The following is a 57,671-nucleotide window of genomic DNA, read 5'->3' as shown; positions in this document are numbered from 1 at the left end:
TATCATCGGATTTGTGATCTGGGGATTAAGAACTTGGAAACCAGAACAACAGGAGAAGTAATCAATGGAACATTATATTAGCCTATTTGTTAAGGCAGTCTTCATTGAAAATATGGCACTTTCTTTCTTCTTAGGAATGTGTACTTTCTTAGCGGTATCTAAAAAGGTGTCCACTGCGTTTGGTCTTGGGATTGCGGTAACTTTCGTTCTTGGTATCGCAGTGCCAGTAAACCAATTAATTTATGCAAATGTACTAAAAGAAAATGCTTTAATTGAAGGTGTAGATTTATCATTCTTAAACTTCATCACTTTCATTGGGGTTATTGCTGGTTTAGTGCAAATTCTTGAAATGGTGTTAGATAAATTTATGCCATCTCTTTATAACGCATTAGGGATTTTCTTACCTTTAATCGCAGTAAACTGTGCGATCTTTGGTGGGGTATCTTTCATGGTTCAACGTGATTACAATTTCCCTGAATCTATCGTGTATGGTTTCGGCTCAGGTTTAGGTTGGATGTTAGCGATTGTAGCGCTTGCTGGCTTAACGGAAAAAATGAAATACGCTGATATTCCTGCTGGATTAAAAGGTTTAGGTATTACCTTTATCTCTGTTGGTTTAATGGCACTAGGCTTTATGTCTTTCTCTGGTATTCAATTATAAGGAGTGTAATCAATGAGCGATTCAGTAATTCTTGCACTCGGTATTGCCGCATTCACGGTTATTGTATTAGTGTTAGTGGCAATCATCTTATTTGCGAAATCAAAATTAGTCGATTCTGGTGATATTACTATCGACATCAATGACGATCCTGAAAAAGCGATCACATTACCTGCAGGTGGCAAATTATTAGGGGCTTTAGCAAGTAAAGGTATTTTCGTGTCTTCTGCTTGCGGTGGCGGTGGCTCTTGTGGTCAATGTATTGTTAAAGTGAAAAATGGCGGTGGAGAAATTCTTCCAACCGAACTTTCTCACATTAACAAACGTGAAGCAAAAGAAGGTTATCGTCTAGCTTGTCAAGTTAATGTAAAAGGTAATATGGAAGTTGAACTTCCAGAAGAAATCTTCGGCGTGAAAAAATGGGAATGTACTGTTATTTCTAACGATAACAAAGCAACTTTTATTAAAGAACTTAAATTAGCGATCCCTGAAGGCGAGGAAGTGCCTTTCCGCGCAGGTGGTTATATCCAAATCGAAGCTGAGCCACATGTGGTGAACTATAAAGATTTCGATATTCCTGAAGAATACCACGAAGACTGGGATAAATACGATTTATGGCGTTATGTCTCTAAAGTGGACGAGCATATTATCCGTGCTTACTCAATGGCTTCATACCCTGAAGAGAAAGGTATCATTATGCTTAACGTTCGTATTGCGACTCCACCACCACGCCAACCTGATGCGCCTCCAGGTCAAATGTCTTCTTACATTTGGTCATTAAAAGCAGGAGATAAAGTCACAATTTCTGGTCCATTTGGTGAATTCTTCGCGAAAGAAACTAATGCAGAAATGGTATTTATCGGTGGTGGTGCGGGTATGGCTCCAATGCGTTCACATATCTTCGACCAATTAAAACGTTTACATTCTAAACGTAAAATGTCGTTCTGGTATGGTGCACGTTCTAAACGTGAAATATTCTATCAAGAAGACTTTGACCAATTACAAGCTGAAAATCCAAACTTTGTATGGCACGTGGCACTTTCAGATGCATTGCCTGAAGATAATTGGACTGGCTATACAGGCTTTATTCACAATGTACTTTATGAAAACTACTTGAAAAATCATGAAGCACCAGAAGACTGTGAATACTATATGTGTGGGCCTCCAGTGATGAATGCAGCTGTAATTAAAATGTTGAAAGATCTTGGTGTTGAAGATGAAAACATTTTATTAGATGACTTTGGTGGCTGATTTTAGTTAATCAATTCATCATAAAAGCTGACCGCACTTTGTGATAAAGTGCGGTCAAAATTTAAGATGTTTTTAAAAATTTTCTATGATTACAGGTAAGTTTTGTTGAGTTTGCCAGTAATTCACAAATTTAGGAAATCCAGATGAAAAAATTAATAAGCGGTATCATAGCGGTAGCAATGGCATTAAGTCTTGCTGCTTGTCAAAAAGAAACAAAAGTTATCTCTTTAAGCGGTAAAACAATGGGGACAACTTATCATGTTAAATACCTTGATGATGGTTCAATAAAAGCAACATCTGAAAAGACGCATGAAGAAATTGAAGCAATCTTAAAAGATGTGAATGCGAAAATGTCCACTTACAAAAAAGATTCGGAATTGAGCCGCTTCAATCAAAATACCCAAGTGAACACACCGATTGAGATTTCAGCAGATTTTGCCAAAGTATTAGCTGAAGCGATTCGTTTAAATAAAGTGACCGAAGGCGCGTTGGATGTAACTGTTGGTCCAGTTGTAAATTTATGGGGATTTGGTCCTGAAAAACGCCCCGAAAAACAACCTACACCAGAACAATTAGCTGAACGCCAAGCCTGGGTTGGCATTGATAAAATTGCCCTTGATATGAGTGGTGCAAAACCGACATTAAGCAAAGCACTTCCTCAAGTTTACGTAGATTTATCGTCAATTGCTAAAGGTTTTGGCGTTGATCAGGTGGCTGAAAAGTTAGAACAACTAAATGCTCAGAATTACATGGTTGAAATCGGCGGTGAAATTCGTGCGAAAGGAAAAAATATTGAAGGTAAACCTTGGCAGATTGCCATTGAAAAACCAACTACAACAGGCGAAAGAGCGGCTGAAGCTGTCATTGGATTAAACAATATGGGAATGGCAAGTTCTGGCGATTACCGTATTTACTTTGAAGAAAATGGCAAACGCTTTGCTCATGAAATTGATCCGAAAACAGGTTATCCAATTCAGCATCATTTAGCCTCAATTACGGTACTTGCACCAACCTCAATGACTGCAGATGGCTTATCTACAGGGTTATTTGTGCTGGGGGAAGACAAGGCGTTAGAAGTGGCTGAGAAAAATAATCTTGCCGTTTATTTAATCATTAGAACAGATAATGGTTTTGTTACCAAATCATCCTCTGCTTTCAAAAAATTAACAGAAACAAAAGAATAGTTATGCAAACTTTATTTTTTACTTTAATCGCTTTCGTCGCAATTATATTGTTGATGTCTATCGGCTTTATTATCAAAAAACAAAGTTTAAAAGGCAGCTGCGGTGGTTTATCTAGCCTTGGTATTGACAAAGCTTGTGATTGTGATAAACCTTGCGACACGCTTCAATCAAAATTAGATGCAGGCGATGAACAAGCAAAAGCTGAATATGAGCAAAAATTTGCGAAAAAAGATGATAACTCGCAATTTTATGAAGTGAAATAACTTGCTCAAAACTGACCGCACTTTATGTGCAAAATAAAATTAACGGCAAAATTATTTTGCCGTTTTCTAATTCAATGACCAATGTGCTTCGCCTTAACCGAAGTTACGGGAGAACTATGTTAATTTCAAATACTTATAATCAACACTTTCCTCAACTGACGCAAGAACAGCTTGCGAGAAATGCGACAAAAAAAGTGATTTGTGGTATGTCTGGTGGCGTGGATTCTTCTGTGTCAGCTTTTATTCTTCAACAGCAAGGCTATCAAGTGGAAGGCCTGTTTATGAAAAACTGGGAAGAAGATGACGATACTGATTATTGTACTGCCGCAGCTGATCTTGCAGATGCTCAAGCAGTATGCGATAAATTAGGGATCAAACTACATAAAATTAATTTTGCGGCAGAATATTGGGATAATGTCTTTGAGCATTTTTTAACTGAATATAAAGCAGGACGCACGCCGAACCCAGATATTCTATGTAATAAAGAAATTAAATTTAAAGCATTTTTAGAATATGCAGCTGAAGATCTCGGTGCAGATTATATTGCAACAGGGCATTATGTACGTAGAGCGGGAGATAATGAAAATGCAAAACTATTACGTGGTTTAGATGCCAATAAAGATCAAAGTTATTTTCTTTATACTTTAAGCCATAAACAAGTGGGGCAAAGTTTATTCCCCGTTGGTGAAATCGAGAAGCCCATTGTTCGCGCTATTGCTGAAGATCTTGGCTTAATTACGGCGAAGAAAAAAGATTCTACCGGTATTTGTTTTATTGGTGAGCGTAAATTTAAGGATTTCTTAGCACGCTATTTACCAGCTCAACCAGGTAATATTCGCACTGTAGATGATGAAATTATTGGTCGTCATGATGGATTAATGTATCACACATTGGGACAACGCAAAGGATTGGGCATTGGTGGTCTAAAAAATGCGGGAGATGAAGCTTGGTATGTAGTAGATAAAGATGTAGAAAATAATGAACTTATTGTCGCGCAAGGTCACGATCATCCTCGTTTATTTTCAAAAGGATTGATTGCTAGCCAATTACATTGGGTTGATCGCGAACCAATTCGAGAGTCATTACGTTGCACGGTGAAAACACGTTATCGCCAACAAGATATTCCTTGTGTGATTGAACCAATTGATGATGAAACTATTCGAGTGATTTTTGATGAACCTCAATCAGCAGTAACCCCAGGGCAATCTGCCGTATTTTACCTTGGCGAAGTTTGTTTGGGTGGCGGTATTATCGCAGAAAGAATATAAAACAAAGATGACTAAAAGCGCGTAAAATGCGCTTTTAAACTATTTATTCAAACCAAATGACACTCGCCATTCGTCCCGTTTGATTGTCCCTGCGATAAGAAAAGAACTTTTCTTTTTCGTTGAATGTACAGTGATTTCCACCATAAATTTGCGTAATACCTAGATTGTTTAATCGCTGAGTTGCAATTTGATAAAGATTACTCAAGTATTTACCTTCTTCGATTGCATCAGGTTGAAAGGCGAGTTTGGCTTTTTCATCTACTGCAACAAACTTTTCTACAACATCAATCCCAACTTGAAAGGCCTTTGGACCTATTGCAGGGCCAAACCACGCAATAATATCTTCAGGTTTAGCTTGAAAATATTTCACTGTTTCTTCTAGTACGCCATCGCATAAACCACGCCAGCCAGCATGTGTTGCAGCCACTTCATTGCCAGATGTTGTAGTGAATAGAACTGGCAAACAGTCTGCAGTCATAACAACGCAAACTTGATTGGGAACATTTGTATAAACTGCATCCGCTTCAAGATTTTGTCCTGAATAAGGTAATTGAAGTACTCGAGTGCTGTGTGTTTGCGTTAAAAATATAGGTTTTTGTGGCAAGCCAAATTTTTCGACTAATAAAGTGCGGTTAGTTTTTACCGCACTTTTATCATCACCGACATGATCGCCTAAGTTGAAACTCAAATAAGGCGCTAAGCTCACGCCCCCTTCACGAGTAGTGGTAAAGGCATGAATATTCTTTGGAACATTCCAATTTGGGTTAATTGCTTGCATATTAATAATCTAACTCATCTTGATGTTTGAGATAGTCGGCTTTGAGTGCATTAAGCAATTCAACAAAGTCATCTGGTAATGGTGCATACCATTCCATAATTTCCCCTGTGATTGGATGAGCTAAGCGTAACATGACCGCATGTAAAGCTTGGCGTTTGAAATTACGCAATACTTCCATAAAGTCTTCACTCGCATTTTTGGGTGGACGAGGGCGTCCGCCATAGGTTTGATCGCCTAGCAATGGATGGGCAATATGTGCCATATGAACGCGGATTTGATGCGTGCGCCCCGTTTCTAAACGTAAACGTAAACGGGTGTAGTTACGGTAATTTTCCATAATACGATAATGAGTAACAGCTGGTTTTCCCATTGGATGAACAGCCATTAAAGTACGTTTGGTTGCATGACGAGCCATAGGTTGATCTACTGTGCCGCCTTTAGTCATAATGCCTGAAGCGACTGCTTCATATTCGCGCGTAATTTTGCGTTTTTGTAAGTCTCGCACTAACTTAGTTTGTGCTGGAATGGTTTTAGCAACAACCATTAGACCTGTTGTATCTTTATCTAATCGATGCACAATTCCTGCTCTCGGTACTTCTGATATCGGTGGATAATGATAGAGTAACGCATTGAGTACAGTTCCATTTGGATTGCCAGCACCGGGGTGTACCACAAGATCTTTTGGTTTGTTAATCACAATAATATCATCATCTTCATACACAATATTCAATGGAATATTTTCTGCTTCAAAACGTGTTTCATCTTCCACTTCAACAATAATCTCTATTCTCTCTCCTCCAAACACTTTCTCACGCGGAATATTAGTAATGCGGTCGTTAAGTTTTACGAGATCGGCTTCAATCCATGTTTTTAATCGGGAACGAGAATATTCAGGGAACAACTCTGCAAGTGTTTGGTCTAAACGTTGTCCCATTTGTTCTGGCTGCACTTCAGCCGAAAGGGTAATTTGTGGCATAAATAGCTCTCAAAAATTTTAAAAGTTGGCTTATTGATTAATGTTCTATACAATAGCGGACAATTGTATCTTATTTATTGGTTTTCGTAAAAATTAAGGAAAAAACAATGCGTAAAATAAAATCTTTGGCATTGCTTGCCGTGGCAGCATTGGTTATTGGATGTTCAAGTGGTTCAAAAGATGTTGAACAAGCATCGGTAAATGAATTATACACAAAAGGTACAACATCATTACAAGAAGGTAGTTACTCTGAAGCCATTCGCTATTTAAAAGCGACGACTGAGCGTTTTCCAGGTAGCGTTTATCAAGAACAAGCAATGTTAGATTTAATTTATGCAAATTATAAAACTCAAGATTATACGCAAGTATTATTGATGGTAGATAGCTTTTTACATCAATTTCCACAAAGCCCAAATCAAGCCTATGCGGTATATATGGCTGGCTTAACTAATGCAGCAACAGGCGATAATTTCATTCAAGATTTTTTTGGAATTGACCGTGCTACACGTGAAACAACCTCTATGCGTACCGCTTTTTCTAATTTCCAAAACTTAGTTCGTGTATTCCCTAATAGCCCTTATGCTCAAGATGCTTTAGCGCGTATGGCTTATATTAAAGATGCACTGGCTCGTCACGAATTAGAGATTGCAAAATTCTATGCAAAACGTAAAGCGTGGGTAGCAGTTGCAAATCGTGTGGTAGGAATGTTAAAACAATATCCTGATACTAAAGCAACTTATGAAGGATTATTTCTGATGCAGGAAGCTTATGAAAAAATGGGTTTAACCGCATTAGCAAATGATACTCAAAAAATTATTGATGCGAATAAAGATAAAACTTTTGCACCAATTGAAAAACCAAACGAGCCAGACTTAAAAGTGCCAGCAGTAAAATAGCAATAACTGCAGAAAAATCGAATACTCTCTGCACCTAAAAGTTGAATAAAATTTAAACTAATTAAGGTGCAGATTTTTTTATTTTTTATCAACTGAAAATGCTTCACCATAATTCGCACAAATAATCTGAGCAGCATTATAAAGCGTTGTATCAGGTGTTAAACTTAACGTATGTTTCTTTTGCTTTTTAGGTGCTGCCCGCAAACCCTGTCCCCAAAATTCATCATAGAAATCAGTTCGTACTTGAGTTAAATGATAATTTGCACAATTCAAGATCTTATACTGACGAACAGAACGTGCATAACGTTTAGGCTCAGGATAAACATACAATCCCTTATCTAAATTCACCACTGCATCAAAATGTACAATTTGTGGCTCTTGGTTATCCACCCAGATCGATTCACTATCGATGTAATAATTCACATTCTTTACCAAACGTATATATCCGCTTCGTACATCAGTCGGCGGTGCCAGCTTCACATCATTTTGTTTAGCCTTTTGGATTTGAGCAGAACAGGCAGTAAGTAACCCAAGTGATAATGTTAAAATAATTTTTTTCATTATTTACTCCTTATGTTAGCTGACATTTATTCTAGAATTTTACAGTGTGCCCATAACCTTCTAGGATTGTTTTAATATGCTCTAAGGATTCTTTAGTTGGCGGTAATACATCTTCAAGCTCATAATCTAACCCAAGGGTTTTCCATTTATGTGCACCTAATCGATGATAAGGAAGAAGCTCAACTTTTTCAATATTGGTCATACCTTCAATAAACTGACCTAATAAATGCACATCGTGATCGCTATCAGTATAACCAGGAACCACAACATAACGAATCCAGGTATGTTGATTACGTTTTTGCAAATATTTTGCAAATTCAAGGGTACGTTTATTGGGTACCCCAATAAGATTTTGATGAACTTGATCATTAAGCTCTTTTAAATCGAGTAAAACAAGATCTGTTACATCTAATAATTCATCAATAATATGATTATAATGACGTACAAAACCATTTGTATCCAAGCAAGTATTAATCCCTTCCGCTTTACAAGCTCGGAACCAATCGCGTACAAACTCTGCTTGTAACACAGCCTCGCCACCAGATGCCGTAACACCACCGCCAGTAGCATTCATAAAATGGCGATAAGTCACGACTTCTTTCATTAAATCTTCGACACTGATTTCTTTCCCCCCTTCAAGATCCCAAGTATCACGATTGTGGCAATATTTGCAGCGCATCAAGCAGCCTTGCATAAATAAAATAAAACGAATACCTGGCCCATCTACAGTGCCACAGGATTCAAAAGAGTGAATTCGTCCAAGAACTGACATACATAAATTTCCTAAAATTAGATATAGCTAAATTTTACCAAATATTTAGTCTATAAAAAATGAGCCTGATTTAAATCAGGCTCATTATGTTCCCACCAAAGTGCGGTCAAAAATAAAAATGTTTTTACATTGACTCTGTGAAAGTTCTAGTAATTACGTCTTGTTGTTGCTCTTTAGTTAAAGAGTTAAAACGTACTGCGTAACCAGATACACGGATAGTCAATTGTGGATATTTATCCGGATTTTCCATTGCATCTAACAACATTTCACGGTTTAACACGTTCACATTTAAGTGTTGGCCACCTTCAACCGTTGCTTCGTGGTGGAAGTAACCATCCATTAAGCCAGCAAGGTTGCGACGTTGTGCTTCGGCATCTTTACCTAACGCATTTGGTACGATTGAGAAGGTATAAGAAATACCATCTTTCGCGTAAGCAAATGGAAGTTTAGCTACAGAAGTTAATGATGCTACCGCACCTTTTTGGTCACGTCCGTGCATTGGGTTCGCACCTGGTCCGAATGGTGCACCAGCACGACGGCCATCTGGGGTGTTGCCCGTTTTCTTACCATAAACTACGTTAGAAGTAATGGTTAATACAGATTGTGTAGGCACTGCATTGCGGTAAGTTTTAAGTTTTTGAATTTTCTTCATGAAACGTTCAACTAAGTCACAAGCGATGTCATCAACACGGTTATCGTTATTACCATATTGTGGATATTCACCTTCAATTTCAAAGTCGATTGCTACGTTAGTTGCAACAACATTGCCATCTTTATCTTTGATGTCGCCACGAACTGGTTTAACTTTTGCATATTTGATTGCTGAAAGTGAGTCAGCCGCAACAGAAAGACCTGCGATACCACAAGCCATGGTACGGTATACATCACGATCATGTAATGCCATTAATGCGGCTTCGTATGAATATTTATCGTGCATATAGTGGATTACGTTTAAGGCAGTCACATATTGTTTAGCCAACCAATCCATAAAGCTATCCATACGAGTCATTACTGTATCGAAATCTAATACTTCATCAGTAATTGGTGCAGTTTTCGGGCCTACTTGCATACCTAATTTTTCATCAATACCGCCGTTGATTGCGTATAACAATGTTTTCGCTAAGTTTGCACGTGCACCGAAGAATTGCATTTGTTTACCCACAATCATTGGTGATACACAACATGCGATTGCGTAGTCATCATTGTTGAAGTCTGGACGCATTAAATCATCGTTTTCGTATTGAACTGATGAGGTATCAATCGATACTTTTGCACAGAAACGTTTGAAGTTTTCAGGTAATTGTTCAGACCAAAGAATGGTTAAGTTTGGCTCTGGGGAAGTACCCATGTTGTAAAGGGTGTGTAAAATACGGAATGTATTTTTGGTTACTAATGTACGACCATCTAAACCCATACCTGCGATGGTTTCAGTTGCCCACATTGGGTCGCCTGAGAATAATTGATCGTATTCAGGTGTACGTAAGAAACGAACCATACGAAGTTTCATAACTAAGTGGTCAACTAATTCTTGCGCTTCAGTTTCAGTAATTTTTCCTGCTTTTAAATCACGCTCAATGTACACGTCAATAAAGGTTGCGGTACGACCGAATGACATTGCAGCACCATTTTGTGATTTTATTGCAGCAAGATAAGCAAAGTACATCCATTGAATGGCTTCTTGAGCATTAGTTGCTGGGTTAGAAATATCATAACCATAGCTTGCTGCCATTTGTTTTAATTGACCTAATGCACGGTGTTGTTCTGCGATTTCTTCACGTAAACGAATTGTTGCTTCAAGATTTACGCCATCTTCTAAATCTTTTTGTAAAGAAGAGAATTGTGCATATTTATCTTTCATTAAGAAATCTACACCATAAAGTGCTACACGACGGTAGTCACCGATGATACGACCACGACCATAAGCATCTGGAAGACCAGTTAATACCCCAGATTTACGGCAACGTAAAATATCTGGCGTGTAAACATCGAATACACCTTGGTTATGTGTTTTACGGTATTCAGTGAAGATTTTTTTCACTTTTGGATCAAGTTCACGACCATAAACTTTACAAGAACCTTCCACCATTTTGATACCACCGAATGGCATAATGGCACGTTTTAAAGGTTCATCAGTTTGAAGACCAACGATTTTTTCTAAATCTTTGTTAATGTAACCGGGTGCGTGAGAGATAATGGTAGATGGTGTATGTTCATCAAAATCTAATGGCGCGTGAGTACGGTTTTCAATTTTAATTCCTTCCATTACAGATTCCCAAAGCTTGGTTGTTGCTTCGGTTGGACCTGCTAAGAAAGAGTCATCGCCTTCATAAGGGGTATAGTTTTTTTGGATAAAGTCACGTACATTGACATTTTCTTGCCAATCGCCACCAGCAAAACCAGCCCACGCCAATTTTTGCATTTCATTAAGTTCTGACATAGTCATTTCCTTTGTTAATTAATAAATAAGTAAATCTTTAATGCGTTTTGGTTAAATAACGTTGGAATACACCAATACAAATTGCCCCGCCGACAATATTTCCCAACGTTACAGGGATTAAATTCTTCACGATGAAATGGTACAAATCTAAATCTGCGTATTTCATCGGATCAACGCCGATTTGTTGCCAAAATTCAGGTGTACTAAAATGTGCGGTAATAATTCCCATCGGAATCATAAACATATTAGCCACACAGTGTTCAAATCCTGATGCAACAAACAAACCAATCGGCATAATCATAATAAATGCTTTGTCTGTAACAGTCTTACCAGAATAAGACATCCAAACCGCCACACACACCATAATGTTACATAAAATACCTAGGTTAAAAGCTTCAAACCAAGTGTGATGAATTTTATGTTGGGCGGTTGCAAGAATTGTTAAACCCCATTGACCATTTGCTGCCATTGTTTGTCCACTAAATCAAATAACAGCCGCAATAAATAAACCACCAACGAAGTTGCCCAAATATACTACGATCCAATTTCGAATCATTTGTGTCGTGGTGATTCTACCGCCTACACGGGCGACTAAAGTTAAAGTAGAAGAAGTGAATAATTCAGATCCTAAAATCACCACCATAATTACGCCCAAGGAGAATACTAACCCACCTACTAACTTGGTTAATCCCCAAGGTGCGCCTGCACTAGCAGTTTGTGTTGTCGTGTAAAATACAAAGGCTAAGGCAATACAAGCACCAGCACTAATACCAGACATAAACGATAAAAATGGACGTTTATTTGCTTTATAAGTTGCTGTATTTTCTGCATAATCCGTTGCTTCAACAGGTGTGAGCGCAACAGAAGATAGTTTTTGATTTTCTGATGCCATAATCAAACTCCAACTATTGACATTGAAAAAGTTGATGAAAATTTAATACTTTTAACAAGTTTACGACTACAAATACTTCTATAATTGGTGCTATTTTACTCTCCTCCCCTTTCATTGCAAAGAAAAGCAAAAATTATTTCAACAAACTTTGATATTTTGCAAGGTTTGTTTAATTAAAGACAAAATTCCCATATTAATATTCGCTCAATTTCATACATTCAGAGTAAGTAAAGCACTTAATTTGAAACTTGTTTTATTCGCGTAATACCGTGAATTCCCCCAGATAATCATCCACTTTTCCAAAACCTTGATTATTCACAACAGGCAAATTCATAATTTTTTCAAACGAACCAGATTAAGTGTATAGACTTGCTATTTTGAGTAATTAATAGCATTATTTTGATCTTTTTGAAGAAAAAGGCGATCTTTGTCATAAAATAATGATTTAAGTGCGGTTAAAATTTTGCCTAATTTTAACCGCACTTCTTTATACAGGAGCAGATTATGTATTATGGTTTAGATATTGGTGGCACGAAAATAGAGCTTGCCGTATTCAATGAAAAATTAGAAAAATTATATTCTGAACGGGTACCAACACCTAAAACCGACTATGAAGAATGGCTTAACACGATTGTGGATTTAGTGAATCGTGCTGATGAAAAGTTTGGTGAGGTGGGCACCGTAGGTTTGGGCGTACCTGGTTTTGTTAATCAACAAACTGGATTAGCCGAAATTGCCAATATTCGTGTGGCAGATAATAAACCAATTTTATGCGATTTGTCCGCGCGTTTGGGCCGTGAAGTGCGGGCAGAAAATGACGCAAATTGTTTTGCGTTATCTGAAGCATGGGATACGGAAAATCAGCAATATTCGACTGTACTTGGTTTAATTCTTGGGACTGGTTTTGGTGGTGGCTTTGTCTTAAACGGTAAAGTTCATTCAGGTCAAGTGGGAATGGCGGGAGAGCTTGGTCATTTACAACTAAATTATCATGCCTTGAAATTATTGGGATGGGATAACGCCCCTATTTATCAATGTGGTTGTGGCAACAAGGCTTGTTTGGATAATTATTTGTCTGGTCGCGGTTTTGAAATGCTTTATCGAGATTTGAAAGGCGAAACATTATCTGCTCGTGAAATTATTGATTTGTTCTATCAAGGCAATGAAAGTGCGGTAGATTTTGTGAATCTTTTTGTTGAGTTGGCGGCGATTTCTATTGGCAATATCATTACGGCATTTGATCCGCATATGATTGTACTCGGCGGTGGATTATCTAATTTTGATTACCTTTATGAGGCTTTACCAAAAGCATTACCGCCTCACTTGATGCGGACAGCAAAAGTTCCACCAATTAAAAAAGCGAAACACGGCGATTCTGGTGGTGTGCGTGGCGCGGCAGCGTTGTTTTTAACCAAATAATTCAACAAACTAGTGGGGCGTATTCAAATAATATGCCCTTTGTTTTTGAAAAATATTTAGAATATTCTAAATTTATTAGATTTTTTCTTTTTTGTTTTTCTTTTCTTTAGAGAAATTATTAAAAAATCTCGCCTTTTCATTGAAAAACCATACAATCAAATTATTTATCGCTTGAGGGATGATTATGGACTTTGAATTTTCAAAAATGTTAGAAGAAGTGCTAACTTGGATAGTCGCACACCTTGACGGGCCTTTATGGGATGTCACAATTATTATTTTGCTTGGGACTGGTCTATTTTTTACCATTACAACAGGATTTGTGCAGTTCCGTTTATTCCCAGCAAGTCTTCGTGAAATGTGGTTTGGTCGTGCGGTGGAGGGTAGTTCGTTAACACCTTTCCAAGCATTTACGACAGGTCTTGCGAGCCGCGTTGGTGTGGGTAACATTGGTGGGGTTGCAACGGCAATCGCCTTGGGAGGCGAAGGCGCAGTGTTTTGGATGTGGGTAACGGCATTTATTGGTATGTCGAGTGCTTTCGCTGAATCTACCCTTGCTCAATTATTTAAAATTCAAGATAAAGATGGATCATTCCGCGGTGGCCCTGCTTATTATATTGTTCAAGGTTTAAAATCACGTTGTATGGCAGTGGCTTTTGCACTTGCATTAATTTTTACATTTGGTTTTGCCTTTAATTCTGTGCAGGCAAACTCTATTGTTGAAGCAACGAGTAATGCGTGGAATTGGAAAGGGGAATATGTCGGTATTTCATTAGTAATTTTTACCGCACTTATTATTTTCGGTGGCGTTAAGCGTATTGCGATTATTTCGAGCAACCTTGTACCAATGATGGCACTTTTCTATTTGATTATAGCAGTAATTATTCTTGGCATGCATATTGATATGATCCCTTCCGTGATTCATCGTATTGTTCAAAGTGCATTTAGTTTTGATGCTGCCGCTGGCGGAATGTTTGGTGCATTGGTATCGAAAGCAATGATGATGGGGATTAAACGTGGTTTATTCTCAAACGAAGCGGGGATGGGATCTGCGCCTAATTCGGCTGCAGCAGCTCACGTTAAGCATCCAGTTAGCCAAGGTTTAGTGCAAATGCTCGGTGTGTTTGTTGATACAATGATCGTTTGTACTTGTACTGCCGTTATTATTTTGCTTTCGAATAATTATGGTAGCGAAACGCTCAAAAGTATCTCACTTACGCAAAATGCTTTGCAATACCACATAGGTGAATTTGGGGTGCATTTCCTGGCGTTTATCTTATTGTTATTCGCTTATTCTTCTATTATTGGTAACTATGCTTATGCGGAAAGCAATATCCGTTTTATAAAAAATAAACCTTGGTTTGTATTTTTGTTCCGTTTAATGGTGCTATTTTTCGTGTATTTCGGTGCGGTTCGCTCTGGCAATGTGGTGTGGAATTTCGCAGATACGGTGATGGCTGTCATGGCAATCATTAACTTGATCGCAATTTTGATGTTGTCGCCAATCGTATGGAAATTAATGAAGGATTATCAACGCCAGCTTAAAGAAGGAAAAACGCCAGAGTTTAAAATTGATGAATACCCTGAATTACGTAAGAAAATATTTGATTCCCGCATTTGGAAATAAAGATAAAATGGCTAGAAAGAGATTATCTACCTTTCCAAAGAGTTAGATTATTATTTAAAGAAATTTTTTGATATTGTTTCAGGCTTGGTTCTTCTAGTTCAGACTGAATAAACTATTGCCGGCACTTTTTACCGCCCTCGTGCCGGCTATCCCAAACTGCTTTGAAAACTGACCGCTCTTTAGCTTACTTCAAAAATTCCGCATGATAGGCAATATGCTCGCCAATAAAACTGGCGATGAAGTAATAGCTGTGATCATAGCCTTTATGGAAGCGCACATCGACAGGCTGACTTGCCACTCGACAGGTTTCGATAAAATCTTCGGTACGCAATTGTGTAGGCAAAAACTCATCTTCCAAGCCCTGCTCAATGCGCATACCTTGCACTTTATAGCCTTGTTGAATGAGCGAGCTGGCATCATATTGCTGCCATTTTTCACGATCTTCCCCTAAATAGGTAGAAAAGGCTTTTTCTCCCCAAGGCACCTGGCTTGGCGATAAAATAGGCGAAAAGGCAGAAACACTTTGATAACGTTCCCGATTTCGCAGTGCCAATACCAATGCACCGTGTCCGCCCATTGAATGTCCCATAATGGAACGTTTGCCGTTAGTAGGGAAATTTGCTTCAATCAAATCAGGCAATTCATTCAAGATATAATCATACATTTGATAATTCGTCGCCCAAGGCTGCTCGGTCGCATTAAGATAAAAGCCCGCTCCCTGCCCTAAATCGTAAGCCGCATCATTCGGCACTTGCTCTCCGCGAGGGCTAGTATCGGGGGCAACCACAATCACTTGATGTTCTGCGGCATAACGTTGAAAGCCTGATTTGGTAATGAAATTTTGTTCTGTACAAGTTAAGCCAGAAAGCCAATAAATCACGCCAAGAGGTCGATTCTCCGGATTATTTGGCAAATAGACGGCAAATTTCATTTCACATTGAAGTGTTTGGGCATTATGTGCCCAAACTTGCTGTGAACCGCCAAAAATTTGATGTTGTTCAATTAGTTTCATAGCGTACCTTAGTAGTGAATAACAGTACGGATTGATTTACCTTCGTGCATTAATTCAAAGGCTTCATTAATTTGATCAAGTGGCATTGTGTGAGTCACAAACGGTTCTAACTGGATGTCGCCTTTCATTGAATCTTCCACCATTTGCGGAAGTTCAGAGCGACCTTTCACGCCACCAAATGCCGAGCCTTTCCAAACACGGCCTGTTACCAATTGGAACGGACGCGTTGAAATTTCTTGTCCTGCACCCGCTACGCCGATGATAATGGATTGTCCCCAGCCACGGTGAGCACTTTCTAATGCTTGACGCATTACGTTTACATTACCGATACATTCAAAGGTATGGTCAATGCCCCATTTATTAATATCTAACAACACATCTTTGATCGGCTTATCGTAATCATTAGGGTTTAAACAATCCGTTGCACCAAACTGTTTTGCCAACTCAAATTTTGCAGGATTGGTATCAATGGCGATAATACGGCCGGCTTTGGCTTGACGTGCACCTTGTACTACCGCTAAACCAATCGCACCCAAGCCAAACACGGCAACAGAGTCGCCTTCTTGCACTTTTGCCGTATTATGTACCGCACCAATACCTGTGGTAACGCCACAGCCAAGTAAACATACTTGTTCGTGGTTGGCTTCTGGGTTGATTTTCGCCAGTGAAACTTCTGCAACAACTGAGTATTCACTGAAAGTCGAACAGCCCATATAGTGATAGATCGGCTGACCTTGATAAGAAAAACGTGTCGTGCAATCAGGCATTAAGCCTTTACCTTGCGTGTCACGCACTGAGACGCATAGGTTGGTTTTACCCGAGCGACAAAACTCACATTCGCCACATTCAGCAGTATAAAGAGGAATGACGTGATCGCCCGGTTTTACGCTTAACACACCTTCGCCAACCGCAACAACCACACCCGCACCTTCGTGTCCTAGCACCACAGGGAATACCCCTTCAGGATCGCTTCCTGATAACGTAAACGCATCAGTATGGCAAACGCCCGTGTGCGTGTTACGAATTAACACTTCGCCTTTGCGAGGCATTTCTACGTCGATTTCCACAATTTGTAAGGGTTGATTTGGGGCGAATGCTACCGCCGCACGAGATTTGATGGTTGAGTTGATTTGTTTAATTTCCATTGTTTTTCCTCTTAATCCATTGACAAAGTTGCCTTACGTAAGCAAGATAGCAACAGTTTACACTTTAGAGTTCACTCTAAAGCAAGTGTTTTTTTACCATTTTTGTTTAAAGGGAATAAAAAGTGACTTACACCACCGCTAAAGCTGCTGAAAAAATAGGCATTTCCGCCTACACCTTACGCTTTTATGACAAAGAAGGCTTGTTACCTAATGTCGGACGTGATGAATACGGTAATCGCCGTTTTACCGACAAGGATTTGCAATGGTTGAGTTTATTACAATGCTTGAAAAATACAGGAATGAGCTTAAAAGACATCAAACGCTTTGCAGAATGTACCATCATTGGCGACGATACTATTGAAGAACGCCTTTCCTTATTTGAAAATCAAACAAAAAATGTAAAGTGTCAAATTGCCGAATTAAAACGTTATTTAGATTTGCTTGAATACAAATTAGCGTTTTACCAAAAAGCGAAAGCACTAGGCTCGGTAAAAGCTGTGAATTTACCGCAAATTCCTGAAACGAGCTAAAAGGATAAAAGTGCTCACATCACAGAATTAGAAGAAAAATACAATTTTTAGAGATAGATAAATTTTAACTTTTTTATTACATCAATAAGTTAAAAATCAGGTTTTGTGATCAAGATCAGGATAACATAAAAATAATCTCCTATAGCTATTGTTCTAAATGGCTAAAAAGAGTATATTCCGAGCCAAATTTTTTCTTTTTTACAGAACGGAGTTTATTATGTTTGGTTTATCCCCCGCTCAACTGATTATTTTATTAGTCGTTATTTTATTGATTTTTGGCACGAAAAAATTAAGAAATGCTGGCTCAGATCTTGGTGCAGCAGTGAAAGGTTTCAAAAAGGCGATGAAAGAAGATGAAAAAGTAAAAGATGCGGAATTTAAGTCTATAGATAATGAAACAGCGTCTGCAAAAAAAGAAAATATAAAAGAGAAAGAGCAGGCTTAATCCGTGTTTGATATTGGTTTTTCAGAACTTATTTTACTAATGGTTTTGGGATTGGTTGTATTAGGCCCGAAACGTTTGCCTATAGCAATTCGCACTGTAATGGATTGGGTAAAAACAATTCGTGGTTTAGCTGCTAACGTTCAAAATGAGTTGAAACAAGAGCTAAAATTGCAAGAATTACAAGATAGTATTAAAAAAGCGGAATCCCTTAACTTGCAAGCCCTTTCACCAGAATTGAGTAAAACGGTGGAAGAATTAAAAGCTCAAGCAGATAAGATGAAAGCGGAGCTAGAAGATAAAGCAGCTCAAGCTGGTACAACGGTGGAAGATCAAATCAAAGAAATCAAAAATGCGGCTGAAAATGCAGAAAAACCTCAAAATGCAATCTCAGTTGAGGAGGCTGCAGAAACTTTATCTGAAGCAGAAAAAACACCTACAGATTTGACCGCACTTGAAACTCACGAGAAAGTAGAACTGAACACACATTTATCTAGCTATTATCCTCCTGATGATATTGAAATCGCTCCAGCGTCAAAATCTCAATCTTCAAAAACTAAATCATAGCGAGTTTTTATGAGTAATGTGGATGAATCTCAACCTTTAATTACGCACCTTGTTGAACTAAGAAACCGTTTATTACGCTGTGTGATTTGTGTAGTGTTGGTTTTTGTTGCTTTGGTGTATTTTTCCAATGATATTTATCATTTTGTTGCTGCACCTTTAACGGCTGTTATGCCAAAAGGCGCAACAATGATTGCAACCAATATTCAAACTCCTTTCTTTACGCCAATTAAATTAACTGCGATTGTTGCAATTTTTATTTCTGTCCCTTATTTGCTTTATCAAATTTGGGCTTTTATTGCACCTGCTTTATATCAGCACGAAAAACGGATGATTTATCCGTTGTTATTTTCCAGTACGATTTTATTTTATTGCGGTGTTGCTTTTGCTTACTATGTCGTCTTTCCTCTTGTATTCAGCTTCTTTACACAAACAGCCCCAGAAGGCGTTACCATCGCAACAGATATTAGTAGTTATTTAGATTTTGCTTTAGCGTTATTTTTAGCTTTTGGCGTTTGTTTTGAAGTGCCAATTGCGATTATTCTACTTTGCTGGACTGGTATTACCACTGTAAAGGCTCTTTCCGAAAAACGCCCTTATATTATTGTTGCAGCATTTTTTATTGGAATGCTTTTAACGCCTCCTGATGTTTTTTCACAAACTTTGCTTGCCATACCGATGTGCTTGCTGTTTGAGCTCGGTCTATTGGTCGCTCGATTTTATCAACCAAAAGACGACGAAAGTGCGGTTAAAAATAATGATGAATCAGAAAAAACACAATGATGAACTTAATTGTTAATAGTATGGGAGCTTTGCCCCCGTTTTTATTATATTGATATAACCCTAATTTTGTTTTTTCATAAAACATATTTTCGTAGTGATTTACTAGAAATATGATTTGTAGTCTGCTCTATATTTTTATTGAAAATATCATTACCTGATGGTTTTCTGTCGTTTTTTATTTTTTATCTAATAAATACGATATTTTTTAGATAATTTCTTTACTTTTTCCTTTTCTTTAAATTTCCTTTATAAAAATGGTTGCAAGATTAAATTAGCCATTGCATATTGTCTATGCGCTTCACGAGGCGTATACAATAAAAAATACAATACACACAACATCAACAAAGAGGGAAATTCATTATGTCAAAAGTTGCTTCCTTAGACGCATTTTTAACAAAAGTTGCTCAACGCGATGGTTATCAACCTGAATTTTTACAAGCGGTTCGCGAGGTATTCACATCAATTTGGCCTTTTTTAGAAGCCAATCCTAAATATCGTTCAGAAGCATTATTAGAACGTTTAGTTGAGCCTGAACGTGCATTTCAATTCCGTGTGGCGTGGACTGACGATAAAGGGCAAGTGCAAGTAAACAGAGCATTTCGTGTACAATTTAATAGTGCCATAGGCCCATTTAAAGGGGGAATGCGTTTCCATCCATCAGTAAATTTATCTATCTTAAAATTCTTAGGTTTTGAGCAAATCTTTAAAAATGCTTTAACAACATTGCCTATGGGCGGAGCAAAAGGCGGTTCAGATTTTGATCCTAAAGGCAAATCTGATGCTGAAGTTATGCGTTTTTGCCAAGCATTAATGGCTGAACTTTATCGTCACGTAGGAGCTGATACAGATGTTCCCGCAGGCGATATAGGTGTTGGTGGGCGCGAAGTTGGCTATTTAGCTGGCTATATGAAAAAATTATCAAACCAATCAGCCTGTGTTTTCACTGGTCGCGGTCTTTCTTTCGGTGGTAGTTTAATTCGTCCGGAAGCAACGGGATATGGATTAATTTATTTTGCTCAAGCAATGCTTACTGAAAAAGGCGATAGTTTTGCAGGTAAAGTAGTTTCAGTTTCTGGTTCTGGTAATGTAGCACAATATGCTATTGAAAAAGCATTATCTCTTGGTGCAAAAGTAGTAACTTGTTCTGATTCATCAGGTTATGTTTATGATCCAAATGGATTTACTACTGAAAAATTAGCCGCACTTTTAGAAATTAAAAATGTAAAACGTGGTCGTGTGAAAGATTATGCAGAACTGTTTGGTTTGCAATATTTTGAAGGTAAACGCCCTTGGGAAGTGCAAGTTGATATTGCGCTTCCTTGTGCAACTCAAAATGAATTAGAACTTTCTGATGCACAACGTTTAATTAAAAATGGTGTGAAATTAGTGGCTGAAGGTGCGAATATGCCAACAACAATTGAAGCAACAGAAGCATTATTAGCTGCAGATGTATTATTTGGCCCGGGTAAAGCTGCCAACGCTGGTGGTGTTGCTACTTCTGGTTTAGAAATGGCACAAAGTTCACAACGTTTATATTGGACAGCAGAAGAAGTGGACGCTCAATTACATCGCATTATGTTAGATATTCACGCAAACTGTAAAAAATACGGCACAATTGAAGGTCAAGAAAACATTAACTATGTTGTTGGGGCAAATGTAGCAGGCTTTGTTAAGGTGGCTGATGCAATGTTAGCCCAAGGCGTTTATTAACAAATAAAAAAGTTAAACTAAATAACCGCACTGTAATAAAGTGCGGTTATTTTTTAGGATGAAATTTGAATATAAGAAAGGCGACATTTTGTCGCCTTAGATATTATTTATTTTGAATTGTTTTCGTCACAATGATTAATATCACTGCATTTGCCGTAAAGATACACGTTATGCGTTTTTAATTTTATGCCGTATTTTTCACTGATTTCACGCTGACGTTGTTCAATAATATTATCCGTAAATTCAAATACTTTACCGCAATCTTCACAAATAATATGATCGTGATGTTCTGTTGGAGCAAGCTCAAAAACGGATTTATTTCCCTCAAAATTATGACGGATTACAATATGTGCTTCATCAAATTGATTAAGCACACGATAAACTGTGGCTAATCCAATTTCACAACCTTGTTCCAGCAAAATTTTATAAACATCTTCTGCAGAAAAATGTTCATTTTTATGATTTTGCATTAAAGCGAGAATAGTTAAGCGAGGCTCTGTAATTTTTAATCCCACTTTTTTGAGTAATTTAATATTTTCTTCAGACATAATTTTTCTTCCTATTATGCACAACATACTAAGCCAATTCAGCTAAGCACATTTCATCATAAATTTGTTTACACCATTTTTCTACACGCTCTGCGGTAAGCTCTGGTTGGCGATCTTCATCAATACATAATCCGATGAAAGTGCCATCTTCCAATAAGGCTTTCGAAGCTTCAAAATTATAGCCTTCTGTTGGCCAATTTCCTACCACAATTGCACCGTGTGGCTCTATAATATCGCGCACAGTTCCGATAGCATCACAGAAATAATCTGCATAATCTTCTTGATCGCCACAACCGAAAATACCTACAAGTTTATCTGTAAAATCGATTTCTTCGAGTGTTGGGAAAAAGTCATCCCAGTCTGCTTGTGCTTCGCCGTAATACCAAGTTGGAATACCGAAAAGCAAGAAATCGTATGCTTCAATATCTTCTTTGCTACTTTTGGCAATATCACGAATATCAATTAAATCACTACCTAATTGTTTTTGGATTTGTTTTGCGATGTTTTCAGTGTTTCCAGTATCACTACCATAAAAAAGACCAACTATTGCCATTTTTATTTCCTTTTTTATATTAAATTTAATCTATCGATTATAAGGCTTATCCAAATTTGGCGAACTATATCATAAAAGCATTCTCACTTAAACTACTTAATTCTTATTTAGAAATCGTTTAATTGCACGAATAACAAAATCAGGTTTTTCGGCGTGAACCCAGTGTCCACTGCCATTAATCGTAAAGGCAGTTGCATTAGGAAATTGTTCTAGAATTTTTTCGCTATTTTCTATTTTTATATAAGAGGAATTTCCACCCTTAATAAAAAGAGTTGGCGTAAATACACGTACTTTTTCCCAATCCATAATATTGGCATAATTGTTAAAAAGTGCGGTAAGATTAAAACGAAAACAATCAGCTGAATTAACATCAAAAGATTTCAACATAAATTGTACAACGTCTTCATCATTAATTTCTTGTTTTAAAATCGGTTTGGCTTGCTGACGATTTTCAGGCTTTGCATTTTTTACCGCAAATAGGCCATTAAAAACATCTTTATGACCAAATCCCTCATAAAGCATAGGGGACATATCAATTACGATTAATTTTTCGACTAATTCTGGGCAAAGTGCGGTGATTTTCATGGCGGTTTTTCCCCCCATAGAATGACCAATTAATATCACTTTGGATAAATTTAAGTGGCGGATTACTGCGATAACATCTTCAGCCATCAGTTGATAATTCATTTTTTCCGAATGAAAACTATGGCCGTGATTGCGTAAATCAATACGTAAAATACTGTAATGTTCACTAAAAGCTCTCGCGATAACGCCGAGATTATCCATATCGCCGAATAAACCGTGAATAAAAATTAAAACAGGTGTATTAATCGTTTGTTTTACTTGATGAAATTGATAATTGAGTAATGATTTTGCCATAATTTTTACGTGAGAATTTGTAAAGAAGTCGTTATAATTGAAAAAAATTTTAGCAAACAGAGAGATAAAAATGAAGATCATTGAAGTAGATGAAGAATTATACCAATATATTGCGAGCCAAACCCGCTCTATTGGGGAAAGTGCTTCGGATATTTTACGCCGTTTGCTTAGTTTACCTGTGCATACTTCAAGTGTTGATGATTTAGTTCTTACTTCAGCAGAAACTAACAAATCCGCAGATCAAAAGCCAGAACAGGCTATTAATGTGAAAGAAGTAAATATCAAAACAACAAAAAAGCAATCAATAACCGCAATTAATCAGATAGTAGAAAAAGTCCAAACTTTATTAAATTCAACTGAATTTCAAGAAGAAAGTAAGGCGGTGGTGCGTTTCTTAGCGATTTTACGTGTGCTTTATCGTACAAATCCTGAAAGTTTTGCGCAAGCAACGGAATCTTTACAAGGACGTACTCGAGTTTACTTTGCACGTGACGAAGCGACATTATTAATGGCTGGCAATCATACAAAACCAAAACAAATTCCAGATACGCCTTATTGGGTTATTACCAATACAAATAGTGGACGAAAAATGTTGATGCTAGAAGGTGCAATGCAATCTATGGAATTACCTGAAACATTGATTGATGAAGTGCGATCATATTTCACGGTAAATTAATAATGTATCCTTGGCAAAATTTTGCTATTCAACCTGATTTCTCAGATAAAATCGCTTTACGTACTACGCAGAGCGATGCGCTTACTTGGATAGAATTAACTACAAAGATTAACCAAACGGTGGCTTTTTTACAAAAAAAAGGCGTAAATGCGGAAAGTGCGGTTGCTTTTGTGGGAAAAAATTCAGAGAAAATTTTATTTTTATATCTGGCGACAATTCAGCTTGGCGCAAAAGTTTTAGGCATCAATCCTGCTTTTCCACAAGAAAAAATTGCAGAATTATGTGAGTTTTATCAAATTGATTTTTGTTTTTATGATAAAGATTTGCTGAATTTGCAAGAAATTGATGCTTTTACACAAAAAGCTAATTTTTTTCGTCCTGCGACGATGACGCTAACCTCTGGTTCTACAGGCTTACCAAAAGCAGTTGTGCATAATGTCCAAGCGCATTTGGATAATGCAAAAGGGGTATGTAACTTAATGAAGTTTGATTGTAATCAATCTTGGTTACTTTCATTACCCTTATATCACGTTTCAGGACAAGGTATTGTTTGGCGTTGGTTATATTGTGGTGCACAATTACATTTCCCAAAAGATGATTTTTATGCTTCATTATTAGAAACGACCCACGTTTCTCTTGTGCCAACGCAATTACAACGTTTGTTAGATTATTTACAGGAAAATTCGATTATTTCATTTTCTACACGTCATATTTTACTTGGTGGTACGCATATTCCTGCTGAACTCACGAAAAAAATAGTGAAATATGGTATTGAAACTTATTCTGGCTACGGAATGACGGAAATGGCTTCGACAGTTTTTGCCAAAAAATCTGATGAAAAACAAGGTGTGGGGCAACCGCTCTTAGGCAGAGAATATCGCTTAGTAAATGATGAAGTTTGGCTGAAAGGTGCGGGTTTGGCGATGGGTTATTGGAAGGATCGACAAATTGTTTCATTAACGAATAACCAAGGTTGGCTTCCGACAAAAGATAAAGGTGTTTGGCAAGAGGGCGAACTTGTTATTATCGGACGACTTGATAATATGTTTATTTCTGGTGGCGAAAATATTCAGCCAGAAGAAATTGAACAAGTGATTATTCAACATTCTTCAGTTAATCAAGTGTTTGTTTTACCACAAAAAAACAAAGAATTTGGTCAGCGTCCTGTCGCTTTAGTGGATTTTAATGAATCCTTTAGCAAAAGTGCGGTTGAAAATTTAATGTTTTTTTTACAAGATAAACTCGCACGTTTTAAACAACCTATTGCATATTATCCTTTACCACTGATGCTTGGGAAAGGCATTAAGATCTCACGTAAACAGCTTGCCGATTGGCTGGCAAAGCAAGATAAGATAAATTAATTTTACCATTTAGATTAGGAAAAAATAATGATTAGGAAACTTATGAAAACACCTCCATTTTTTACCGTACTTTTTGCCTCGGCAATGTTTACCCTTAGTGTTTCACAAGGGGCATTAGGGGCAAATTCAACAAATGTATTACCAACGGAGCAATCGCTTAAAGCCGATTTGGCTAACGCTCAAAAAATGAGTGAGGGGGAAGCAAAAAATACGTTGTTAGCAGAATTACAAACATCAATTGATTTATTGCAGCAAATTCAAGCTCAACAAAAAATCAATGATGCATTGCAAACAACATTAAGCCATTCAGAGAGTGAAATTAGAAAGAATAATGCAGAAATTCAAGCATTAAAAAAACAACAAGAAACAGCAACAAGTACTGATTATAATGCACAGTCACAGGACGATTTACAAAATAGTCTCGCTAAGTTAAATGATCAATTACAAGATACGCAAAACGCATTAGGCGCGGCAAATGCACAATTGGCAGGGCAAAATTCTATTTCTGAACGAGCTCAAGCGGCATTAACGGAAAATGTTGTACGCACTCAGCAAATTAATCAACAATTGGCCAATAATGATATTGGTAGCGCATTACGAAAACAATATCAGATTGAATTACAACTGATTGATTTAAAGAATAGTTATAATCAAAATTTATTAAAAAATAATGATCAGCTTTCTTTACTTTATCAAAGTCGTTACGACCTATTGAATTTACGTTTGCAGGTGCAACAACAAAATATTATTGCGATTCAAGAAGTCATTAATCAAAAAAATCTTCAGCAATCACAAAATCAACTAGAACAAGCTCAGCAGCAACAGCAAAAAACTGTGCAAAATGATTACATTCAAAAAGAACTTGATCGCAATGCACAGCTTGGTCAGTATCTATTACAACAAACAGAAAAAGCGAATTCATTAACTCAAGATGAGTTAAGAATGCGGAATATTTTAGATAGCCTCACTCAAACTCAACATACTATTGATGAACAAATTAGTGCATTACAAGGCACGTTAGTTCTTTCACGTATTATCCAGCAACAAAAACAAAAATTACCGACTAACTTAAATATTCAAGGTTTATCAAAACAAATTGCCGATTTGCGTGTGCATATTTTTGACATTACTCAAAAACGCAATGAACTTTATGATCTAAATAACTATATTAATAAAGTTGAAAGTGAAGATGGAAAACAATTTACTGAGGCAGAAAGAACGCAGGTTAAAACGCTATTAACTGAGCGTCGAAAAATGACATCTGATCTGATTAAATCTTTAAATAATCAATTAAATCTCGCGATTTCTTTGGAATTAACGCAGCAGCAAATTACACAAATCAGTGATCAAATTCAATCTAAATTAGAGCAGCAAAGTTTTTGGGTGAAAAGTAATAATCCCATTAATTTAGATTGGATAAAAATGCTGCCAAGAGCTTTAATTGAACAGTTTAATGGTATGTTGAAAAAATTAGGTTTTCCAACTAATTATGACAATTTACCTTATTTACTTATGTATTTCTTAGGGTTATTTATTGTAGGTGGTGCAATTTTTAAATTTAAAAATCGTATTAAACAACAATTAAACAAAATTAATCGTGAAATACATCGCTTAGATACAGATAGTCAGTGGAGTACTCCACTTGCCCTGTTATTAACTGCGTTTTTAACGCTTTCTAGTACACTTTGGTTTTTAGCCGTTTGCCAAATGATCGGCTTCTTTTTCTTCAAAAATCCAGAAGAATTTTGGCATTGGTCATTTAGTATGGCAGGTTATTGGTGGTTCTTTACATTTTGGATTTCATTGTTCCGTCCAAATGGTATTTTTGTTAATCATTTTGAATCTTCAAAAGAGAATGCACAACGTTTTCGTGGTGTTATCCAACGCATTATTATTGTGATTGTATTGCTTTTAAATACTTCTGTGTTTAGCAATGTCACTGATGCAGGTTTAGCTAATGATGTGTTAGGTCAAATTAATACTATTACAGCTCTAATTTTCTGTGCGGCGATTATTGCTCCTCGCTTTAATCGAGTACTTCGCTCTTATGAACCTGAAACAAATAAACATCATTGGTTAATAAGAATTGTACAAATTGGTTTAAGATTAATTCCTGTGGGACTAATCGTACTTATTGTTTTAGGCTATTATTACACTGCTTTAAATTTAATTGAGCATTTTATTCATTCTTATATTGCTTGGTGTGTATGGTGGTTAGTACGTAATACGATTTACCGTGGTATTACGGTTTCTTCTCGTCGTTTAGCACATCGCCGTTTAGCAGAAAAACGTCGTCAAAAAGCACTTGAAAATAATTATGAAAATATTTCCTCTGATGATGTGGTTGCAGTGGGAGAGCCAGAGGAAGGTTTAGCGTTAAATGATGTGCGTAGCCAATTATTACGTTTTGTAGATCTCTTTATTTGGACAGCATTATTGGGGATTTTCTACTATGTATGGTCAGATTTAGTCACAGTAGTGAGCTATTTACGTGAAATTACACTTTGGCAACAAACCACGACAACCGATGCTGGCACTGTAATAGAAAGCATTACTTTATTTAATCTTCTTGTTGCTTTGGTTATCCTAGGAATTACTTATGTGTTGGTTCGTAATATTTCAGGTATTTTGGAAGTATTAATTTTCTCTCGCGTGAATCTTTCACAAGGTACGCCTTATACGATTACGACATTGCTCACTTATATTTTTATCGCCATTGGTGGTGCGTGGGCATTTGCAACCTTAGGAATGTCTTGGTCAAAATTACAATGGTTATTTGCCGCACTTTCCGTTGGTCTTGGTTTTGGTATGCAAGAAATTTTTGCAAACTTTGTGTCGGGCATTATTTTGCTATTTGAACGCCCAATCCGAGTTGGCGATGTCGTAACCATTAATGGAGTGAGCGGTACTGTAGCGAAAATTCGTATTCGTGCAATTACATTAATTGATTTTGATCGCAAAGAAATTATTGTGCCAAATAAATCTTTTGTGACAGGTCAAGTAACCAATTGGGCATTATCTAGCACGATGACACGTTTAGTGATTAGTGTTGGTGTTGCTTATGGTTCTGATTTAACACTCGTTCGTCAATTATTACTTCAAGCAGCTGATGAACAGCCGACTGTTTTACGCGATCCTAAACCATCTGCTTATTTTTTAACTTTTGGTGCAAGTACTTTGGATCACGAATTACGTGTTTATGTAGAACAAGTTGGAGATCGTACCAGTACTACAGATGCTATTAATCGCCGTATTAATGAATTATTTGCAGAACATAATATTGATATTGCCTTTAATCAATTAGATGTATTTATCAAAAATAATGACACTGGCGAAGAAATTCCCTTTGTTGATGTAAAAAAATAAGGGGAAATTATGGCAGGTAATACAATTGGACAACTTTTTCGTGTGACGACCTTTGGGGAGTCACATGGGATTGCATTAGGCTGTATCGTTGATGGGGTACCGCCAAATCTTGAATTATCTGAGCAAGATATTCAGCCAGATTTAGATCGTCGTAAACCTGGGACATCACGATATACCACGCCGCGTCGTGAAGACGATGAAGTTCAAATTTTATCTGGTGTGTTTGAAGGAAAAACTACAGGCACAAGTATTGGGATGATCATTAAAAATGCTGATCAGCGTTCGCAAGATTATGGCGAGATTAAAGATCGTTTTCGCCCTGGTCATGCAGACTTTACCTATCAGCAAAAATATGGCATCCGTGATTACCGTGGCGGTGGGCGTTCTTCAGCGCGTGAAACAGCGATGCGAGTTGCAGCGGGAGCGATTGCAAAAAAATATTTACGCGAACATTTTGGTATTGAAGTCCGTGGTTTTTTAAGTCAAATCGGTCATGTGAAAATTTCGCCACAGATCATCGGAGAAATTGATTGGGAAAAGGTAAACAGCAATCCATTCTTTTGCCCTGATGAAAGTGCGGTAGAAAAATTCGATGAATTGATCCGTGAACTTAAAAAAGAAGGAGATTCTATTGGTGCAAAACTTACTGTTATTGCAGAAAATGTACCTGTAGGATTGGGCGAGCCAGTATTTGACCGTTTAGATGCAGATCTTGCTCACGCATTAATGGGAATTAATGCAGTAAAAGGCGTCGAAATTGGTGATGGTTTTGCAGTGGTTGAACAACGTGGTTCGGAACATCGTGATGAAATGACACCTAATGGCTTTGAAAGTAATCACGCAGGCGGCATTTTAGGCGGAATTAGTTCAGGACAGCCAATTATCGCCACTATTGCACTAAAACCAACTTCAAGCATTACGATTCCTGGTCGTTCAATCAATCTTAATGGTAAACCCGTAGAAGTTGTAACAAAAGGTCGTCACGATCCTTGTGTGGGGATTCGTGCTGTGCCAATTGCGGAAGCTATGGTGGCGATTGTCTTATTAGATCATCTCTTACGTTTTAAGGCTCAGTGTAAATAATCTTAGTATAAGATGGGAGTCTGTGCCTAGGGTAGGTATACCCTAGGTTAGTTTGATGCTACCCCTTTGGGGTAAGTGTAAAGTTCCCCAAAGGGGAACTATTTTTCTAACCGTGGGTATACTTACCCACGGCAAAACCTAGGATATACTTACCCACGGTAAAACCTAGGATATACTTACCCACGGCAAGACCTAGGATATACTTACCTACAGCAAAACTTTAGAATGAATAAAATTTTATTAAAAACAACCATAATTTTTACCGCACTTTTCTCTCTGAACGTTGTTGCGTCTCCTCTAGATTGGAAAAAAGTGAAACGCCCTATTCCAAGTGAAGATGGTAAAGCAAGTCCTATTGGTAGTTATACCAACGGGTGTATTATTGGAGCGCAAGCATTACCGCCGAAAGGTGAAGGTTACCAAGTTATTCGTATGAATCGCAATCGTTATTATGGTCATCCAAATATGATTCAGTATATTGAACGTTTGGGGCAGCGAGCTAAAGCTGCTGGGTTACCAACTATGTTAGTGGGTGATATTGCCATGCCGGGTGGCGGGCGGTTTTTAACGGGTCATGCTAGCCATCAGATGGGATTAGATGCGGATATTTGGTTAAGAATGGGCGAAATGTCAGACGCCGATGCGCTGAATTCTGATGGTAAAGGTTTATTAGTTGTAGATAGAAAGGCGCAACGAGTGGATGAACGAGTATGGAATAGCAATCATGCGACGTTAATCAAGTTAGCCGCACAAGATCCAAATGTGACGCGTATTTTTGTTAATCCTGCGATTAAGGTAAAATTATGTCAAACCGCTGGCAATGATCGCGGTTGGCTACACAAAGTTCGTCCTTGGTATGGACACAACTCTCATTTTCATGTTCGTTTAACTTGCCCCGCAGATGCATCTTATTGTGAAAATCAAGCGCCTGTGCCTGCTGGTGATGGTTGTGGAGACGAATTATATTCTTGGTTTGAACCGCCAAAACCAGGTGCTTCAGTGAGCAAACCTAAAGTTACACCGCCTGAGCCGTTTTTGTGCCAACAAATTTTAAATTCCCCGAATCGGAGTGAATGGTTAGAATAGCATTAAGGTAAATCAATATGGATATCGGCATTGATCTTTTAGCAATATTGTTTTGTGTTGGTTTTGTCGCATCATTTATCGATGCAATTGCTGGCGGTGGTGGATTAATTACTATTCCAGCGTTGCTTATGACTGGCATGCCACCAGCAATGGCGTTAGGCACCAACAAATTGCAAGCTATGGGCGGTGCATTATCCGCAAGCCTTTATTTCTTGCGAAAAAGAGCGGTCAATTTACGCGATATTTGGTTTATTTTGATTTGGGTTTTCTTAGGTTCAGCCCTAGGTACATTATTAATTCAATCAATTGACGTGGCGATTTTCAAAAAAATGCTGCCTTTTTTGATTTTAGCTATTGGTCTATATTTTTTATTTACCCCTAAATTAGGTGATGAAGATCGAAAACAGCGTTTAAGTTACATGTTATTTGGTCTTTTAGTTAGCCCATTTTTAGGTTTTTATGATGGCTTCTTTGGACCAGGGACTGGCTCAATCATGAGTTTAGCCTGTGTTACTTTGCTAGGATTTAATCTCCCGAAAGCGACGGCACATGCAAAAGTGATGAACTTCACTTCGAACCTTGCTTCTTTTGCGCTTTTCTTATTGGGTGGACAAATTCTTTGGAAAGTGGGTTTCGTGATGATGGCTGGGAGCATTTTAGGTGCAAATTTAGGTGCCAAAATGGTGATGACGAAAGGTAAAACCTTGATTCGACCGATGGTTGTTATCATGTCTTTTATGATGACGGCTAAAATGATTTACGATCAGGGTTGGTTTCATTTTTAATTCGGAAAGCGCACAAAAGTGCGGTTAAAATTAATTACATTTTATTATGTCGGATAATCAACAAAATTTACGTTTGACGGCGAGAGTGGGCTATGAAGCGCACTTTTCATGGTCGTATTTAAAGCCTCAATATTGGGGGATTTGGCTTGGTATTTTCTTTTTATTGTTGTTAGCATTTGTGCCTTTTCGTCTGCGCGATAAATTTGCGGGAAAATTAGGTATTTGGATTGGGCATAAAGCAAAGAAACAGCGTACGCGTGCACAAACTAACTTGCAATATTGTTTCCCTCATTGGACTGAACAACAACGTGAGCAAGTGATTGATAAAATGTTTACGGTTGTTACACAAGTTATGTTTGGAATTGGTGAGATTGCAATCCGTTCAAAGAAACATTTGCAAAAACGAAGCGAATTTATCGGTCTTGAACATATCGAACAGGCAAAAGCTGAAGGAAAGAATATTATTCTTATGGTGCCACATGGCTGGGCGATTGATGCGTCTGGCATTATTTTGCACACTCAAGGCATGCCAATGACTTCTATGTATAATCCACACCGTAATCCATTGGTGGATTGGCTTTGGACGATTGCACGCCAACGTTTCGGCGGAAAAATGCACGCACGCCAAAATGGTATTAAACCTTTTTTAAATCATGTTCGTAAAGGCGAAATGGGTTATTACTTACCAGATGAAGATTTTGGGGTGGAACAAAGCGTATTTGTTGATTTCTTTGGGACTTATAAAGCGACATTGCCAGGGTTAAATAAAATGGCAAAACTTTCTAAAGCCGTTGTTATTCCAATGTTTCCTCGTTATAACGCTGAAACGGGCAAATATGAAATGGAAATTCATCCTGCAATGAATTTAAGTGATGATCCTGAACAATCAGCCCGAGCAATGAACGAAGAAATAGAATCTTTTGTTACACCATCTCCAGAGCAATATGTTTGGATTTTGCAATTATTGCGTACAAGGAAAGATGGTGAGGATCTTTACGATTAAAAATAGGGTTTGAAAGTCATATTCTCGAAAACGGATATTCAATAAGGTAAATAAGAAATGGAAGAAAAAATTCGGCTGACGCAATACAGCCATGGTGCAGGTTGAGGCTGTAAAATTTCGCCTAAGGTGTTAGGGACAATTTTACATTCAGAACTGGAAAAATTTTATGATCCAAATTTGCTCGTTGGCAATGAAACTGCAGACGATGCGGCGGTGTATGATCTTGGTAATGGAACTGCAATTATCAGTACCACAGACTTTTTTATGCCGATTGTAGATGATCCTTTTGATTTTGGACGAATTGCCGCGACCAATGCCATTAGTGACATTTTTGCTATGGGCGGTAAGCCGATTATGGGAATCGCTATTTTAGGTTTTCCAACCAATGTATTACCTGCAGAAGTTGCACAGAAAATTGTTGATGGTGGTCGTTTTGCTTGCCATCAAGCGGGTATTGCTTTGGCGGGTGGACATTCCATTGATTCGCCTGAACCTATTTTTGGTTTAGCCGTGACAGGTGTGATTGACACTGAAAAAGTAAAACGTAATGCTTCTGCAAAATCAGGTTGTAAGCTTTATATGACAAAACCGCTTGGTATTGGTATTTTGACGACGGCGGAGAAAAAAGGAAAACTTAAGCCAGAACATCAAGGTTTAGCCACTGCCGCTATGTGCCAAATGAATTCTATTGGCAGTCAATTTTCCCAAGTGGATGGCGTCACAGCAATGACGGATGTCACTGGATTTGGTTTACTTGGCCATTTAATTGAAATCTGTGAAGGTTCAAATCTAAGTGCGGTAGTTTTTTCGGACAAAATTAAAACCTTGGACGGAGTAAAAGATTATATTGCTCAAGGTTGCGTACCCGGTGGAACAGGGCGTAATTTTGAAAGTTATGGACATAAAGTTGGCGCATTAACGGAAGAACAAAAAGCGATTTTGTGCGATCCTCAAACATCAGGTGGTTTATTAGTGGCTGTTGAGCCTAATAGCGTTCAAACTATAATTGAAATAGCCAAAGATACTGGCATTGATTTATATGAAGTGGGTAAATTGAAACCTAAATCAGAATCCGATATCGTTGTTGAAGTAAAATAAGGAATTTTAATCGATCATCCTAATGATTAATTAAATTACCATGATCCACATAGCAAAAAACCTTGGAATATCCCAAGGTTTTTTAGATTATCATTAAATATAATGGAATTATGCGCCTAAACGCTCTTTAATACGAGCTGATTTACCTGAACGTTCACGTAAGTAGTAAAGTTTAGCTTTACGTACCGCACCTTTACGTTTAACTGCGATAGAATCTACAGCTGGAGAGTGAGTTTGGAATACACGCTCAACGCCTACGCCGTTAGATACTTTACGCAAAGTAAATGCTGAGTGCAAGCCACGGTTACGAATTGCAATAACCACGCCTTCGAATGCTTGCAAACGACGTTTGCTACCTTCAACTACCCATACTTTAACTTCTAAAGTATCACCTGGGCGGAAGCTAGGTACGTTTTGTTTTAATTGTTCTTGTTCAAGTTGTTTGATAATGTTAGACATTGTTTGATCCTTTATTGATCCTAGATGTAACTGAAACTAACTGTTATGCTCGGCTTGCGCCTCTTTTAACAGCTTACGTTGTTCGTCAGTCAGAGCTAGGCCTTCTAAGAGCTCAGGGCGTCGGAACCACGTTCTCTGTAGCGATTGTTTTAATCGCCATTTCCGAATTTCTTCGTGATGTCCCGACATCAGCACGGGTGGTACAGTTAATCCTTCTAACACTTCCGGTCTGGTGTAATGCGGGCAATCTAATAAACCATCTGCAAAAGAATCTTCTTCTGCGGAGGCTTGTTTGCCTAATACACCAGGAATAAAACGTGCAACAGCATCAATTAATGTCATTGCCGGCAATTCCCCACCAGTTAGAACGTAATCGCCGATTGACCATTCTTCATCAATTTCAGTTTGAATCAACCGTTCATCAATCCCTTCGTAACGTCCACATACTAAAATCAATTTCTGATTTTGAGCAAGCTCGGTTACGCCGTCTTGATCAAGTTTACGTCCTTGTGGCGAAAGGTAAATCACCTTTGCGCCTTCTCCTGCCGCTGCTTTTGCAGTATGAATCGCATCCCGTAAAGGTTGCACCATCATCAGCATTCCTGGGCCACCACCATAAGGGCGATCGTCCACAGTTTTATGCTTGTCGAATGTAAAATTTCTTGGATTCCAACATTCAACTTTCAGAAGATTATGTTTTACGGCTCTACCTGTAACCCCAAATTCCGTAATCGCTTTAAACATTTCGGGGAATAATGAAATTACCCCTATCCACATAAAAAGCCTACTACATTACGTTTGTGCATACTTGAGATTAGAAACCAGCGTCCCAATCCACTTCAATTGTTTTTGTGGTGAGATCGACTCTTTTAACTACTTGTTCATACAAAAACGGAATTAACCGCTCTTGTTTTCCAAAAGCATCTTTGGTATTGGCTTTAACCACTAATACATCATTAGAACCCGTTTCCATCATTTCTGTTACTGTTCCCATTGTATAACCTTCTAAGTTTACGACTGTACAACCGATTAAATCGTGCCAGTAATAATCGCCCTCTTCTAGTTCTGGGAAAACAGATAAATCTACACCAATTTCAACATTCGCTAAAATTTGTGCAGTTTCACGGTCATCAACGCCTTTTAATTTAACGATGATTTCGTGATTATGATAACGCCAGTTTTCTAATTCAATTGATTGCCATTCACCTTTGATTTTTAAAAACCAAGGTTGATAATCAAAAATGCTTTCAGCTTGTTCTGTTGATGAATAAATACGCAACCACCCACGAATACCGTAGGTTGAGCCTAATTTGCCCACAACTTCAATATGTTGTTGTTCCATATTTTTCACCTATCTTAGTTTGAGAACTAAATCAAAAAGCAAAATTATGCTGCTTTTTGTGCTTCTTTTACCAAGCTCGCAACACGATCAGAAAGTGAAGCACCTTGAGCAACCCAGTGATTTACACGCTCAAGATTAATGCGAAGACGTTCTGCATTACCTTGTGCAATTGGATTGAAGAAACCTACACGTTCAATGAAGCGACCGTCACGAGGTGAACGACTGTCAGCGACTACGATTTGATAAAATGGGCGTTTTTTAGCTCCGCCACGAGATAAACGAATGGTTACCATAACCTTCCTCTAAATGTTTAATTACTAAAAGAATATTCTCAAATTCGAAAGTGATTTGAGAATATAGCTTACTTTTTTCTCTGTATATATAGACAAAAAGCCTGCGAATTTTATACTTTTCAAGCAAAATTGCAAGTTTTGTATGCATAAAGTAGGTTGTATTCCTTTTAATTATCATTCACAATTTATTTTGTTTTGCGATATAATACGAGGCATCCAGCTGTTTTAGGTCAAATTTACGCGTATAGCGGTATTTTAGCTTGATAAAATATCAGTTAAATGAGGTTTATTATGAAAATTAGTTTTCATTCTGTGTTAATTGGATTAGCATCATTTATTGGTGTTCAACAAGGTGTAATAGCTAGTCCATCTTCTCATCAATCAATATCCACTGAATCAGCTGAGGCTTTGAAGCAACAATTTTCAATGGCTTTAGCTAAACAAGACAAACAACAAATTACAAATTTACAAAAAAAACTTACCGCACTTTTTTCTTTACCTCCCCAATTTCTTGATAATCAGATCCAAATAAGCGAAAAAATCCTCACTCGCATTTTTAAAACAGATAAAAATCTCACGCCTAAATTTCTTGATTACTTATACTTTGAGCCAATAAATACTGTTGATGCTAATTTAATTCAGGAAATGAAGAAAAACTTACTGGTGTCTTTTTTAGCAAATGATCAGGCAAAAATTTATATTCGTCAAACAGATAATTCAGAGCAATTTGTTCAGACTTTAATGGAGCGGGGAGCAAAAGCAGATCAAATTATATTACTGTCTTTGAATGCCAAAGGTATATTTCAAAAAATTATTGAACAAATACGTCAAGATTTTCCGAATCAGACTATTTTTTCGATTACTGAAAATCGTATTAGTTTGATTACTCCTTCTTCAGAAATTAAGTCTCGCCTTGCTTTAGCAAATATGATGTTCAATCGCCAATTTAAAGGTGTGGAAGTTGATGATTTCTCGTATTTAGATCAACCTCGAGAAAATTTACAGCACAATAATGATGCAATTCGTTACAAAACCTTTCAAGCAATGCTAGAAGGTTTAAATTAATCCCTTACCAATAGGAGTTTTTATGCTTTTATCCAAAAAATCAGCTACCTTTGCACTCAGTGCATTTGCGATGCTTTTCACTAGTGTAGCTCTTGCCAAAGAGGCACCACAAGCTCACAAAGCTGTGGAATTAAGTATTTTGCACATCAATGATCACCATTCTTATTTAGAACCGCACGAAACACGGATTAATTTAAATGGTCAGCAAACCAAAGTGGATATTGGTGGTTTTTCTGCTGTCAATGCAAAACTTAACAAATTGCGTAAAAAATACAAAAATCCATTGGTACTGCATGCAGGCGATGCCATTACTGGTACGCTTTACTTCACGCTGTTTGGTGGTTCTGCAGATGCAGCTGTGATGAACGCAGGTAATTTTCATTATTTTACTTTAGGTAATCATGAATTTGACGCAGGTAATGAAGGGTTATTAAAACTGCTTGAACCATTAAAAATCCCTGTGCTTTCAGCTAATGTGATTCCTGATAAAAGTTCAATTTTGTATAACAAATGGAAACCTTACGATATTTTCACTGTGGATGGAGAAAAAATTGCCATTATCGGTTTAGATACCGTGAATAAAACAGTGAATTCCTCTTCTCCGGGTAAGGATGTGAAGTTTTATGATGAAATTGCTACTGCACAAATTATGGCAAATGCGCTAAAACAGCAAGGAATTAATAAAATTATCCTACTTTCACACGCAGGTAGTGAAAAAAATATCGAAATTGCTCAAAAAGTAAATGATATTGATGTGATCGTTACTGGCGATTCACATTATTTATACGGAAATGATGAATTACGTAGTTTAAAACTTCCAGTAATCTATGAATATCCACTTGAATTTAAAAATCCAAATGGAGAGCCTGTATTTGTAATGGAAGGCTGGGCTTATTCTGCCGTGGTGGGGGATTTAGGTGTTAAATTCAGTCCTGAAGGTATAGCGTCTATTACTCGTAAAATTCCTCACGTGTTAATGAGTTCTCATAAACTTCAAGTGAAAAATTCGGAAGGTAAATGGGCTGAATTAACTGGCGATGAACGTAAAAAAGCACTTGATACTTTAAAATCAATGAAAAGTATTTCACTTGATGATCACGATGCAAAAACCGATAAGCTTATTGCTAAATATAAAAGTGAAAAAGATCGCTTAGCACAAGAAATTGTGGGCGTTATCACTGGTTCTGCAATGCCAGGTGGTTCAGCAAACCGTATCCCAAATAAAGCAGGATCTAATCCAGAAGGTTCTATTGCAACGCGTTTTATTGCAGAAACAATGTATAACGAACTCAAAACAGTGGATTTAACTATTCAAAATGCTGGCGGTGTACGCGCAGATATTTTACCGGGCAATGTAACCTTTAACGATGCTTATACTTTCTTACCTTTCGGGAATACGTTATATACCTATAAAATGGAAGGTTCGTTAGTGAAACAAGTGCTTGAAGATGCGATGCAATTTGCTTTGGTTGATGGCTCTACAGGCGCATTCCCTTATGGTGCAGGTATTCGTTATGAAGCGAATGAAACACCAAATGCGGAAGGTAAACGTTTAGTGAGTGTTGAAGTCTTGAATAAACAAACCCAACAATGGGAACCGATTGATGATAACAAACGTTATCTTGTCGGAACAAATGCTTATGTTGCAGGCGGTAAAGACGGTTATAAAACCTTTGGTAAATTATTTAACGATCCAAAATATGAAGGCGTTGATACCTACTTGCCTGATGCAGAAAGTTTCATAAAATTTATGAAAAAACATCCGCACTTTGAGGCTTACACTTCATCAAATGTGAAATTTAATGCTTCAACTGATGCATTACCTAAAAAATAAAATTGAAAAATAGGCTAAAAATAGCGCGTATTTAACGCGCTATTTTTGTTATTAGTCCTAGGTTTGAAGACTTCATAGATGATTAAGAATTTTAACTATTCCATATTTAGATGCTTTCTCGTGGAAAATAAATTCCCTATAAAGGTTGAAAAATAGGGTGATTTATTGCGATAATCTACCCCATTTTTTGGGAGATCTTTCTATCTTCTGCATTTTTACGCAGTTTATTTTCATTAGAAATGATCGAATTTTATTTCACTTTTAATTTAATTAGATAAAAAACAATGGCGGAAAAACGTAATATTTTTTTAGTAGGACCAATGGGTGCAGGTAAAAGTACTATCGGTCGTCAATTAGCACAACAGCTTAATATGGATTTTATTGATTCCGATGCAGTGATTGAAGAACGTACGGGCGCGGATATTAGCTGGATTTTTGATTTGGAAGGCGAAGACGGCTTCCGAAAACGTGAAGAACGCATTATTAACGAACTCACACAAATGCAAGGTATTGTACTTTCAACTGGTGGGGGAGCAGTGCTTTCTAAGGAAAACCGTAATTATTTATCAGCACGTGGTATTGTAATTTATTTAGAAACAACGGTGGAAAAACAATTCCAACGCACTCAACGTGATAAAAAACGTCCATTGCTCCAAGATGCAGAGAATCCTCGTCAAGTATTGGAAGATTTAGCAAAAATTCGCAATCCGCTTTATGAAGAAATTGCGGACATCACTTTGCCAACTGATGAACAAAATGCCAAAGTAATGGTAAATCAAATTGTTGATTTAATTGATAATATGAATGGATTAAATGGTGCGCTTTAAACACACCTAAGGATAAATTATGTTGTGCGTCAATGTGGAATTGCAAGAGCGTCGCTATCCTATTTTAATTGGTAGCGGATTGTTACAAGATGAACGTAGTTACCCGATTAAACGTGGGGATCGCGTGATGATTGTAACGAATCCCACGGTTGCACAGTTTTATCTTGATACAGTCATCTATGCGTTGGAAAAACGTGGTTGCGTAGTCGATCATGTTTTATTGCCAGATGGCGAAAAATACAAAACACTTGAATCTTTAAACTTAATTTTCACCGCACTTTTGCAAGATAATCATGGGCGAGATACCACGATTATTGCATTGGGCGGCGGCGTAATTGGCGATGTTGCTGGCTTTGTGGCGGCAAGTTATCAGCGCGGTGTGCGTTTAATTCAAATGCCAACCACATTGCTTTCACAAGTGGATTCTTCAGTGGGCGGTAAAACGGCGGTTAATCATGAATTAGGCAAAAATATGATTGGCGCGTTCTATCAGCCATCAATGGTTATTATTGATACGCTCACGCTTAATACGCTTCCTAAACGTGAAGTAAACGCGGGGCTTGCCGAAGTTATCAAATATGGTGCCATTTTAGATTACGAATTTTTTGAATGGCTAGAGCAACATATTGATGAACTTGTCGCTTTGCATCCTGAGGCGCTTCAACATTGTATTTCTCGTTGTTGCCAAATTAAAGCAGATGTTGTTGCGAGAGATGAAACAGAAAAAGGCGATCGTGCATTGCTTAATCTTGGACATACTTTTGGACATGCCATTGAAACTCACTTAGGTTATGGAAACTGGCTTCATGGTGAAGCTGTTTCGACGGGAATGATGATGGCAGCGGTGCTTTCGGAAGAACTTGGAGATATTTCTATTGCAGATGTGTCTCGCCTTGAAAAATTACTTGCTCGTGCCAATTTGCCCACCGTATCACCGGATACGATGCAGCCAGAAGACTATTTACCGCATATGATGCGTGATAAAAAAGTTCTATCGGGTAAATTGCGTCTGGTGTTACTCAAATCTCTAGGCCAAGCTTATGTGGCGAATGATACCGATCATACCCTCGTGTTAAACGCAATTCGTCGTTGTACTCAAACGGATTAAGATGTTACGTCCGAAAAAACAATCTTTAAAACCTAAGTTAAAACACCGTCCATTTTTAAAATGGGCGGGGGGAAAATTTCGTTTAACGGACGAGATAAATAAAGCCTTTCCAAACAAAAAAAACTGCTTAATTGAGCCATTTGTGGGTGCTGGAGCGATATTTCTGAATTCTAATTTTGAACGCTATATTTTGGCAGATATCAACCCTGATTTAATCAATCTATTCAATATTGTTAAAGAAAATGTAGAGGGTTATATTGAAGATTGTAAGCCGATTTTCTTCGCTGATGATGCCAATACACCCGATTATTACTATGCTAAACGTCGCCAATTCAATGCATCAACAGATCCTTTCGAACGTTCGATTATTTTTTTATATTTGAACCGTTTTGGGTTTAACGGATTATGCCGTTATAACAGCAAGAATGAATTTAATGTGCCTTTTGGAGCTTACAAAACTCATTATTTTCCAGAAGATGAATTACGTTATTTCGCTCATAAAGCGCAAAGTGCGGTATTTTTATGCTGTGATTTTCAAAAAACTTTTGAATTTGCCGATAAGGATTCGGTGATTTATTGTGATCCACCTTATGCTCCGCTACAACAAGAGACTAATTTTACTGGTTATGCAGGGAATGAGTTTGGACTAGTGCAGCAACGTGCTTTGGCAGATTTAGCGAAATCTATACAAAAAGAAAAACAAATTTCGATATTGATCTCGAATCACGATACTAAATTTACGCGTGAAATTTATAACGGTGCTAAATTTAAACGGGTAAAAGTCCAACGTTCTATTAGCCAAAACCCAGAAAAACGCGTAAAAGTGAAAGAATTGATTGCGATATTTGGTGCTCGTAAATAATAAAAATAGCCCTTACTTTATACTAAAAGTACCAAAATCGTAATTTTAAAACCACAATAAAATAATATATTGTGTATTACCATTTATCTCTTACAGTACCTATATACTTTTTTGATACTAACCCAAAATACTCACAAGTCTGTAATTTTACCTGTAATCCTTTTGTTTTATCAGAATGATTATCTAGAAAACTCATCCAATCATCAGAATAATTATTATCCTATAGTAGAATGTAAATTATTTTAATAACGCCTTATTTGTACTGTGGATAATTCATCAAAATTTAAGCCTGTTATGCTTTATTCTTTAGTGTATAACAAATAGGATAAAAATGGAAAAAGCAAAACCATCCAAGCAAAGAAATTTTAATCACTGTCAAGGAGTACATTATTGAATTTGGTAATAAACCGTTAGGTTTAAAAGATACTACACCCAAATGCCACTGCCCTATTTGTGCTCAAGTTTTATTTGAGAAAAATGTTAATACAGTGCCATCCTCTAATAGCAATTTTTCTAATTACCCAAAAAGCGAATTCTGCCCCATAAAATTAAACTAAAGCAATTTATACCAATCATATTTTCCATTATCACCAAATAAAACGCATGGACTGAATTAAAAAATTCATTCAGAAAAAATTGGCAAAAATATTATCGTCAAATTAGTTTTTCGGCAAAAAACTTATAACCTATTGAATTTATTATATTAGCTAATCAACAAAAAATTTGGGAATACAATAAACTTGAAGAGTATCAAATTCCTTATATTCTATTAACATTAGCAGACTGTCCTAACCAAAAAGGAACATATAAAAATAAACGTCACTGCTGGTTTAGATTTTGGTTTGATGCTTCAATTCAAAGATATGAAGATATTTGGAATAATAGTTCTTTACCAGTATTGTGGACAACCTATTATTACCTATCAGGGAAACAAAGAAAACCTTCAGAAATAAATCTAAAAAACATGAATTATTTCATCATGGATAAAACTTTCTTAGAACAAGAAATATTACTTCCCCAATTTATTATTCAAAATATAGAACGGTGGTTTAAAACACACAATTTTGTATAGACAAGTCAGCACCTAATACTATTTCATGACGAAGATCGCCTTTTTCTTTAAAAAGGCAAAAATAATGCCATTAATCAACCATGCCAGTAATGTCGCCACCAATAAATCTATTGGGTAATGCATGCCTAATCGCACACGGCTAATCAACATCAATAAGCCCCACACTGCAATACCCACCACCAGCAATTTTGCTTTAAAAGAACGGTTACCCAATAATTGGGTAAAGCCAACAGCAAGCATTAGCCAAGTTGCCGCAAAAATCGTATGTCCAGAAGGGAACGAATACCCCGTTTCATTCTCATAATGATGAACTAACCAAGCTGGTGTGATAGCATCCATCGAATAAAAATTCTTAGCTATTTCAGCACGCAAAGTGCGGTCATTTTTATAAAAGTTTTCAGGCGTTGAATGAGTTTGCTCAGCTAGATAAACGGTAAACGGACGAGGTTCTTCAAATAATGCTTTTGCCCCTGTTTTTGCCGCTTGAGTTGCAATAACTGAAATCCCCATCACAATTACGCCTAATAGCCATTGTTTTGGATTTTTAAATAAAAACGCAAACAAAAGCGTAAATAACACACAGGTAATCAACGCATAAGGTACGCTACCCGTTTCAGTGAGCAAATAAAGCCAATAATCAGCTTGAGTTAATTGGCTATTACCATGCCATTGATAGGAAATACCCCAAATAAAAAATGGTACAAGACAAAGTAATAACGTATATAATGACAGCCTTTTGAACATGCTCGCCCCTTGATAATAAAAAATAACGCGCGCATTCTAACAGAAATGACTACGAATAAGGATCACTTTATGGCAAAAATTCAGCTAGTTGCGCAAGCCAATTTACCCACTGAATACGGTATTTTCAAAATGGTGGGATTTGAATTCCCAGATACAAAAAAAGAACATGTAGCCTTAGTGATGGGCGATATTTCTAATGCTGATGAACCTGTATTAGCACGTATCCATTCTGAATGTTTAACTGGCGATGCGCTTCACAGCTTAAAATGCGATTGTGGGTTCCAACTGGCGACAGCATTAAAACAAATTCAAGAAGAAGGTCGCGGAGTCTTAATTTATCATCGTGAAGAAGGTCGCGGAATTGGTTTGATTAATAAAATCCGTGCTTATTCTTTACAAGATAAAGGAATGGATACCATTGAAGCTAATCTTGCTTTAGGTTTCAAAGCGGATGAACGCAACTTTGAAGTCTGTGCCGATATGTTTGAGCTACTTGGTGTAAAAAAAGTTCGCTTAATGACCAACAACCCAGAAAAAGTAGAAACCATGAAAAAAGCAGGTATCAACGTGGTTGAACGAGTACCGCTTAATGTAGGCGAAAACCGCTACAACACAAAATATCTTGATACAAAAGCGAAAAAAATGGGGCATTACATTGTGCATAACAATGACGAACAACATTTAATGACCTGTCCACATTGCCAGGAAGAGATTATTTAACAAATAAGATATGTTAAAAAAGCCATACTGTTATATTGAACAGTATGGCTTTTTTATTTAAACTTTATGTTATGGAATAATCAAAAGATTTTTTAGCATATTGCTAAAAACGAGAAACCCCGTCTCGTATTCCAAAGAGCGGGGCTTATCAGGAGTAAGTAAAATGAAAAAAATTGCCTTTTTCATTTTCTTGATTATCTGTTGTTTAGTTAGCTGTTCCGGAACAGTTATCTAAGATAATCGCAAGGGGACGATGTAGGAGTTGTCCCCAATGCCTCCAATCTTAAAGAATTCTTTCCTTGATTGCAAGGGCAATTATTGACTTTGAACCTTTCTCCACAAATCTTTACTATAAATGGCACCGACAGAATTTACTTGTGCACCCATTATACTTGGCGCGAGATAAACTGGCGTACTATATTGAAAAATAGATAACACTAAATGCTCTTGTTGAACTATCCCTTTTAATTTCGCGTAATTTTCTAACCGCACTTTTTCGGATGTCGTCGTCATTGCACTTTCAAATAAACGATCAAATTCCGCATTTTTATAGCCATTTTTGTTATCTGGGCTTTTTGAATAGAATAAATTTAGAAATGCTGCAGGATCATTAAAATCAGCACACCAGCCAGAACGAATTAATTGAAAATCGCCTTTTGTGCGGGCGGTTTGCAATTCTTGCCAGTTCATCCCTTGATTTTCAACTCGTAATAAATCAGATTGTGATAATTGATGATTTAATCGCATTGCAATGGTTTCATTCAGAGATGAATCATCATAACGAATACGTAATTTCAATGGACGAGTTTCACTAATTTGATTTTGGGAAAAGAGCTGTTCTGCAACAACTGGCTCCCAAACAGATTCTTGCTCACCTAGCATAGATTTTGGCAAAAAAATATTGCTAGGATGAAGATGAGCAATATCTGCAACCAAATTATTGGTAGAAATCATCGAAACAATCGCTTTTCTTACCGCACTTTTTTGTAACACAGGATCGGAAAGATTAAACTCATAGAAGTAAGTACAAAGTTGCGGATAATCTTGGATATTCTGATCGACTTTTTTCGGATTCATTACAACATCAAAATCAGACAAATCTGCATCAACGGAAATTTTTTGATACTTCACTTGCTGAAATATCACTTTTTCTTTCGCCCAATAATAAGGATTGGTAGTTAAAATATGCTGATTTTCAGCCTGACTTTGTAACTGATATGCGCCATTACTGATAAATATTTCAGTCGATTTAGCATAGTGAGGCAAAAGACTCACATGTGCCAGCATAGAAGGTAAATATGGCGATGCTTTATCTAATTCAATGCGTAAAGTGCGGTCATTTTCAGCAAACAATCCTAGGGATTCAACAGGTAACGCTTTTTCCAATACTGCCTTCGCATTTTTCAGATTCATAAAAGCCAAATAATTTTTAAGTGGGCTTTCAGATTGAGAAAGTGTTTGCCAAGATTGTACAAAATCTGATGCAGTGATAGGCTCGCCATTTGACCATTTAGCATTTTCACGCAAAGTGAAAATCCAAGTTTTATTGTCTTCGGTTTGCCAATTTTCTGCTACAGCTGGAACAAGATTACCTTGCACATCATAAGCTGTTAATCCTTCAAAAAGATCTCGTAATAATTGAATTTGTTCTTCGCTTTGTGCTTGCCAAGGTTGCAAAGTCAAATCGCTATAAACGCCACGTTTTAATTCAACTCGGTTAGATTCTAATTGAGTATTTTTTTGTGTCTCAATTTGTGGCGAAATAGGCTTAGGACTATCCAATTTATCACAAGCCTCCACCGTAAAAATAATAGAAAAAATAACCGCACTTCGTTGGCACAAAGCGAACAAATTATTCATTTTCGGTTTTAATCCAAAATAAGAAGAACCAAAACTTAATACAAATCAACGCAACAATAACACTACGCCCTATTACACTTGGCGTGAAATAAAAACCAATTAGTAGCATTGTGGTAACAAAAGTCAAAATAAAAATTTTGGTATTTTTCTTTAATGATCGATTTTCATGAAAGGACTTGAGATGTTTTTGATAAATACTTGTGCCTAAAAACCATTGTTCTAAGCGTTTTGAACCTTTTGTGAAGAAAAATAAAGTAAGTAATAAAAAAGGCGTGGTAGGCAAAAGAGGAAGAAAAATCCCAATGATGCCAATTGCAAGTGAAAGAAAACCTAAAATAATGTAAATAATTTTCATAATGTTCCTAATAAAAAAGAAAATGCAAACTATTATTACTGATTTTTTAGATTTTTCAACCTTGATATTATAGAATTTGCCGTCACATAAAAAACAGTTTTCAAAAAAGGAACATTTATGTCTATGTCAAATCCATTACTTAACATTCAAGGCCTACCGCCATTTTCACAAATCAAGCCAGAACACATTCGACCAGCTGTTGAAAAATTAATTCAAGATTGTCGCAATACGATAGAACAAGTGTTAAAACAACCGCACTTTACTTGGGAAAATTTCATTTTGCCTTTAACGGAAACTAATGATCGCTTAAATCGTGCTTGGTCGCCCGTTTCTCATCTCAATTCAGTAAAAAATAGCACTGAATTACGTGAAGCCTATCAAGAGTGTTTACCTTTACTTTCTGAATACAGCACTTGGGTTGGGCAGCATAAAGGGCTTTATAATGCTTATTTAGCGTTAAAAAATAGTGCTGAATTTGCCGATTATTCTATTGCACAAAAGAAAGCCATTGAAAATTCACTGCGTGATTTTGAACTTTCAGGCATTGGGCTTTCCGAAGAGAAACAACAACGTTATGGCGAAATTGTGGCACGCTTATCGGAATTAAATTCACAATTTAGCAATAATGTATTAGATGCCACAATGGATTGGGAAAAACTCATTGAAAATGAAGCAGAACTTGCTGGCTTACCTGAATCCGCACTACAGGCAGCACAACAATCTGCCGAAAGTAAAGGATTGAAAGGTTATCGTTTTACGTTAGAAATCCCAAGCTATCTCCCTGTGATGACTTACTGCGAAAATCGTGCGTTGCGTGAAGAAATGTACCGTGCTTATGCGACACGCGCCTCTGAACAAGGCCCTAATGCTGGCAAATGGGACAACAGTAAAGTTATGGAAGAAATTCTTACGTTACGCGTGGAACTGGCGAAATTACTCGGTTTTAATACTTATACCGAACTTTCACTTACCACAAAAATGGCAGAAAACCCACAACAAGTGCTTGATTTCTTAGATCATCTTGCCGAACGAGCCAAACCACAAGGCGAAAAAGAATTACAAGAATTGAGAGATTACTGTGAAAAAGAATTTGGTGTCACTGAACTTGCGCCTTGGGATATTGGTTTTTACAGCGAAAAACAAAAACAACATTTATACGCTATTAACGATGAAGAACTTCGCCCATATTTTCCCGAAAATCGCGTAATTTCAGGACTGTTTGAATTGATTAAACGTATTTTCAATATTCGTGCAGTTGAACGCAAAGGCGTGGATACTTGGCATAAAGATGTACGTTTCTTTGATTTAATCGATGAAAATGATCAACTCCGTGGCAGTTTCTATCTTGATTTATATGCACGCGAACATAAACGTGGTGGTGCGTGGATGGACGATTGTATCGGACGTAAAAGAAAACTCGATGGCAGTATTCAAACTCCTGTGGCTTATTTGACTTGCAACTTCAACGCCCCTATAGGGAATAAGCCAGCGTTATTTACTCACAATGAAGTCACCACGCTATTCCACGAATTTGGGCACGGAATCCATCATATGCTCACGCAAATTGATGTATCCGATGTGGCGGGTATAAATGGCGTGCCTTGGGATGCTGTGGAATTACCAAGTCAATTTATGGAAAACTGGTGCTGGGAAGAAGAGGCTTTGGCGTTTATTTCAGGGCATTACGAAACAGGCGAGCCGTTGCCAAAAGAAAAACTCACGCAATTGTTAAAAGCGAAAAATTTCCAAGCTGCGATGTTTATCTTACGTCAGCTTGAATTTGGGATTTTTGATTTCCGTTTACATCACACCTTTAATGCGGAAAAAACCAATCAAATTTTGGATACACTTAAATCAGTGAAATCACAAGTTGCCGTCATAAAAGGCGTAGATTGGGCAAGAGCGCCACACAGCTTCAGCCATATTTTTGCAGGGGGCTACGCCGCAGGTTATTACAGCTATTTATGGGCTGAAGTATTATCGGCTGATGCTTATTCACGCTTTGAAGAAGAAGGTATTTTCAACCCAATCACCGGCAAATCATTCTTAGATGAAATTCTCACGCGTGGTGGCTCAGAAGAGCCAATGGAACTCTTCAAACGCTTCCGTGGCCGTGAACCGCAATTAGATGCGTTGTTAAGACATAAAGGAATTATGAACTAATACGTCAAACTATAGGGCATGCACAACATGCCCTTTCTCAAATATTTTCCTCGACATAAAAACATAGTAAATTTTAACCGCACTTTATCTAGACAAAACCTGCAAACGAGACATTATTTTTACAAATAGCTGTAAGATAAACGCATAGAAATTCACGCAGAATAGACTAATTTCCTGTATAATTTTTCACATATCTATCCAACTCATTACACAAAATATTCTGAGGATTTTATGGTTGCTGCAATTCAACAACGTGCCGAACTTCAACGCCGTATTTGGCAAATCGCTAATGATGTGCGAGGCTCGGTCGATGGCTGGGACTTCAAACAATATGTGCTTGGCACACTTTTTTACCGTTTTATTAGCGAAAATTTTGCCAATTACATTGAAGCGGACGATGAAAGCGTAAATTATGCACAATTACCTGATGAAATCATTACACCTGACATTAAAACAGATGCCATTAAAACCAAAGGCTACTTTATTTACCCAAGCCAATTATTTAAGAATGTCGCAGCTAATGCTGGCAGCAATCCTAATTTGAATACCGATTTAAAGCAGATTTTTACTGATATTGAAAACTCAGCGACGGGCTTTCCGTCTGAACAAGATATTAAAGGGTTATTTGCCGATTTTGATACCACCAGCAACCGTTTGGGCAATACCGTAAAAGATAAAAACGACCGCTTAACGGCTGTTTTGAAAGGCGTGGCTGAACTTGATTTTGGCAAATTTGAAGATAACCACATTGATTTATTTGGCGATGCATACGAATATCTTATTTCTAACTATGCCGCCAATGCAGGCAAATCTGGTGGCGAATTTTTCACCCCACAAAGTGTTTCCAAACTCATTGCTAAAATTGCAATGCACGGGCAAACCTCGGTCAATAAAATTTATGACCCTGCAGCAGGTTCTGGCTCACTTTTGCTTCAAGCCAAAAAACAATTTGATGAACATATTATTGAAGAAGGCTTTTTCGGGCAGGAAATTAACCATACCACATACAACCTTGCCCGTATGAATATGTTTTTGCATAACATCAACTACGACAAGTTTGATATTGCTTTAGGTAACACCTTAATGGAACCACAATTTGGCGATGATAAACCTTTCGATGCCATCGTTTCTAACCCGCCTTACTCCGTGAAATGGGCTGGCTCCGACGATCCAACACTGATTAACGATGAACGATTTGCCCCCGCAGGTGTGCTTGCACCGAAATCTAAAGCGGACTTTGCCTTTATTTTACATGCGTTAAGTTATCTTTCAGCAAAAGGCCGCGCGGCGATTGTTTCCTTCCCTGGTATTTTTTATCGTGGCGGTGCCGAGCAAAAAATTCGTCAATATTTGGTGGATAATAACTATGTGGACGCGGTGATTGCGCTTGCGCCAAATCTCTTTTTTGGCACCAGTATTGCCGTAAATATTTTGGTGCTTTCCAAACACAAACCCAATACGCAAACTCAATTTATCGACGCCAGCGGTTTATTTAAATCTGCCACTAATAACAACATTTTAGAAGAGGAACATATCGAGCAAATCCTCAAACTGTTTGCCGATAAAGAGGATGTGCCGCATTTGGCAAAATCCATATCCTTTGAAGAAATCGCCCAAAATGACTACAACCTTGCAGTAAGTTCGTATGTGGAACAAAAAGACACTCGTGAAGTGATTAATATTGATGAACTCAATGCTCAAATTCGTGAAACTGTTACCAATATTGACCGCTTGCGTGCGGAGATTGACAAGATTGTGGCAGAAATTGAAGGGTAAAATGTAGGGTGGGCTTCAGCCCACCAATTTACGATAACAGGTGGTGGGCTAAAGCCCACCCTACGAGGAGCAACAAAAAATACGATGAAAAACAACCGCACTTTTTTAGAGAAATTATTGGATGGGGCTGAAGTTGAGTGGAAGCCTTTGATTAAAGTAGCCTCTTTGACAAGAGGGAGAGTTATATCAAAGGAGTATTTAGCTAATAATTTAGGAGATTATCCTGTATATAGTTCTCAAACTGTAAATAATGGTGAAATTGGAAAAATAAACTCATTCGACTTTGATGGAGAATTTGTTAGTTGGACTACTGATGGTGCTAATGCAGGAACAGTATTTTATCGTTCAGGAAAATTCTCAATCACAAATGTTTGTGGCTTGATAAAAATTCAAAATAACCTTGAACTGAACTATAAATTTTTATTTTATTGGCTTTCAATTGAAGCAAAGAATCATGTTTATTCAGGTATGGGAAATCCCAAACTAATGAGCCACCAGATGGAAAAAATCCTAATCCCCATCCCCCCACTCTCCGTCCAAACCGAAATCGTAAAAATTTTGGACGCATTGACAGCACTTACCAGCGAGCTTACCAGCGAGCTTACCAGCGAGCTTATACTACGCCAGAAACAATATGAATACTATCGGGAGAAATTGTTAAGTGAAGAAGAGCTTGGGAAGGTTGGGTTTGAGTGGAAGCCTCTAGGAGAAGTAACAAACATAAAAACAGGTCAAGCAGTTAGTAAATATTCAATTTCACAAAATCCTGGAATATATCCCGTCATTAACAGTGGTCGTGAACCTTTAGGATTCATTAATGAGTGGAATACTGAAAATGACCCGATTGGCATTACAACAAGAGGTGCTGGAGTTGGCTCAATTACTTGGCAAGAAGGTAAATATTTTCGAGGAAATCTTAATTATTCTGTCACTGTAAAATCAGATTATAAATTAAATATTCGCTTTCTTTACCATATATTGCTTCATTTTCAAAAAGAGATTCATAATTTATGCTCTTTTACAGGAATTCCAGCACTAAACGCCAGTGAGCTAAAAAAATTAGAAATTTCTATTCCAGCTATCGAAGAACAACAACGTATCGTTTCAATCCTAGATAAATTTGAAACCTTAACCAATTCCATCACCGAAGGCTTGCCTTTAGCGATTGAACAAAGCCAAAAGCGGTATGAATATTACCGAGAATTATTATTGAATTTCCCTGGCAGAGAATAATATGACTAAAAGTTTAGACAAAATTGCAAAACAATTAAGAGATTCTGATAAAAAGGTTAATCTAATTTACGCCTTTAATGGAAGTGGAAAAACCCGTTTATCAAAAGTCTTTAAGAATCTTATTGCACCTAAAGAAAATCATGACAATGAAGAAGATCTAACACGAAGAAAAATTCTTTATTTCAATGCCTTTACCGAAGATTTATTCTATTGGGATAATGATCTACTTAATGACACAGAACCAAAATTAAAGATTCAACCAAATTCTTTTATTCGCTGGTTGATTAGAGATCAAGGGGATGAAGGTAAAGTAATTGGAAAATTTCATCATTATTGTGATGAAAAACTTATGCCTAAATTTGATATAGAAAATAATCAAATTACATTCAGTTTTGCACGTGGAGATGATACGCCTGAAGAAAATATAAAACTATCGAAGGGGGAAGAAAGTAATTTTATTTGGAGTATTTTTCATACGTTAATTGAACAAGTTGTTGCAGAATTAAATATCTCAGAGCCTAGTGAACGCACTACTAATGAATTTGATGAACTTAAATATATCTTTATTGATGATCCAGTAAGTTCATTGGATGAAAATCATCTTATTCAATTAGCTGTTGATTTAGCAGAATTAGTCAAAGATAGTCCCGATACTATAAAATTTATTATCACCACACACAATCCTTTATTTTATAACGTTTTATACAATGAACTTGGAGCAAAAAATGGTTATATTCTAAGAAAAGATGAAAATAAGAATGAAAAAGAAAGATTTGATCTTGAGGTGAAACAAGGTGGTTCAAACAAGAGTTTCTCCTATCATCTTTTTCTAAAAAATCTACTTGAAGAAGTTGAACCTAAAGATATTCAAAAATATCACTTCATGTTACTGAGAAATTTATATGAAAAAGCTGCTAACTTTCTTGGTTATTCAGGATGGTCAAATCTATTACCCAATGATGATGCAAGACAAAGCTATTACACTCGTATAATCAATTTTACTAGTCACTCTACGTTATCAAATGAGATAATCGCTGAGCCAACAGATGCCGAAAAGAAGATTGTTAAATATTTACTTGAACATCTAATTAATAATTATGGTTTCTATATAGAAGAAAATATTAAAGACCCACAAACTGATAATATAACAGAGTAAAAATATGAACGACTTAATCATCTACAACACTGACGATGGTAAATCTCACGTTGCTTTATTAGTTATCGAAAATGAGGCTTGGCTGACTCAAAATCAGCTTGCGGAACTTTTTGACACCTCTGTACCAAATATAACCACTCATATAAAAAACATATTACAAGACAAAGAGTTAGATGAGTTTTCAGTTATTAAGGATTACTTAATAACTGCCCAAGATAGCAAACAATATCAAGTAAAACATTATTCCCTTGATATGATTCTCGCCATCGGCTTTCGTGTGCGCAGCCCTCGTGGTGTACAGTTTCGTCGTTGGGCGAATACGCAATTACGTACTTATTTAGATAAAGGTTTTCTATTAGATAAAGAGCGGTTGAAAAATCCTCAAGGTCGATTTGATCATTTTGATGAATTACTGGAACAAATTCGCGAAATTCGAGCCAGTGAATTGCGGTTTTATCAAAAAGTACGAGAGTTATTTAAATTATCCAGTGACTACGATAAAACAGATAAAGTCACTCAAATGTTTTTTGCAGAAACACAAAATAAGTTGATTTATGCCATTACACAACAAACCGCCGCAGAGCTTATTTGTACGCGTGCAAATGCCAAATTGCCTAATATGGGTCTTACCTCTTGGAAAGGTGCTGTTGTACGTAAAGGCGATATTATTACCGCTAAAAACTATTTAACTCATGATGAATTAGATTCTTTGAATCGTTTAGTGATGATCTTTTTAGAAAGTGCTGAATTACGCGTTAAAAATCGTCAAGATCTCACATTAAATTTCTGGCGTAATAATGTCGATAATTTAATTGAATTTAACGGTTTTCCGTTGCTTATCGGTAATGGAACCCGAACCGTAAAACAAATGGAAACCTTTACCAAAGAACAATATGCCTTATTTGATCAGGTCAGAAAACAACAAAAACGCATACAAGCTGATAATGAAGATTTAGAAATTTTAGAAAACTGGCAGAAAGATCTGAAAAAGCAAAAGCATTAAGGAACTACTTATGACCCAATACAAAACTATCGCTGAATCCAATAATTTTATCGTTTTAGATCAATATAATAAATTTGTGGAAGAACCTAATGCTGGTTACCAAACGGAAGGGAGCCTTGAGCGTGAGTTTATTCGTGATTTACAGGCTCAAGGCTATGAGTATTTACAAGGGCTTAATAATCACGATGAACTGATTAAAAACTTACGTGTTCAATTACAACGGTTGAATAATGTTATTTTCTCCGATGCAGAATGGCAACGTTTTTTAGAGGAATATTTGGATAAACCGAGCGATAATCTGATTGAGAAAACCCGCAAAATTCACGATGATTATATTTATGATTTTGTGTTCGATAACGGACGCATTCAGAATATCTATTTGCTAGATAAGAAAAATCTTGCCAATAATTCTCTGCAAGTCATCAATCAATTTGAGCAAACAGGCAGCTATGATAATCGTTATGATGTGACAATTTTGGTGAATGGTTTACCCCTTGTGCATATTGAACTGAAAAAACGTGGCGTGGCGATTCGTGAAGCCTTTAACCAAATTCACCGTTACAGCAAAGAAAGTTTCAATAAAGAAAATTCTCTCTTTAAATATATTCAGATTTTTGTCATTTCTAATGGCACGGATACTCGCTATTTTGCTAATACGACTAAACGCAATAAGAATAGCTACGACTTCACAATGAATTGGGCAACGGCAAAAAATACTCTGATTAAAGATTTAAAGGATTTTACCGCAACTTTCTTGCAAAAGAATACTTTGCTCAATGTGTTGGTAAATTACTGCGTGTTTGATGTTTCCGACACTCTATTGATTATGCGTCCGTATCAAATTGCCGCCACTGAGCGTATTTTATGGAAAATCAAAAGTTCATATCACGCCAAAAATTGGAGCAACAAAGAAAGTGGTGGCTATATTTGGCATACCACAGGCTCAGGCAAAACCCTCACCAGTTTTAAAGCATCTCGTCTTGCGACTGAACTTGATTTTATTGATAAAGTCTTTTTTGTGGTCGATCGTAAAGACTTAGACTACCAAACGATGAAAGAATATCAGCGTTTTTCGCCTGATAGCGTGAATGGGTCGGAAAGTACCGCTGGGCTTAAACGCAATATTGAAAAAGATGATAACAAAATTATCGTAACCACCATTCAAAAATTGAATAATTTAATGAAAAGTGAAGAAAACCTGTCTATTTATCAAAAACAGGTGGTCTTTATTTTCGATGAAGCACATCGCTCCCAATTTGGCGAAGCACAAAAAAATCTAAAACGTAAATTCAAAAAATTCTATCAATTTGGTTTTACTGGCACACCTATTTTCCCTGAAAACGCATTAGGTGCGGAAACGACAACAAGTGTGTTCGGTACGGAATTGCATTCTTATGTGATTACCGATGCTATTCGTGATGACAAAGTACTGAAATTCAAGGTCGATTACAACGATGTCCGCCCACAATTTAAAGCCTTAGAAACAGAAAAAGATCCTGAAAAATTAACCGCACTTGAGCAGAAACAAGCCTTTTTACACCCTGAGCGTATTAAAGAAATCTCGCAATATTTGCTTAACAATTTTAAACAAAAAACCCACCGCTTGAATGCCACAGGTAAAGGCTTTAATGCAATGTTTGCGGTAAGCAGTGTGGAAGCAGCAAAACGTTATTACGAAACCTTACAAAATTTACAGGCAGAGCAGGAGCATCCGTTAAAAATTGCAACAATCTTTTCGTTTGCCGCCAATGAAGAACAAGATGCAATTGGCGATATTCCAGATGAGACCTTTGAACCCACTGCTCTAAACAGTACGGCAAAAGAATTTTTAACAAAAGCCATTGATGATTACAATCACTACTTTGGCACGAATTATGGCGTAGATAGTCAATCATTCCAAAATTACTATCGCGATCTTGCCAAACGTGTGAAAAATCAGGAAGTGGATTTACTGATTGTAGTCGGAATGTTCTTAACAGGCTTTGATGCCCCTACGTTGAATACTCTTTTCGTGGACAAAAACTTGCGTTATCACGGATTAATGCAGGCTTTTTCTCGCACCAACCGCATTTATGACACAACTAAAACCTTTGGGAATATCGTCACTTTCCGCGATTTGGAACAAAATACCATTGATGCAATCACGCTATTTGGCGATGACAATACCAAAAATATGGTTTTAGAGAAAAGCTACGAAACCTATTTTAATGGTGATGAAAATCAACGTGGTTATTTAGAGGTTGTTCAAGAGCTACAAAATCGCTTTCCTAATCCAACAGAAATCGAAACAGAGCAAGATAAAAAAGAGTTTGTAAAATTATTTGGCGAATATCTACGTGTCGAAAATATTTTGCAGAATTACGATGAGTTTGCAGCATTGCAAGCCTTACAAGCGGTCGATTTAAATGATCCGATTGCAATGGAGAAATTCAAGCAAGTACATTATGTGAATGATGAACAAATTGCAGAAATGCTGAAAGTACCCACTTTACCAGTAAGAGCGGAGCAAGATTATCGTTCAACTTATAATGATATTCGCGATTGGCTACGCCAAAGAAAAGAAGGGAATGATAAAGATAATTCGCCGATAAATTGGGACGATGTCGTATTTGAAGTGGATTTATTAAAATCTCAAGAAATCAATTTGGATTATATTCTTGCGTTAATTTTCGAGCATCATAAGAAAAACCAAGACAAAGAGGTGTTAATTGATGAAATCCGCCGCACAGTTCGTTCAAGTTTAGGTAACCGTGCTAAAGAGAGCTTGATTGTCGATTTTATCAACCAAACAAATTTAGATGATATTCCCGATAAAGCGACTTTAATTGACTCATTCTTCCTATTTGCTCAAGCAGAACAGCGAAAAGAAGCAGAATCCTTAATTCAAGAAGAAAATTTGAATGTCGATGCAGCAAAACGCTATATCAGCACTTCATTAAAACGCGAATATGCCAGTGAAAACGGCACAGCGTTAAATGAAGTATTGCCAAAAATGAGTCCACTTACTCCACAATATCTCACTAAAAAGCAGACAATTTTCCAAAAAATTGCTGCATTTGTAGAGAAATTTAAAGGGGTTGGTGGAAAGATTTAAATTTAATATATCAACAATTAGACATCTTATTAAGACATAAAGGCATTATGAATTAATAATACAAAACGTAATGATCAATATTTAACTAGTCGTGATAATAAAAACAGCTCCAATTTATACTTGGAGCTGTTTTTATATCGATAAACTTATTTTTTACGTGCTAAAATTCGATTTGCACACTCTGCTGCAGCTGTTAAGCCACCTGCCATCATAATAATATCTTTAATCACTAAACGACCAACTCCAGATAAATAAGGGAAACCATAGGCTGGCGTTGGTAAATCTCCACCTAGATTAGGCACCCAAGCCTCGGGCGTTGTGATTAAAAATGACAGCGTGACTATTGACATGCCAAATGTCAGTAGGCCTCCTGCTAAACCTGCCGTTGCATTCCAAATACCAGCTAAAGTAAGAATACCAACAGTAACAATAATTGCTCCAATAATGTAAGAAGCCGTATAGGTGCCATTTTCTTTATGCCATTCGATGTTTTTTGCAACCATCTTTCCTTCAGGATTTTTGTGTAGTGTATATTCCATCACTAACTCTCCTTTATCATTCGGCACTAAATTTGGCCCTTTTTCATACATATAGCTAAAAAATGGGCTATTTGATACAAAGTGGGCAATTCCATCTGCCTCATATTGACAAACTTTCAAACCACCGATCCATGCCATTACAATAAAAATAGCAATACGGATAAAATTAATAAATTGACGCTGCATTGGTGCAACAATTCTCGCGACAAATTCAACAAATGTATTAAATACTGACATATAAATTTCCACATAAAAGTAAATAAAATTGAGAGCCTAATTCTACTCGCTTTAATATTAAAAAGCAAAATCAATTCCCTTTAATATAAAGGTAAATAACGGAGAAATTTGAAAAGTTTTACTAATTAAAATAAAATTTGATTTTCCCATTTTAAGCCTATTTATTATCTTTAAATCACATTTAAATAATCTTTACACAACTACCTTATGATATTAAAATTTACAAAATTTAAGCAAATCCTCCACATCTTCTAACCAAAGATTTCCAATTTCATCAATCAATTCTCCACAATTAAAAACATCAGAATTTTTAGCCGCACTTTCTA

Annotated in this window: 52 protein-coding genes and 1 pseudogene (1 of these 53 running past the window's edge); 34 read left to right on the top strand and 19 right to left on the bottom strand. The window is 37.0% G+C overall.

All coding sequences use genetic code 11. The features are described 5' to 3' along the window. The 6 genes from nqrD to mnmA all read left to right on the top strand — a co-directional run. Nucleotides 1-61: the 3' portion of an NADH:ubiquinone reductase (Na(+)-transporting) subunit D gene (nqrD, locus tag HMPREF2644_RS02295; protein ID WP_005648665.1), read on the top strand. Its footprint begins 566 nt before the window's first position; 61 of the gene's 627 nt are visible here — the last part of the coding sequence; the start codon falls outside the window, past its left edge; its stop codon occupies nt 59-61. Between the two features lie 3 nt (nt 62-64). Next, nucleotides 65-661 carry an NADH:ubiquinone reductase (Na(+)-transporting) subunit E gene (nqrE, locus tag HMPREF2644_RS02290; RefSeq protein ID WP_005631374.1) on the top strand — a complete coding sequence of 199 codons (597 nt, stop codon included), beginning with the start codon at nt 65-67 and terminating at the stop codon, nt 659-661. Nucleotides 662-673: 12 nt separating this feature from the next. Next, nucleotides 674-1,909 (top strand): NADH:ubiquinone reductase (Na(+)-transporting) subunit F, encoded by a 1,236-nt coding sequence (gene nqrF, locus HMPREF2644_RS02285; RefSeq protein ID WP_005660831.1) that lies wholly within the window; start codon nt 674-676, stop codon nt 1,907-1,909. 143 nt (nt 1,910-2,052) lie between these two features. Beyond that, the gene (locus HMPREF2644_RS02280; RefSeq protein ID WP_005660833.1) at nt 2,053-3,093 is read left to right on the top strand and encodes an FAD:protein FMN transferase; all 1,041 of its coding nucleotides are present in this window, start codon (nt 2,053-2,055) and stop codon (nt 3,091-3,093) included. A gap of 2 nt (nt 3,094-3,095) precedes the next feature. After that, complete coding sequence (nqrM, locus tag HMPREF2644_RS02275) at nt 3,096-3,356, top strand: (Na+)-NQR maturation NqrM (protein ID WP_005660836.1); 261 nt, start codon at nt 3,096-3,098, stop codon at nt 3,354-3,356. Between the two features lie 116 nt (nt 3,357-3,472). Further along, nucleotides 3,473-4,624 carry a tRNA 2-thiouridine(34) synthase MnmA gene (gene mnmA, locus HMPREF2644_RS02270; protein ID WP_005660840.1) on the top strand — a complete coding sequence of 384 codons (1,152 nt, stop codon included), beginning with the start codon at nt 3,473-3,475 and terminating at the stop codon, nt 4,622-4,624. A gap of 43 nt (nt 4,625-4,667) precedes the next feature. Here the strand turns inward: mnmA and pgeF are convergent, their stop codons facing one another. Further along, a complete protein-coding gene (gene pgeF / locus HMPREF2644_RS02265) occupies nt 4,668-5,402 on the bottom strand; it encodes a peptidoglycan editing factor PgeF (RefSeq protein WP_005660843.1) in 735 nt (244 codons plus the stop codon). 1 nt (nt 5,403) lies between these two features. After that, on the bottom strand, nt 5,404-6,378 hold the full coding sequence (gene rluD / locus HMPREF2644_RS02260) for a 23S rRNA pseudouridine(1911/1915/1917) synthase RluD (RefSeq protein WP_005660845.1): 975 nt from the start codon (nt 6,376-6,378) through the stop codon (nt 5,404-5,406). Between the two features lie 107 nt (nt 6,379-6,485). On the opposite strand from rluD, the gene HMPREF2644_RS02255 reads away from it, so the two are divergent. Beyond that, nucleotides 6,486-7,274: an outer membrane protein assembly factor BamD gene (locus HMPREF2644_RS02255; protein ID WP_011271910.1), complete on the top strand. Its 789-nt coding sequence runs from the start codon at nt 6,486-6,488 to the stop codon at nt 7,272-7,274. Nucleotides 7,275-7,352: 78 nt separating this feature from the next. On the opposite strand, the gene HMPREF2644_RS02250 is transcribed toward HMPREF2644_RS02255, so the two are convergent. The 4 genes and pseudogenes from HMPREF2644_RS02250 to focA form a co-directional block, all read right to left on the bottom strand. After that, nucleotides 7,353-7,835, bottom strand: coding sequence for a surface-adhesin protein E (locus HMPREF2644_RS02250; RefSeq protein WP_005660849.1), 483 nt, complete (start codon nt 7,833-7,835; stop codon nt 7,353-7,355). 31 nt (nt 7,836-7,866) lie between these two features. Next, complete coding sequence (gene pflA / locus HMPREF2644_RS02245) at nt 7,867-8,607, bottom strand: pyruvate formate lyase 1-activating protein (RefSeq protein WP_005660851.1); 741 nt, start codon at nt 8,605-8,607, stop codon at nt 7,867-7,869. 124 nt (nt 8,608-8,731) lie between these two features. Continuing rightward, complete coding sequence (pflB, locus tag HMPREF2644_RS02240; protein WP_005653814.1) at nt 8,732-11,044, bottom strand: formate C-acetyltransferase; 2,313 nt, start codon at nt 11,042-11,044, stop codon at nt 8,732-8,734. Between the two features lie 37 nt (nt 11,045-11,081). Next, nucleotides 11,082-11,936: pseudogene (gene focA, locus HMPREF2644_RS02235) on the bottom strand (formate transporter FocA). A gap of 504 nt (nt 11,937-12,440) precedes the next feature. Between focA and nagK the strand changes: the two are divergent. Further along, complete coding sequence (gene nagK / locus HMPREF2644_RS02230; RefSeq protein ID WP_070828196.1) at nt 12,441-13,355, top strand: N-acetylglucosamine kinase; 915 nt, start codon at nt 12,441-12,443, stop codon at nt 13,353-13,355. Between the two features lie 184 nt (nt 13,356-13,539). Continuing rightward, on the top strand, nt 13,540-14,979 hold the full coding sequence (locus HMPREF2644_RS02225; protein WP_005664316.1) for an alanine/glycine:cation symporter family protein: 1,440 nt from the start codon (nt 13,540-13,542) through the stop codon (nt 14,977-14,979). 184 nt (nt 14,980-15,163) lie between these two features. Here HMPREF2644_RS02225 and fghA read toward each other — a convergent pair whose 3' ends face one another. Further along, complete coding sequence (gene fghA, locus HMPREF2644_RS02220; RefSeq protein WP_042599384.1) at nt 15,164-15,991, bottom strand: S-formylglutathione hydrolase; 828 nt, start codon at nt 15,989-15,991, stop codon at nt 15,164-15,166. Nucleotides 15,992-15,999: 8 nt separating this feature from the next. Then, nucleotides 16,000-17,109: an S-(hydroxymethyl)glutathione dehydrogenase/class III alcohol dehydrogenase gene (locus HMPREF2644_RS02215; protein WP_197541710.1), complete on the bottom strand. Its 1,110-nt coding sequence runs from the start codon at nt 17,107-17,109 to the stop codon at nt 16,000-16,002. Between the two features lie 149 nt (nt 17,110-17,258). Between HMPREF2644_RS02215 and HMPREF2644_RS02210 the strand changes: the two genes are divergently transcribed. The 5 genes from HMPREF2644_RS02210 to gdhA all read left to right on the top strand — a co-directional run bounded on the left by HMPREF2644_RS02210 (nt 17,259) and on the right by gdhA (nt 21,165). Continuing rightward, nucleotides 17,259-17,666: a MerR family transcriptional regulator gene (locus tag HMPREF2644_RS02210; RefSeq protein WP_005691542.1), complete on the top strand. Its 408-nt coding sequence runs from the start codon at nt 17,259-17,261 to the stop codon at nt 17,664-17,666. A 217-nt stretch (nt 17,667-17,883) separates the two neighbouring features. Beyond that, entirely contained in the window at nt 17,884-18,111 is a 228-nt protein-coding gene (gene tatA / locus HMPREF2644_RS02205; protein ID WP_005648696.1) for a twin-arginine translocase TatA/TatE family subunit, read from the top strand. Nucleotides 18,112-18,114: 3 nt separating this feature from the next. Further along, on the top strand, nt 18,115-18,675 hold the full coding sequence (gene tatB, locus HMPREF2644_RS02200; RefSeq protein WP_005688082.1) for a Sec-independent protein translocase protein TatB: 561 nt from the start codon (nt 18,115-18,117) through the stop codon (nt 18,673-18,675). A gap of 9 nt (nt 18,676-18,684) precedes the next feature. After that, the gene (gene tatC / locus HMPREF2644_RS02195; protein WP_005658522.1) at nt 18,685-19,455 is read left to right on the top strand and encodes a twin-arginine translocase subunit TatC; all 771 of its coding nucleotides are present in this window, start codon (nt 18,685-18,687) and stop codon (nt 19,453-19,455) included. Between the two features lie 360 nt (nt 19,456-19,815). Further along, the gene (gene gdhA / locus HMPREF2644_RS02190; protein ID WP_070828195.1) at nt 19,816-21,165 is read left to right on the top strand and encodes an NADP-specific glutamate dehydrogenase; all 1,350 of its coding nucleotides are present in this window, start codon (nt 19,816-19,818) and stop codon (nt 21,163-21,165) included. Nucleotides 21,166-21,272: 107 nt separating this feature from the next. On the opposite strand, the gene fur is transcribed toward gdhA, so the two are convergent. The 3 genes from fur to HMPREF2644_RS02175 all read right to left on the bottom strand — a co-directional run bounded on the left by fur (nt 21,273) and on the right by HMPREF2644_RS02175 (nt 23,145). After that, nucleotides 21,273-21,713 (bottom strand): ferric iron uptake transcriptional regulator, encoded by a 441-nt coding sequence (gene fur, locus HMPREF2644_RS02185; protein WP_005658517.1) that lies wholly within the window; start codon nt 21,711-21,713, stop codon nt 21,273-21,275. 28 nt (nt 21,714-21,741) lie between these two features. Beyond that, a complete protein-coding gene (fldA, locus tag HMPREF2644_RS02180) occupies nt 21,742-22,266 on the bottom strand; it encodes a flavodoxin FldA (protein ID WP_005648709.1) in 525 nt (174 codons plus the stop codon). A gap of 96 nt (nt 22,267-22,362) precedes the next feature. After that, a complete protein-coding gene (locus HMPREF2644_RS02175) occupies nt 22,363-23,145 on the bottom strand; it encodes an alpha/beta fold hydrolase (protein WP_038440879.1) in 783 nt (260 codons plus the stop codon). Between the two features lie 70 nt (nt 23,146-23,215). Between HMPREF2644_RS02175 and seqA the strand changes: the two genes are divergently transcribed. The 8 genes from seqA (at nt 23,216) to selD (ending at nt 33,603) form a co-directional block, all read left to right on the top strand. Continuing rightward, nucleotides 23,216-23,821: a replication initiation negative regulator SeqA gene (seqA, locus tag HMPREF2644_RS02170; protein ID WP_011271915.1), complete on the top strand. Its 606-nt coding sequence runs from the start codon at nt 23,216-23,218 to the stop codon at nt 23,819-23,821. A 2-nt stretch (nt 23,822-23,823) separates the two neighbouring features. Further along, a complete protein-coding gene (gene menE, locus HMPREF2644_RS02165) occupies nt 23,824-25,182 on the top strand; it encodes an o-succinylbenzoate--CoA ligase (RefSeq protein ID WP_011271916.1) in 1,359 nt (452 codons plus the stop codon). Nucleotides 25,183-25,224: 42 nt separating this feature from the next. Beyond that, nucleotides 25,225-28,548 (top strand): mechanosensitive channel MscK, encoded by a 3,324-nt coding sequence (mscK, locus tag HMPREF2644_RS02160; protein ID WP_038440877.1) that lies wholly within the window; start codon nt 25,225-25,227, stop codon nt 28,546-28,548. Between the two features lie 9 nt (nt 28,549-28,557). Beyond that, nucleotides 28,558-29,631: a chorismate synthase gene (gene aroC, locus HMPREF2644_RS02155; RefSeq protein ID WP_038440875.1), complete on the top strand. Its 1,074-nt coding sequence runs from the start codon at nt 28,558-28,560 to the stop codon at nt 29,629-29,631. Nucleotides 29,632-29,856: 225 nt separating this feature from the next. Beyond that, nucleotides 29,857-30,717 carry a penicillin-insensitive murein endopeptidase gene (mepA, locus tag HMPREF2644_RS02150; RefSeq protein ID WP_038440873.1) on the top strand — a complete coding sequence of 287 codons (861 nt, stop codon included), beginning with the start codon at nt 29,857-29,859 and terminating at the stop codon, nt 30,715-30,717. A 17-nt stretch (nt 30,718-30,734) separates the two neighbouring features. Then, nucleotides 30,735-31,502, top strand: a complete 768-nt coding sequence (locus HMPREF2644_RS02145) for a TSUP family transporter (protein ID WP_005648731.1) — start codon at nt 30,735-30,737, stop codon at nt 31,500-31,502. A gap of 46 nt (nt 31,503-31,548) precedes the next feature. Further along, a complete protein-coding gene (gene lpxM, locus HMPREF2644_RS02140; protein ID WP_038440871.1) occupies nt 31,549-32,505 on the top strand; it encodes a lauroyl-Kdo(2)-lipid IV(A) myristoyltransferase in 957 nt (318 codons plus the stop codon). Nucleotides 32,506-32,562: 57 nt separating this feature from the next. Beyond that, nucleotides 32,563-33,603 carry a selenide, water dikinase SelD gene (gene selD / locus HMPREF2644_RS02135; protein WP_079989920.1) on the top strand — a complete coding sequence of 347 codons (1,041 nt, stop codon included), beginning with the start codon at nt 32,563-32,565 and terminating at the stop codon, nt 33,601-33,603. Nucleotides 33,604-33,711: 108 nt separating this feature from the next. Here selD and rplS read toward each other — a convergent pair whose 3' ends face one another. From rplS to rpsP, 4 genes are read right to left on the bottom strand one after another with little or no spacing between them, the layout of a single operon-like run. Beyond that, nucleotides 33,712-34,062 carry a 50S ribosomal protein L19 gene (gene rplS / locus HMPREF2644_RS02130; RefSeq protein ID WP_005648735.1) on the bottom strand — a complete coding sequence of 117 codons (351 nt, stop codon included), beginning with the start codon at nt 34,060-34,062 and terminating at the stop codon, nt 33,712-33,714. A 36-nt stretch (nt 34,063-34,098) separates the two neighbouring features. Next, nucleotides 34,099-34,839: a tRNA (guanosine(37)-N1)-methyltransferase TrmD gene (gene trmD, locus HMPREF2644_RS02125; protein WP_011271922.1), complete on the bottom strand. Its 741-nt coding sequence runs from the start codon at nt 34,837-34,839 to the stop codon at nt 34,099-34,101. A 37-nt stretch (nt 34,840-34,876) separates the two neighbouring features. Next, nucleotides 34,877-35,404: a ribosome maturation factor RimM gene (gene rimM / locus HMPREF2644_RS02120; RefSeq protein ID WP_005658489.1), complete on the bottom strand. Its 528-nt coding sequence runs from the start codon at nt 35,402-35,404 to the stop codon at nt 34,877-34,879. 44 nt (nt 35,405-35,448) lie between these two features. Further along, nucleotides 35,449-35,697, bottom strand: coding sequence for a 30S ribosomal protein S16 (rpsP, locus tag HMPREF2644_RS02115; protein ID WP_005653865.1), 249 nt, complete (start codon nt 35,695-35,697; stop codon nt 35,449-35,451). Nucleotides 35,698-35,988: 291 nt separating this feature from the next. Between rpsP and HMPREF2644_RS02110 the strand changes: the two genes are divergently transcribed. The 5 genes from HMPREF2644_RS02110 to HMPREF2644_RS02090 all read left to right on the top strand — a co-directional run bounded on the left by HMPREF2644_RS02110 (nt 35,989) and on the right by HMPREF2644_RS02090 (nt 41,393). After that, on the top strand, nt 35,989-36,762 hold the full coding sequence (locus HMPREF2644_RS02110) for a hypothetical protein (RefSeq protein WP_005648742.1): 774 nt from the start codon (nt 35,989-35,991) through the stop codon (nt 36,760-36,762). Nucleotides 36,763-36,784: 22 nt separating this feature from the next. Next, nucleotides 36,785-38,596: an NAD nucleotidase gene (gene nadN / locus HMPREF2644_RS02105; RefSeq protein WP_005653867.1), complete on the top strand. Its 1,812-nt coding sequence runs from the start codon at nt 36,785-36,787 to the stop codon at nt 38,594-38,596. A 284-nt stretch (nt 38,597-38,880) separates the two neighbouring features. Further along, entirely contained in the window at nt 38,881-39,423 is a 543-nt protein-coding gene (gene aroK / locus HMPREF2644_RS02100; protein WP_005658483.1) for a shikimate kinase AroK, read from the top strand. A gap of 19 nt (nt 39,424-39,442) precedes the next feature. After that, nucleotides 39,443-40,531, top strand: coding sequence for a 3-dehydroquinate synthase (gene aroB, locus HMPREF2644_RS02095; protein WP_005688099.1), 1,089 nt, complete (start codon nt 39,443-39,445; stop codon nt 40,529-40,531). A gap of 1 nt (nt 40,532) precedes the next feature. Further along, complete coding sequence (locus HMPREF2644_RS02090; protein ID WP_011271924.1) at nt 40,533-41,393, top strand: Dam family site-specific DNA-(adenine-N6)-methyltransferase; 861 nt, start codon at nt 40,533-40,535, stop codon at nt 41,391-41,393. A gap of 1,090 nt (nt 41,394-42,483) precedes the next feature. Here the strand turns inward: HMPREF2644_RS02090 and HMPREF2644_RS02085 are convergent. Further along, nucleotides 42,484-43,209 (bottom strand): phosphatase PAP2 family protein, encoded by a 726-nt coding sequence (locus HMPREF2644_RS02085; protein WP_011271925.1) that lies wholly within the window; start codon nt 43,207-43,209, stop codon nt 42,484-42,486. Between the two features lie 69 nt (nt 43,210-43,278). Here HMPREF2644_RS02085 and ribA point away from each other — a divergent pair, with 69 nt between their 5' ends. Continuing rightward, a complete protein-coding gene (ribA, locus tag HMPREF2644_RS02080) occupies nt 43,279-43,929 on the top strand; it encodes a GTP cyclohydrolase II (RefSeq protein ID WP_005629111.1) in 651 nt (216 codons plus the stop codon). Between the two features lie 315 nt (nt 43,930-44,244). On the opposite strand, the gene HMPREF2644_RS02075 is transcribed toward ribA, so the two are convergent. After that, nucleotides 44,245-45,789 carry a peptide ABC transporter substrate-binding protein gene (locus tag HMPREF2644_RS02075; protein WP_070828194.1) on the bottom strand — a complete coding sequence of 515 codons (1,545 nt, stop codon included), beginning with the start codon at nt 45,787-45,789 and terminating at the stop codon, nt 44,245-44,247. Beyond that, complete coding sequence (locus HMPREF2644_RS02070; protein WP_005648761.1) at nt 45,782-46,144, bottom strand: YbaN family protein; 363 nt, start codon at nt 46,142-46,144, stop codon at nt 45,782-45,784. The genes HMPREF2644_RS02075 and HMPREF2644_RS02070 overlap by 8 nt, the downstream gene beginning before the upstream one ends. A gap of 123 nt (nt 46,145-46,267) precedes the next feature. Between HMPREF2644_RS02070 and prlC the strand changes: the two genes are divergently transcribed. From prlC to HMPREF2644_RS02040, 6 genes are all read left to right on the top strand, one after another. Next, the gene (gene prlC / locus HMPREF2644_RS02065; RefSeq protein WP_070828198.1) at nt 46,268-48,307 is read left to right on the top strand and encodes an oligopeptidase A; all 2,040 of its coding nucleotides are present in this window, start codon (nt 46,268-46,270) and stop codon (nt 48,305-48,307) included. A gap of 231 nt (nt 48,308-48,538) precedes the next feature. After that, nucleotides 48,539-50,083 (top strand): type I restriction-modification system subunit M, encoded by a 1,545-nt coding sequence (locus tag HMPREF2644_RS02060; protein ID WP_044332227.1) that lies wholly within the window; start codon nt 48,539-48,541, stop codon nt 50,081-50,083. A gap of 84 nt (nt 50,084-50,167) precedes the next feature. Beyond that, on the top strand, nt 50,168-51,316 hold the full coding sequence (locus HMPREF2644_RS02055; protein WP_061401302.1) for a restriction endonuclease subunit S: 1,149 nt from the start codon (nt 50,168-50,170) through the stop codon (nt 51,314-51,316). A gap of 1 nt (nt 51,317) precedes the next feature. Further along, nucleotides 51,318-52,472, top strand: a complete 1,155-nt coding sequence (locus HMPREF2644_RS02050) for an AAA family ATPase (RefSeq protein WP_038440859.1) — start codon at nt 51,318-51,320, stop codon at nt 52,470-52,472. Nucleotides 52,473-52,476: 4 nt separating this feature from the next. Next, the gene (locus tag HMPREF2644_RS02045; protein ID WP_038440857.1) at nt 52,477-53,475 is read left to right on the top strand and encodes a virulence RhuM family protein; all 999 of its coding nucleotides are present in this window, start codon (nt 52,477-52,479) and stop codon (nt 53,473-53,475) included. 10 nt (nt 53,476-53,485) lie between these two features. Beyond that, entirely contained in the window at nt 53,486-56,569 is a 3,084-nt protein-coding gene (locus tag HMPREF2644_RS02040) for a type I restriction endonuclease subunit R (RefSeq protein ID WP_011271929.1), read from the top strand. A gap of 146 nt (nt 56,570-56,715) precedes the next feature. Here HMPREF2644_RS02040 and HMPREF2644_RS02035 read toward each other — a convergent pair whose 3' ends face one another. Further along, nucleotides 56,716-57,345: a YkgB family protein gene (locus HMPREF2644_RS02035; protein ID WP_005658466.1), complete on the bottom strand. Its 630-nt coding sequence runs from the start codon at nt 57,343-57,345 to the stop codon at nt 56,716-56,718. Between the last annotated feature and the right edge of the window lie 326 nt (nt 57,346-57,671).

Origin of the sequence: Haemophilus sp. HMSC071C11 (assembly GCF_001837655.1) — a bacterium.
GTDB lineage: Bacteria > Pseudomonadota > Gammaproteobacteria > Enterobacterales > Pasteurellaceae > Haemophilus > Haemophilus influenzae.
This window is presented reverse-complemented; position numbering and strand designations above follow the sequence as displayed.

Coding starts and splice junctions, on each gene's coding strand:
- nqrE (WP_005631374.1), top strand. CDS start 65: ATGGAACATTATATTAGCCTATTTGTTAAGGCAGTCTTCATTGAAAAT.
- nqrF (WP_005660831.1), top strand. CDS start 674: ATGAGCGATTCAGTAATTCTTGCACTCGGTATTGCCGCATTCACGGTT.
- HMPREF2644_RS02280 (WP_005660833.1), top strand. CDS start 2,053: ATGAAAAAATTAATAAGCGGTATCATAGCGGTAGCAATGGCATTAAGT.
- nqrM (WP_005660836.1), top strand. CDS start 3,096: ATGCAAACTTTATTTTTTACTTTAATCGCTTTCGTCGCAATTATATTG.
- mnmA (WP_005660840.1), top strand. CDS start 3,473: ATGTTAATTTCAAATACTTATAATCAACACTTTCCTCAACTGACGCAA.
- pgeF (WP_005660843.1), bottom strand. CDS start 5,402: ATGCAAGCAATTAACCCAAATTGGAATGTTCCAAAGAATATTCATGCC.
- rluD (WP_005660845.1), bottom strand. CDS start 6,378: ATGCCACAAATTACCCTTTCGGCTGAAGTGCAGCCAGAACAAATGGGA.
- HMPREF2644_RS02255 (WP_011271910.1), top strand. CDS start 6,486: ATGCGTAAAATAAAATCTTTGGCATTGCTTGCCGTGGCAGCATTGGTT.
- HMPREF2644_RS02250 (WP_005660849.1), bottom strand. CDS start 7,835: ATGAAAAAAATTATTTTAACATTATCACTTGGGTTACTTACTGCCTGT.
- pflA (WP_005660851.1), bottom strand. CDS start 8,607: ATGTCAGTTCTTGGACGAATTCACTCTTTTGAATCCTGTGGCACTGTA.
- pflB (WP_005653814.1), bottom strand. CDS start 11,044: ATGTCAGAACTTAATGAAATGCAAAAATTGGCGTGGGCTGGTTTTGCT.
- nagK (WP_070828196.1), top strand. CDS start 12,441: ATGTATTATGGTTTAGATATTGGTGGCACGAAAATAGAGCTTGCCGTA.
- HMPREF2644_RS02225 (WP_005664316.1), top strand. CDS start 13,540: ATGGACTTTGAATTTTCAAAAATGTTAGAAGAAGTGCTAACTTGGATA.
- fghA (WP_042599384.1), bottom strand. CDS start 15,991: ATGAAACTAATTGAACAACATCAAATTTTTGGCGGTTCACAGCAAGTT.
- tatA (WP_005648696.1), top strand. CDS start 17,884: ATGTTTGGTTTATCCCCCGCTCAACTGATTATTTTATTAGTCGTTATT.
- tatC (WP_005658522.1), top strand. CDS start 18,685: ATGAGTAATGTGGATGAATCTCAACCTTTAATTACGCACCTTGTTGAA.
- gdhA (WP_070828195.1), top strand. CDS start 19,816: ATGTCAAAAGTTGCTTCCTTAGACGCATTTTTAACAAAAGTTGCTCAA.
- fur (WP_005658517.1), bottom strand. CDS start 21,713: ATGTCTGAAGAAAATATTAAATTACTCAAAAAAGTGGGATTAAAAATT.
- fldA (WP_005648709.1), bottom strand. CDS start 22,266: ATGGCAATAGTTGGTCTTTTTTATGGTAGTGATACTGGAAACACTGAA.
- HMPREF2644_RS02175 (WP_038440879.1), bottom strand. CDS start 23,145: ATGGCAAAATCATTACTCAATTATCAATTTCATCAAGTAAAACAAACG.
- seqA (WP_011271915.1), top strand. CDS start 23,216: ATGAAGATCATTGAAGTAGATGAAGAATTATACCAATATATTGCGAGC.
- menE (WP_011271916.1), top strand. CDS start 23,824: ATGTATCCTTGGCAAAATTTTGCTATTCAACCTGATTTCTCAGATAAA.
- mscK (WP_038440877.1), top strand. CDS start 25,225: ATGAAAACACCTCCATTTTTTACCGTACTTTTTGCCTCGGCAATGTTT.
- aroC (WP_038440875.1), top strand. CDS start 28,558: ATGGCAGGTAATACAATTGGACAACTTTTTCGTGTGACGACCTTTGGG.
- mepA (WP_038440873.1), top strand. CDS start 29,857: ATGAATAAAATTTTATTAAAAACAACCATAATTTTTACCGCACTTTTC.
- HMPREF2644_RS02145 (WP_005648731.1), top strand. CDS start 30,735: ATGGATATCGGCATTGATCTTTTAGCAATATTGTTTTGTGTTGGTTTT.
- lpxM (WP_038440871.1), top strand. CDS start 31,549: ATGTCGGATAATCAACAAAATTTACGTTTGACGGCGAGAGTGGGCTAT.
- rplS (WP_005648735.1), bottom strand. CDS start 34,062: ATGTCTAACATTATCAAACAACTTGAACAAGAACAATTAAAACAAAAC.
- trmD (WP_011271922.1), bottom strand. CDS start 34,839: ATGTGGATAGGGGTAATTTCATTATTCCCCGAAATGTTTAAAGCGATT.
- rimM (WP_005658489.1), bottom strand. CDS start 35,404: ATGGAACAACAACATATTGAAGTTGTGGGCAAATTAGGCTCAACCTAC.
- rpsP (WP_005653865.1), bottom strand. CDS start 35,697: ATGGTAACCATTCGTTTATCTCGTGGCGGAGCTAAAAAACGCCCATTT.
- HMPREF2644_RS02110 (WP_005648742.1), top strand. CDS start 35,989: ATGAAAATTAGTTTTCATTCTGTGTTAATTGGATTAGCATCATTTATT.
- nadN (WP_005653867.1), top strand. CDS start 36,785: ATGCTTTTATCCAAAAAATCAGCTACCTTTGCACTCAGTGCATTTGCG.
- aroK (WP_005658483.1), top strand. CDS start 38,881: ATGGCGGAAAAACGTAATATTTTTTTAGTAGGACCAATGGGTGCAGGT.
- aroB (WP_005688099.1), top strand. CDS start 39,443: ATGTTGTGCGTCAATGTGGAATTGCAAGAGCGTCGCTATCCTATTTTA.
- HMPREF2644_RS02090 (WP_011271924.1), top strand. CDS start 40,533: ATGTTACGTCCGAAAAAACAATCTTTAAAACCTAAGTTAAAACACCGT.
- HMPREF2644_RS02085 (WP_011271925.1), bottom strand. CDS start 43,209: ATGTTCAAAAGGCTGTCATTATATACGTTATTACTTTGTCTTGTACCA.
- ribA (WP_005629111.1), top strand. CDS start 43,279: ATGGCAAAAATTCAGCTAGTTGCGCAAGCCAATTTACCCACTGAATAC.
- HMPREF2644_RS02075 (WP_070828194.1), bottom strand. CDS start 45,789: ATGAATAATTTGTTCGCTTTGTGCCAACGAAGTGCGGTTATTTTTTCT.
- HMPREF2644_RS02070 (WP_005648761.1), bottom strand. CDS start 46,144: ATGAAAATTATTTACATTATTTTAGGTTTTCTTTCACTTGCAATTGGC.
- prlC (WP_070828198.1), top strand. CDS start 46,268: ATGTCAAATCCATTACTTAACATTCAAGGCCTACCGCCATTTTCACAA.
- HMPREF2644_RS02060 (WP_044332227.1), top strand. CDS start 48,539: ATGGTTGCTGCAATTCAACAACGTGCCGAACTTCAACGCCGTATTTGG.
- HMPREF2644_RS02055 (WP_061401302.1), top strand. CDS start 50,168: ATGAAAAACAACCGCACTTTTTTAGAGAAATTATTGGATGGGGCTGAA.
- HMPREF2644_RS02050 (WP_038440859.1), top strand. CDS start 51,318: ATGACTAAAAGTTTAGACAAAATTGCAAAACAATTAAGAGATTCTGAT.
- HMPREF2644_RS02045 (WP_038440857.1), top strand. CDS start 52,477: ATGAACGACTTAATCATCTACAACACTGACGATGGTAAATCTCACGTT.
- HMPREF2644_RS02040 (WP_011271929.1), top strand. CDS start 53,486: ATGACCCAATACAAAACTATCGCTGAATCCAATAATTTTATCGTTTTA.
- HMPREF2644_RS02035 (WP_005658466.1), bottom strand. CDS start 57,345: ATGTCAGTATTTAATACATTTGTTGAATTTGTCGCGAGAATTGTTGCA.